This is a genomic window from Cohnella luojiensis, assembly GCF_004564235.1.
GTDB lineage: Bacteria > Bacillota > Bacilli > Paenibacillales > Paenibacillaceae > Cohnella > Cohnella luojiensis.
Window position 1 is genome coordinate 1 of record NZ_SOMN01000016.1, and the last position, 52,728, is coordinate 52,728.

Annotated in this window: 49 protein-coding genes, 1 tRNA gene and 1 riboswitch; of the genes, 22 read left to right on the forward strand and 28 right to left on the reverse strand. The window is 49.5% G+C overall.

All coding sequences use genetic code 11. The features are described from left to right. Positions 1 to 349: 349 nt before the first annotated feature. The gene (locus tag E2980_RS12370; RefSeq protein ID WP_135152489.1) at positions 350 to 1,168 is read right to left on the reverse strand and encodes a helix-turn-helix domain-containing protein; all 819 of its coding nucleotides are present in this window, start codon (positions 1,166 to 1,168) and stop codon (positions 350 to 352) included. Between the two features lie 109 nt (positions 1,169 to 1,277). Between E2980_RS12370 and E2980_RS12375 the strand changes: the two genes are divergently transcribed. From E2980_RS12375 to E2980_RS12385, 3 genes are all read left to right on the forward strand, one after another. Then, positions 1,278 to 1,733: an SRPBCC domain-containing protein gene (locus E2980_RS12375; RefSeq protein ID WP_135152490.1), complete on the forward strand. Its 456-nt coding sequence runs from the start codon at positions 1,278 to 1,280 to the stop codon at positions 1,731 to 1,733. A 157-nt stretch (positions 1,734 to 1,890) separates the two neighbouring features. Further along, a complete protein-coding gene (locus E2980_RS12380; protein WP_135152491.1) occupies positions 1,891 to 2,685 on the forward strand; it encodes a hypothetical protein in 795 nt (264 codons plus the stop codon). 21 nt (positions 2,686 to 2,706) lie between these two features. After that, positions 2,707 to 3,360, forward strand: a complete 654-nt coding sequence (locus E2980_RS12385; protein ID WP_135152492.1) for a hypothetical protein — start codon at positions 2,707 to 2,709, stop codon at positions 3,358 to 3,360. A 114-nt stretch (positions 3,361 to 3,474) separates the two neighbouring features. Here the strand turns inward: E2980_RS12385 and E2980_RS12390 are convergent, their stop codons facing one another. The 4 genes from E2980_RS12390 to E2980_RS12405 form a co-directional block, all read right to left on the reverse strand. Beyond that, positions 3,475 to 4,047 (reverse strand): 5' nucleotidase, NT5C type, encoded by a 573-nt coding sequence (locus E2980_RS12390; RefSeq protein WP_135152493.1) that lies wholly within the window; start codon positions 4,045 to 4,047, stop codon positions 3,475 to 3,477. A gap of 98 nt (positions 4,048 to 4,145) precedes the next feature. Next, positions 4,146 to 4,571 carry a hypothetical protein gene (locus E2980_RS12395; protein WP_135152494.1) on the reverse strand — a complete coding sequence of 142 codons (426 nt, stop codon included), beginning with the start codon at positions 4,569 to 4,571 and terminating at the stop codon, positions 4,146 to 4,148. 20 nt (positions 4,572 to 4,591) lie between these two features. Beyond that, on the reverse strand, positions 4,592 to 5,347 hold the full coding sequence (locus E2980_RS12400) for a class I SAM-dependent methyltransferase (protein ID WP_135152495.1): 756 nt from the start codon (positions 5,345 to 5,347) through the stop codon (positions 4,592 to 4,594). Continuing rightward, on the reverse strand, positions 5,340 to 5,729 hold the full coding sequence (locus E2980_RS12405) for a VOC family protein (protein ID WP_135152496.1): 390 nt from the start codon (positions 5,727 to 5,729) through the stop codon (positions 5,340 to 5,342). Before E2980_RS12405 ends, E2980_RS12400 begins: the two co-directional genes overlap by 8 nt. A 165-nt stretch (positions 5,730 to 5,894) precedes the next feature. On the opposite strand from E2980_RS12405, the gene E2980_RS12410 reads away from it, so the two are divergent. Continuing rightward, a complete protein-coding gene (locus E2980_RS12410) occupies positions 5,895 to 6,668 on the forward strand; it encodes a 3'-5' exonuclease (protein ID WP_135152497.1) in 774 nt (257 codons plus the stop codon). Between the two features lie 319 nt (positions 6,669 to 6,987). Here the strand turns inward: E2980_RS12410 and E2980_RS12415 are convergent, their stop codons facing one another. Continuing rightward, positions 6,988 to 7,860 (reverse strand): phosphotransferase, encoded by an 873-nt coding sequence (locus E2980_RS12415; RefSeq protein WP_135152498.1) that lies wholly within the window; start codon positions 7,858 to 7,860, stop codon positions 6,988 to 6,990. Between the two features lie 22 nt (positions 7,861 to 7,882). Beyond that, on the reverse strand, positions 7,883 to 8,530 hold the full coding sequence (locus E2980_RS12420; protein WP_205699967.1) for a M15 family metallopeptidase: 648 nt from the start codon (positions 8,528 to 8,530) through the stop codon (positions 7,883 to 7,885). A 573-nt stretch (positions 8,531 to 9,103) separates the two neighbouring features. Between E2980_RS12420 and fabV the strand changes: the two genes are divergently transcribed. From fabV to E2980_RS12440, 4 genes are all read left to right on the forward strand, one after another. Then, complete coding sequence (fabV, locus tag E2980_RS12425; protein WP_135152499.1) at positions 9,104 to 10,294, forward strand: enoyl-ACP reductase FabV; 1,191 nt, start codon at positions 9,104 to 9,106, stop codon at positions 10,292 to 10,294. A 92-nt stretch (positions 10,295 to 10,386) separates the two neighbouring features. Next, positions 10,387 to 11,124, forward strand: a complete 738-nt coding sequence (locus tag E2980_RS12430) for an MBL fold metallo-hydrolase (RefSeq protein ID WP_135152500.1) — start codon at positions 10,387 to 10,389, stop codon at positions 11,122 to 11,124. Between the two features lie 35 nt (positions 11,125 to 11,159). Continuing rightward, positions 11,160 to 12,230 carry an AbrB family transcriptional regulator gene (locus tag E2980_RS12435; protein ID WP_240703010.1) on the forward strand — a complete coding sequence of 357 codons (1,071 nt, stop codon included), beginning with the start codon at positions 11,160 to 11,162 and terminating at the stop codon, positions 12,228 to 12,230. A gap of 623 nt (positions 12,231 to 12,853) precedes the next feature. Beyond that, the gene (locus E2980_RS12440) at positions 12,854 to 13,255 is read left to right on the forward strand and encodes a hypothetical protein (protein WP_135152502.1); all 402 of its coding nucleotides are present in this window, start codon (positions 12,854 to 12,856) and stop codon (positions 13,253 to 13,255) included. A 190-nt stretch (positions 13,256 to 13,445) separates the two neighbouring features. Here the strand turns inward: E2980_RS12440 and murI are convergent, their stop codons facing one another. Beyond that, positions 13,446 to 14,219: a glutamate racemase gene (gene murI / locus E2980_RS12445; protein ID WP_135152503.1), complete on the reverse strand. Its 774-nt coding sequence runs from the start codon at positions 14,217 to 14,219 to the stop codon at positions 13,446 to 13,448. A 168-nt stretch (positions 14,220 to 14,387) separates the two neighbouring features. On the opposite strand from murI, the gene E2980_RS12450 reads away from it, so the two are divergent. Continuing rightward, positions 14,388 to 15,146: an exodeoxyribonuclease III gene (locus tag E2980_RS12450; RefSeq protein WP_135152504.1), complete on the forward strand. Its 759-nt coding sequence runs from the start codon at positions 14,388 to 14,390 to the stop codon at positions 15,144 to 15,146. Here the strand turns inward: E2980_RS12450 and E2980_RS12455 are convergent. Both E2980_RS12455 and E2980_RS12460 read right to left on the reverse strand, forming a co-directional pair. Continuing rightward, entirely contained in the window at positions 15,139 to 16,914 is a 1,776-nt protein-coding gene (locus E2980_RS12455) for an ABC transporter ATP-binding protein (protein ID WP_135152505.1), read from the reverse strand. The genes E2980_RS12450 and E2980_RS12455 overlap by 8 nt on opposite strands. Then, positions 16,911 to 18,623: an ABC transporter ATP-binding protein gene (locus tag E2980_RS12460; protein ID WP_135152533.1), complete on the reverse strand. Its 1,713-nt coding sequence runs from the start codon at positions 18,621 to 18,623 to the stop codon at positions 16,911 to 16,913. The genes E2980_RS12455 and E2980_RS12460 overlap by 4 nt, the downstream gene beginning before the upstream one ends. 545 nt (positions 18,624 to 19,168) lie before the next feature. On the opposite strand from E2980_RS12460, the gene E2980_RS12465 reads away from it, so the two are divergent. After that, positions 19,169 to 19,245 (forward strand) — tRNA-Met (locus E2980_RS12465). A gap of 40 nt (positions 19,246 to 19,285) precedes the next feature. Here E2980_RS12465 and E2980_RS12470 read toward each other — a convergent pair. Together E2980_RS12470 and lepB are read right to left on the reverse strand one after the other, a co-directional pair. Beyond that, positions 19,286 to 20,221, reverse strand: coding sequence for an NADP-dependent oxidoreductase (locus E2980_RS12470; RefSeq protein ID WP_135152506.1), 936 nt, complete (start codon positions 20,219 to 20,221; stop codon positions 19,286 to 19,288). Between the two features lie 378 nt (positions 20,222 to 20,599). After that, positions 20,600 to 21,145 carry a signal peptidase I gene (gene lepB, locus E2980_RS12475; protein ID WP_135152507.1) on the reverse strand — a complete coding sequence of 182 codons (546 nt, stop codon included), beginning with the start codon at positions 21,143 to 21,145 and terminating at the stop codon, positions 20,600 to 20,602. A 692-nt stretch (positions 21,146 to 21,837) separates the two neighbouring features. Between lepB and E2980_RS12480 the strand changes: the two genes are divergently transcribed. The 4 genes from E2980_RS12480 to E2980_RS12495 all read left to right on the forward strand — a co-directional run bounded on the left by E2980_RS12480 (position 21,838) and on the right by E2980_RS12495 (position 28,970). Continuing rightward, positions 21,838 to 22,818 (forward strand): ABC transporter permease, encoded by a 981-nt coding sequence (locus tag E2980_RS12480; RefSeq protein WP_240703011.1) that lies wholly within the window; start codon positions 21,838 to 21,840, stop codon positions 22,816 to 22,818. Positions 22,819 to 22,852: 34 nt separating this feature from the next. Beyond that, entirely contained in the window at positions 22,853 to 23,749 is an 897-nt protein-coding gene (locus E2980_RS12485) for a carbohydrate ABC transporter permease (protein ID WP_338080671.1), read from the forward strand. Between the two features lie 96 nt (positions 23,750 to 23,845). Continuing rightward, positions 23,846 to 25,495: an extracellular solute-binding protein gene (locus tag E2980_RS12490; protein WP_135152508.1), complete on the forward strand. Its 1,650-nt coding sequence runs from the start codon at positions 23,846 to 23,848 to the stop codon at positions 25,493 to 25,495. A gap of 97 nt (positions 25,496 to 25,592) precedes the next feature. Beyond that, a complete protein-coding gene (locus E2980_RS12495) occupies positions 25,593 to 28,970 on the forward strand; it encodes a CBM35 domain-containing protein (protein WP_167747101.1) in 3,378 nt (1,125 codons plus the stop codon). A gap of 105 nt (positions 28,971 to 29,075) precedes the next feature. Here E2980_RS12495 and E2980_RS12500 read toward each other — a convergent pair whose 3' ends face one another. After that, a complete protein-coding gene (locus E2980_RS12500) occupies positions 29,076 to 29,291 on the reverse strand; it encodes a hypothetical protein (protein WP_135152510.1) in 216 nt (71 codons plus the stop codon). A gap of 135 nt (positions 29,292 to 29,426) precedes the next feature. On the opposite strand from E2980_RS12500, the gene E2980_RS12505 reads away from it, so the two are divergent. Continuing rightward, positions 29,427 to 30,668 (forward strand): EAL domain-containing protein, encoded by a 1,242-nt coding sequence (locus E2980_RS12505; protein ID WP_135152511.1) that lies wholly within the window; start codon positions 29,427 to 29,429, stop codon positions 30,666 to 30,668. Positions 30,669 to 30,678: 10 nt separating this feature from the next. On the opposite strand, the gene E2980_RS25010 is transcribed toward E2980_RS12505, so the two are convergent. Continuing rightward, positions 30,679 to 30,852, reverse strand: a complete 174-nt coding sequence (locus E2980_RS25010) for a hypothetical protein (protein ID WP_205699968.1) — start codon at positions 30,850 to 30,852, stop codon at positions 30,679 to 30,681. Positions 30,853 to 30,968: 116 nt separating this feature from the next. Here E2980_RS25010 and E2980_RS12515 point away from each other — a divergent pair, with 116 nt between their 5' ends. Next, positions 30,969 to 32,105 carry a THUMP domain-containing class I SAM-dependent RNA methyltransferase gene (locus E2980_RS12515; RefSeq protein ID WP_135152512.1) on the forward strand — a complete coding sequence of 379 codons (1,137 nt, stop codon included), beginning with the start codon at positions 30,969 to 30,971 and terminating at the stop codon, positions 32,103 to 32,105. 368 nt (positions 32,106 to 32,473) lie between these two features. On the opposite strand, the gene E2980_RS12520 is transcribed toward E2980_RS12515, so the two are convergent. Continuing rightward, complete coding sequence (locus E2980_RS12520; RefSeq protein ID WP_135152513.1) at positions 32,474 to 33,961, reverse strand: DHA2 family efflux MFS transporter permease subunit; 1,488 nt, start codon at positions 33,959 to 33,961, stop codon at positions 32,474 to 32,476. A gap of 200 nt (positions 33,962 to 34,161) precedes the next feature. Between E2980_RS12520 and E2980_RS12525 the strand changes: the two genes are divergently transcribed. Continuing rightward, positions 34,162 to 35,055, forward strand: a complete 894-nt coding sequence (locus E2980_RS12525; RefSeq protein WP_135152514.1) for a TetR/AcrR family transcriptional regulator — start codon at positions 34,162 to 34,164, stop codon at positions 35,053 to 35,055. Positions 35,056 to 35,103: 48 nt separating this feature from the next. Here E2980_RS12525 and E2980_RS12530 read toward each other — a convergent pair whose 3' ends face one another. The 12 genes from E2980_RS12530 to E2980_RS12585 all read right to left on the reverse strand — a co-directional run bounded on the left by E2980_RS12530 (position 35,104) and on the right by E2980_RS12585 (position 45,032). After that, positions 35,104 to 35,622, reverse strand: a complete 519-nt coding sequence (locus tag E2980_RS12530) for an FAD-dependent monooxygenase (protein WP_135152515.1) — start codon at positions 35,620 to 35,622, stop codon at positions 35,104 to 35,106. A gap of 81 nt (positions 35,623 to 35,703) precedes the next feature. Then, complete coding sequence (locus E2980_RS12535) at positions 35,704 to 36,447, reverse strand: SDR family oxidoreductase (RefSeq protein ID WP_135152516.1); 744 nt, start codon at positions 36,445 to 36,447, stop codon at positions 35,704 to 35,706. Positions 36,448 to 36,624: 177 nt separating this feature from the next. Beyond that, positions 36,625 to 37,224, reverse strand: a complete 600-nt coding sequence (locus E2980_RS12540; RefSeq protein ID WP_135152517.1) for a TetR/AcrR family transcriptional regulator — start codon at positions 37,222 to 37,224, stop codon at positions 36,625 to 36,627. Between the two features lie 98 nt (positions 37,225 to 37,322). Next, complete coding sequence (locus tag E2980_RS12545) at positions 37,323 to 38,087, reverse strand: SDR family oxidoreductase (protein ID WP_135152518.1); 765 nt, start codon at positions 38,085 to 38,087, stop codon at positions 37,323 to 37,325. Positions 38,088 to 38,163: 76 nt separating this feature from the next. Further along, positions 38,164 to 38,601 (reverse strand): DinB family protein, encoded by a 438-nt coding sequence (locus E2980_RS12550; RefSeq protein WP_135152519.1) that lies wholly within the window; start codon positions 38,599 to 38,601, stop codon positions 38,164 to 38,166. A gap of 31 nt (positions 38,602 to 38,632) precedes the next feature. Further along, positions 38,633 to 39,070 carry a rhodanese-like domain-containing protein gene (locus tag E2980_RS12555; RefSeq protein ID WP_135152520.1) on the reverse strand — a complete coding sequence of 146 codons (438 nt, stop codon included), beginning with the start codon at positions 39,068 to 39,070 and terminating at the stop codon, positions 38,633 to 38,635. Between the two features lie 90 nt (positions 39,071 to 39,160). Continuing rightward, positions 39,161 to 40,054, reverse strand: coding sequence for a LysR family transcriptional regulator (locus E2980_RS12560; RefSeq protein WP_135152521.1), 894 nt, complete (start codon positions 40,052 to 40,054; stop codon positions 39,161 to 39,163). Beyond that, positions 40,054 to 40,764: a CTP synthase C-terminal region-related (seleno)protein gene (locus tag E2980_RS12565; protein ID WP_135152522.1), complete on the reverse strand. Its 711-nt coding sequence runs from the start codon at positions 40,762 to 40,764 to the stop codon at positions 40,054 to 40,056. The genes E2980_RS12560 and E2980_RS12565 overlap by 1 nt, the downstream gene beginning before the upstream one ends. A gap of 176 nt (positions 40,765 to 40,940) precedes the next feature. After that, entirely contained in the window at positions 40,941 to 42,056 is a 1,116-nt protein-coding gene (locus E2980_RS12570; RefSeq protein WP_135152523.1) for a copper amine oxidase N-terminal domain-containing protein, read from the reverse strand. Positions 42,057 to 42,171: 115 nt separating this feature from the next. After that, on the reverse strand, positions 42,172 to 43,029 hold the full coding sequence (locus tag E2980_RS12575; RefSeq protein ID WP_135152524.1) for a bifunctional 5,10-methylenetetrahydrofolate dehydrogenase/5,10-methenyltetrahydrofolate cyclohydrolase: 858 nt from the start codon (positions 43,027 to 43,029) through the stop codon (positions 42,172 to 42,174). 55 nt (positions 43,030 to 43,084) lie between these two features. After that, positions 43,085 to 43,165: riboswitch (ZMP/ZTP riboswitch) on the reverse strand. A gap of 505 nt (positions 43,166 to 43,670) precedes the next feature. Then, positions 43,671 to 44,297 (reverse strand): GDSL-type esterase/lipase family protein, encoded by a 627-nt coding sequence (locus E2980_RS12580; RefSeq protein ID WP_135152525.1) that lies wholly within the window; start codon positions 44,295 to 44,297, stop codon positions 43,671 to 43,673. A gap of 168 nt (positions 44,298 to 44,465) precedes the next feature. After that, entirely contained in the window at positions 44,466 to 45,032 is a 567-nt protein-coding gene (locus E2980_RS12585; RefSeq protein ID WP_240703012.1) for a pyridoxamine 5'-phosphate oxidase family protein, read from the reverse strand. A gap of 266 nt (positions 45,033 to 45,298) precedes the next feature. On the opposite strand from E2980_RS12585, the gene E2980_RS12590 reads away from it, so the two are divergent. Genes E2980_RS12590 through E2980_RS12605 form a run of 4 tightly spaced genes read left to right on the forward strand, consistent with a single transcriptional unit; the run spans position 45,299 to position 49,303 of the window. Further along, positions 45,299 to 46,801, forward strand: coding sequence for a spore germination protein (locus E2980_RS12590; RefSeq protein WP_240703013.1), 1,503 nt, complete (start codon positions 45,299 to 45,301; stop codon positions 46,799 to 46,801). 7 nt (positions 46,802 to 46,808) lie between these two features. Further along, complete coding sequence (locus tag E2980_RS12595; protein ID WP_276322273.1) at positions 46,809 to 48,020, forward strand: Ger(x)C family spore germination protein; 1,212 nt, start codon at positions 46,809 to 46,811, stop codon at positions 48,018 to 48,020. A 6-nt stretch (positions 48,021 to 48,026) separates the two neighbouring features. Beyond that, positions 48,027 to 48,239, forward strand: a complete 213-nt coding sequence (locus E2980_RS12600; RefSeq protein ID WP_135152528.1) for a hypothetical protein — start codon at positions 48,027 to 48,029, stop codon at positions 48,237 to 48,239. Continuing rightward, positions 48,236 to 49,303: a GerAB/ArcD/ProY family transporter gene (locus E2980_RS12605; RefSeq protein ID WP_135152529.1), complete on the forward strand. Its 1,068-nt coding sequence runs from the start codon at positions 48,236 to 48,238 to the stop codon at positions 49,301 to 49,303. The genes E2980_RS12600 and E2980_RS12605 overlap by 4 nt, the downstream gene beginning before the upstream one ends. Positions 49,304 to 49,411: 108 nt before the next feature. On the opposite strand, the gene E2980_RS12610 is transcribed toward E2980_RS12605, so the two are convergent. After that, on the reverse strand, positions 49,412 to 49,888 hold the full coding sequence (locus E2980_RS12610) for a DinB family protein (protein WP_135152530.1): 477 nt from the start codon (positions 49,886 to 49,888) through the stop codon (positions 49,412 to 49,414). A 187-nt stretch (positions 49,889 to 50,075) separates the two neighbouring features. Here E2980_RS12610 and E2980_RS12615 point away from each other — a divergent pair, with 187 nt between their 5' ends. Further along, on the forward strand, positions 50,076 to 52,211 hold the full coding sequence (locus E2980_RS12615; RefSeq protein ID WP_135152531.1) for a M6 family metallopeptidase: 2,136 nt from the start codon (positions 50,076 to 50,078) through the stop codon (positions 52,209 to 52,211). The last annotated feature ends 517 nt before the right edge of the window (positions 52,212 to 52,728 follow it).

Below are 52,728 nucleotides of genomic sequence, written 5' to 3' on the forward strand. Positions count from 1 at the left end.
TTAAAGCGGTAATGCCGCTCTATTTCCACCCAAAGTACCGCTCACTTCGATTTAAAGCGGCAAGGCCGCTCTATTTCCACCCAAAATGCCGCTCACGTCGATTTAAAGCGGCAAGGCCGCTCTATTTCCACCCAAAGTGCCGTTCACGTCGATTTAAAGCGGCAAGACCGCTCTATTTCCACCCAAAGTGCCGTTCACTTCGATTTAAAGCGGTAATGCCGCTCTATTTCCACCCAAAGTACCGCTCACTTCGATTTAAAGCGGCAAGGCCGCTCTATTTCCACCCAAAATGCCGCTCACGTCGATTTAAAGCGGCAAGGCCGCTCTATTTTTTGCCCCGTTGGACGAATCAACCCAATCCGGCGTTCTGGACCGCTCTCATGTACTCTTCCGGAGATTTCCCGAGGATCGATTTGAAGGCTTTAATGAAATGAGCCTGATCATAATAGCCCATATCCAAAGAAAGCTTCAACCAATCGACGACCTCCCCTTTCTCTATCTTCTCGGCCACCTCGTGAAGCCGATAACGTTGGATCACGCCCTTAGGGCTGACGCCGATGTAACGGTCGAATAGCCGTTGCAATGTTCTCGCGCTCTTGCCGTAACGAGCTGCCAACTGTTCGACCCTGAGGATTTCAGGCTCCGCTACGAGAACAGCCACCATCTCATTCAGGAGTCCGACGTTATCATCCCGCTCCGGAAGCCGTTCCAAGAAGAACCGATCGATCCGTCCAACCTGGCCGGCCACATCCTGCGTGCCAAGTACTTCGTCTTCCAGAGACAAAGCATCTTCCCCGAATGCCTCTCGCAAAACAATCGACCGATTAGTAAGCGTAGATAGAGGACTCTTCCAGATGGGATAGAATCCCGCGGGGTTAAATTTAATGGCAATTACTCTGCCTTGGTCCTGGAGTACTTGCGTGGACGTTTTCTCCCAGATTCCGTACACCCGCGTATTACCAGGCTCGAAGACGAGATTCACGTTAGGATGGGACAGAACGGCTTGTCGATAAGGCTCCTGTCCCCTTAAATCCCATTCCGACACCCAATAATGCTGAATGTAGAGTTTAAGCTCTGCGGCGGGTTCGTACCGGGATAGCTTAAACTTCGATTTTCCGGCATCCGCCTGCAAAATCCCCTTGGTTGAATGGTCGGCTATCGGATCCATGAATTCGGTCACCCTCCCGCTTACGGCTTGTCGCATTTTTACAATACTTTCCTGTATCGTTATTCTATCATAAGAGTGATCACCAACCGAGTTGAAAGGGGACCTATTCATGGAACTGAAATTCGTATTGTATGTTGGGGCATCGCCGGAAAAAATATGGGAAACTCTGACCCAACCCGAAGGGACTAAAGCCACCTTCTTCGGCAGCGTCATCCGTTCGTCTTTCGAGGAAGGAAGCTCATACGAATACGTCGGACCGGGCGTAGATGGGGATGAAACGATACACACCTACGGCAAGATCCTTACCTTCGAACCTAATAAAGTATTTAGCTGCTTGGAGCATCCCGGACCGTCCTATAGACCGAACCATGCAGAGCTTACGACCCGAATCACGATCACTCTGGAGCCGGTAGGAGAAACAAACACCACGAAGATGACGCTGGTCAATGACCAGTGGACGGAAAACCACCCTTCGTTTGAGACTACGGCGGAGAACTGGCCGATGATCTTGAGCAACATTAAGACTTTCGCGGAGACGGGCAAGACGCTCGACTTCGGCTGGTAAGAACGGAATAGCTAGTAACCGAAAGCCCCGTCAGACGACGAGGGCTTTTTTAGTGGGGTTTGCTCATTAACTTCCAAATCGAAAAAAGAAGGAATACTGCGGTTTTCCTCGAATTCTGGATAAGCAAGCAATATCCCCCAAGAATGGACTTGATCCTTTGAGCGAACTGGCGACCCCACGAAAACGAATTCGACCCGAGATTATCATTGTCAGCTTGCTGCTGCTTCTCCCCATTAGCGTTGCGGTCGTTTTCTTTCTCCCGCGATACTATGTTTTTACCGCACCCGGCGAGATCGTTTCCGTTCAAGAGCTAGGCGTCGATGGCAGCGTGAATTTCACCTACGTTCGCGAAGGGTTTACCAAGAACCTATATGAACGATGGAGCACCAAACAAGCGTTTCCAGATGCGGAGTTCGTATCCGCGGACGCATCGGTCGAAAAAGACTTTTCCGACATGCAGGACATGGGCGAGGATTATCGCGACGAAACGATTCGCAATGCGATAACTTCCGCTGATGACGAAGTAGGATCAGATACCGATACGGAAGAGCCCGCCGGCGAATTCGAACAAAGGCTTGAAGCTCTTATCGAGGAATCCACGGATTATTACGGCGATTCTCTGGGGCTAATGCTAGCTATCGGCCTGGTCGAAGAGGCTAATCAAGAGGACTTTTCCGCAAATGGACATTACGTCATCGCGGGAACGGGAACGATTGAAGCGGATCACACCGTGGGCTCCGTCGGCTCGATCCGAGACAAGCTAAGGACTGCGGAGCAGTTCGGAGCGGACTATTTTCTCGTGCCTAAGGATAAGGAGCGCTTCTATTATGAAGGTCTGAGCAACGAGGAAGAGGCCTCTTTAGTGGCAGAAGAGCTTGGATTGACGCTTCAAGTGGTACCCGTGGACACTTTGGACGATGCGCTGGATTTTCTAAGAACAATGAACCCCTAAAATAGAGGAGAGTCACCTTTAATGAAGCTTAAATCGGAAATGTTATCCAACGTTCTCACCATCATGCTGTGGGTGCTGGTCGCCAGCTCCGCCATCACCTTTCTATGCACGATTGTCTATGTTATTGATGTAGATTTATACATTGACTATGCTTACTCCCTGGACGGAATTGTGGACATCATGTCCCGCGTACTCTATATCAGCATTATTGTTCTTTATCTAATCTGGATCTACCGCGTGCATATGGATCTAAACACCATCATGCCTAATTATCCTCGTTCGCCAGGCATGGCGCTCGTATGCAATATGGTGCCTTTATTCAACTTCTACGGCTTGCCTTCCACCTATAGCAAAATGGGTAAATCCTTAATCACCATCTCCGCGGCCCGGAAGCAAGGCTACAATTTACAGGGGCTAGCGATTTATCTGATCATCTTTCTGCTGGTCTCGAACGGACTTAACAGGGCTGTCCTGAATGCGGGTACCGAGGCGAGCTCGACTCTTCTGATTCTGTCCGGCGCGGCGAATATCGTTATCTATTCCATCTACCTGACTTTGTGCATTCAGGTTACCCGCGGGTTGCGGAACGCCCAGATCAAAGAGACGCCAGCGACTCCAATCCCGGACAAGCCCGATTGGGTTTCTTCCGGCTTCACTAACGAAATAAAAGGATGAACTCGCATGCCTGCCGCATTGCTTACATTGACGCTCTTTTTATCCGTGATGTGCATGATGAGCATTGTGCCTATTATAGCCGCTATGTTTAACGGCACAATCTACTCCCTACGCCTAAGCATCCGTTCCACCTGGTAGGTGTCCCAGCAATTCGCGCCAGTTAACGATACGAGGAATTCCTAGATGTTTATTGTACGGATTATCCTTGGCATACAACTGCAACTCCAATTCGGTTAGCGTATCCAGCACCGCCGGCTTGTCGTCGAAATAATAATCCAAGCCAAGTGTCCGAATGATATGTACCTTCTCCAAATCCCCCATCCCGCAGTAAAATCGTCCATCCTGTACAGGGAACCCGGCTAACTCCAGCGCCTCCTTCGTTTTCTCGCAATGCTCAGCCGATCGCGCAGTGACGTAATAGATCTCATGTCCCTGTCTAACAAGCTCCTGAAGCACCTCTACCGCATCCGGAAAAGGGGGCGCCGAGAAGTAAATCTCGTCCCTGTGGCTTTTCCACATCTCTCGCCCTTCCTCCACCGTTAACCCGAAAGCCTCATGGACGGAGATCGTCGTCAAGGCATGGAAAACCTCTATGCCGATTTGTTTGTTCAGCTTCGTGTTATAAATTCGGAAGGCATGCTCCCGCAAGTTAAGCAAAGTATCGTCGATATCGAATCCGAATTTCATCCGCTTGCTCCTTTTTCACCGCGCTATTTCAATGGATATCCCTTAAGTAGTCGTTTTGTCATATATTCAGAGCCTCCGCCCTATTATGCGCAGGAGCCTCAGTCGCTACCTAACAATTCGGGAAATTCCTCTAATCCGTATTGGATGACAAATTCGTTCAGCTCGGCTACGATGTCGGCGTTCGATGCTTTGTACAGCGTTTCGTCGATTCTTATATAGCCGGTACTTGCATATTCTAATTCCTTTTCTTTCGATAACTGCAAAATAAAGCTCTGCCCCACGGTATCAGGACGCTCAACTTCTTTATAGTTCATGGATTTGAGAGATCGGATGACATGGCTAATGGACTTTCCATCGTCCATAATGATCTGGCTGCCATCGCCGTATTTGACCAGAATATCTTCCGTAACTTCTTCAATTGAGTCATTCACGATAATGCCCGTAGTATCGTCTTTGTTCTTGTTACATGCCATAAGCAGCGAAGCAAGGACAATGATCAGGATGAAAATCGTCGATTTTCTCATTGAATCCTCTCCTTCAACCGTTATACCTCTCCCCAGAACACTTCCGTTACATAATCGAAATTCACTTTACCTTCTAGCTCGTTCTGATCAAAGAGCTCCCTTAATGCCGTCATCATGGGCTCGTAGTGGGGATGTCCCGGTTGCGGGCTGTACGAAGAGGATATAAGCCGGCCGCTAAGGCTCTCGAAATCAAACACTTGGCGAATGGAAAATCGAGCCTCCCGGAGCCCATCCTTCTTGAAGAAGGAGATTAGCATCTCGCGCGAAATATTCCGATGATTCACTTTGCCATAATCCGTTCCTAATTCGTGCAGCAACCGCTCGTATCCTTCTAGAAACGGAGTTCCGCTCGTTAATCGCGTATTCCAGATCAGTACGGCTTTCCCGCCCGGTCTAAGTACGCGTTGGAATTCAGCCTTCGCCGCTGCCTGATCGAACCAATGGAATGCTTGCGCGCAGACTATAAAATCATAAGAGCTAGCCGGAAGCCCCGTCTCCTCCGCAGATCCGGGTACTGCGCGGAAATCGGGATTATCCTTGGAAGCCGCCAAGGCAGCTTCCCTCATCTCTTCGTTAGGTTCCACGGCCGTCACCCGAGCCCCTCGCTCCAACAGCAAGCGCGAGAAAATTCCGGTTCCCGCTCCGATATCCAGCACCTCGGATTGCGGTTTCAAACCGACAACGTCGACTAAATAATCGATCGCTTCCCGCGGGTAACTAGGCCGATATTTCTTATACGTCTCCACTCGGCTAGAAAATCTTTCTTTGCTATTCATCGCGAGCCACTCTCCATTCTATGAACTCCAGGCGATTGCCGAACGGATCTTTTAGAAAAAATCGTTCGCATTCTTCGATTTCTCTCGCATCGTCTTCAATAATGGAAACGCGATTCCGGACTAAATGTTGCCGTAGTAATCGGATATTCCGAACCTCGAATGCAGGATGAGCTTTCGTAGCCGGCGCGAAGTCCTTCTGAACGCCGATATGCACTTGATGCGCGCCGCATTGAAACCAGACTCCTCCGCGCGGTCTTAAGCTCTCCGGCTTAGGAATTTCCTCCCAACCCAATAGCTTGCCAAAGAACGAGCGGGCATCCGGTTCGCAGCCTTCGGGAGCAGCTAATTGGACGTGATCGATCCCGATAAACGCATAAGTCATGGCGCATTGCCTCCTTTAATGCTGTTTCACTCTGTGAGACGTTGTTTCATTATTTAAGAATATAATAATACAACGTCTTCATTAAATCCATATGGCCTAAGATAAGCAAGACGCTTCGCTTTTTGATAGAATGGAAGCACGAGTCACAGAGCGGAGGGCGCGATTTTGGATTACATTATTCTCGATATCGAATTTAACGGACGTAAATTTGCCAGCGACCTGCCGATGGAAGTCATTGAAATCGGAGCCGTGAGACTGAATTCATCTCTGGAGCAGACCGATGAGTTCTCGTCGCTGATCAAGCCGGTCTATTTCTCCAAGCTTAACGCGTTCATCAAGAAGAAAACGGGAATCCCCCAGGAAGAGATCGATATTGCCGAGGGCTTTCGCAAAGTTATTGCCGATTTCACCGAATGGCTTAATCTCAGCGAAGAGTTCTTACTGGTCACTTGGGGCGGCGAGGATTTGAAGCGGATCGTGTTCGATACCAGGATGCACAAGCTTGACGATGCATACTGGATGGCGGCTCCTTATTTCGACCTGCTGAAGGGATTCCTGCGCTACAAGAACGTCACGAACGACGTCAGCGTAGAAGCCGCTCTTCTTGACCTGAATATCTCCGCTGAGGGATCTGCCCACCGGGCACTTGACGATGCGCGTATGACGTCCGAGGTTTTCCGAAAGATATATCGCGAATTGGATCTGGAGCTTATGCAATATTACAAAGACCAATTCTCCAACTCCAAGGAACGCAGATTGATCAAAAACGCGGTTCGCGGGATGCTCGCCCAGAAGAAAATGCAGGAATGGGAAACGTTCGTGGAAAGCTATTTGGCGGAAAAAGTCGATCTAACAGATGAAAGAAAGCGCGCGGAGCTTCAGGAGTATTATGCATTAGAGCTGGAGAAGAAAGCGCCGCCGATTAGGACAGAGAAATAGATTCGGCAAAGTAAATCGCCCCTGTGCGGTTTACTTGTAAGTGATTTAACTTAAGCTGAAACGGTCATTTTGACCACCTCACAAGCTCATGAACTAACTTCACATTTTGAGACGGTCACTTTGACCGTCTTGACTCCCAAACTCGGTATGGATGTTTTGATTCGTACACTGAAACGGTCATTTTGACCACCTCACACGTACACTCAGCCAATATTGCATTTGAAACTGTCATTTTGACCGTCTGGACTATGAAACGTTCATCCCGCGTTGATTCAATGCGGCCTGCTTCGTCATTGTCTTGTTCTCTGCAAATTGACATCTATTTTTTAGATATAAGAGCCTTCCAATAGTTCCATGCCTTCAAGTAACCCTCTAGATCATGCGGATGGTGCTGAATACAGATACTGATTCGACAATATAGCTGAAAAACGACCTCTTCGATCAATCTCGATCTATCGACCTGCTCGTGTCGGAACAAGGCGTATGCCTCGAACAAGGTTTCGACAGTCAGATCGTCCGGGGAAGAGCAGAAAGCGTACGTAAAATCATAGAGGACAGGACCCGCCATAGGCGACGGGTCGATGACGCCCTTCAGTTTATTCCCATGGAATACGAAGTTATGGACGCCCATATCCCCATGCAGCAGATACCGTCCATCGCTCTCATCAACTTGCGATATTTTCTCGATTAGCGACTTCATGGTCTCGTAATTATCGGCTGGTAAACGGCTGCCGATATTTTCCCGTGCGCCTTCGAGGCTTCGCTCATTAAACTCGCGCCAAGAATGGACCGGCCATTCCAGCCTGCCCCAACCGTCCGTTTCTTGATAGATGACATAACGATTGAGGAGCTCCGTAACCAATAGCGATAGCCAGTCTATTTTCGAGCCCCGATTATGGTGGGTTTCTCCTGTAATGTAGCTGTAGACGATAAAGGTTTTATCAGGCGCGAAGTATAGAAGCTTAGGAAATAAAGCGGAATCCCGGTATGTCGCAAGCAAATTTTCAACCACTACAAGATTATCCGTCCTCTCGCGCTTTAGCACGTATCTTGGCTCGCCGTCTGACCAGATGGTATAAACAAGCCCTTCCGTAGTTCCATTCCGGTTATTCACGATCTGATCCGCGTTACCTATGATGCGTCTTGCACTCAGCTCATTAACGATGACATTAACATCCGTTTGATTTAACAACTTCTTCCCCCCATGCCGGCCCCTATCGGAAATCCGGGCTCTGTGTCTTTACTGCGGCTATCTGATCAGGAGGGCGCCATCCCCGCTGCAGCTCGCCTATAGAATAACCGAAATCCATCTGCAGATGCGGATAATCTCGGAAGTTTACCCAATCTCCTCCCCAGGAGAAGCCTAATTGCTTCGCTATGGTCACGACTTCCAGCCAGTCCGACTTGCCGTTGCGGTTTCCGTCGTACTCCAAATCCCAAAGTACCTTGCCTCCGGGAGCGCCAAGCGCAAAATCGATGGCCAGGCCGTAGTTGTGGTAGGATTGCCCGCCTTCGACTTGGGTCACGATTGCCCCTTCGTCGCTGCGGCCTTTGCGATAAAGGGCGTTCTGCTCTTCCGTACTGCGAAAGTCATCGGTGATGACGACATGGATTCCGACGTTCTCGCTCAGCGCAACAAGTTCATCCTTCTTCGCAGCGACGACCGGATGCAGTCGCGTCACCTCGGGAACTTCGCGGAACCATTCAATAGGTACTAGTCTCTCTAGCACTGGAACATTTGCCAATAAGAACACCATGACCGCCGTTGCGGCTAGCCCTAGCCATAATCCTCTACTTCTTCTCTGTCTTAACGATCTGTTCTGGGAACGAACGACGATGGCTTCTTGGTTCGAAACGTTCATATCTGCTTCTTAGCCCTTGCCTTTCCTCTCCATGACGGAGATTCAGTCTATGACTCTCTTAATAGAGTGTCCAATTCCGATATATTTATAATCCTCCTGAGCAGTTGGTTGTGTCAACGGAAACTGTTGCCTGACGTCGTTGTTTACCTTTTCAGTCAGTGTTAGGGCTCTTTTGTTGCTCCCAGGACGCTATTCGCGCTTGGTGGACGGAGTTAGCAAAGTTTCTTTATCTCCGCTCGATTCGCGCGTGGTGGACGGAGTTAGCAAACTTTCTTTACTATCTCCGCTCGATTCGACTGCGACGGGTGGAGTTAGCAAAGTTTCTTTACTATCTCGGCTCGATTCGACTGCGACGGGTGGAGTAGCAAAGTTTCTTTACTTTCTCGGCTCGACTCGCGTTTGATGAACGGAGTTGGTTACAATTTCGTTACTTCCTCTTAGCTTTGTAAACTTTCACTCTGCTCGACCGGTCACTTAAAGTTTCCGTTTTAGGTTAAAAATCGTTATTATAGAAATAATGTCCGCATTAGGACGCAGAAAACAGCATCGAGCTAAGAAAGGAAATTTCATATCATGATTATCAAACCAAGAACACGCGGGTTTATCTGCACAACCGCGCATCCTCAAGGCTGCGCCCGACAGGTGCAAGAGCAAATCGACTACGTGAAGGAACAACTGGCTATCAATGGTCCTCGCAACGTGCTTGTCATAGGAGCATCCGCCGGATACGGCTTGGCTTCGCGAATTGTGGCGGCGTTCGGCGCAGGCGCCAATACCGTCGGTATCTATCGGCAAGGCGAGCGAGGCGGCGGACGTCCGGCATCCGCAGGCTGGTATAATTCCGCAGCCTTTGAAATCGCGGCGCAGCAGGCCGGTCTAAAGTCGTATAGCGTAACCGGGGACGCGTTCACGGACGAGACGAAGCAGAAAGCGATCGAACTGATCCGCAAGGAACTGGGGCAAGTCGATCTGGTCGTATATAGCGTCGCATCCGCGCGCCGGACGAATCCGCGCACGGGCGAGACATCGAATTCCGTGCTTAAGCCGATCGGCAAGCCTTACACGAATAAAACCGTCAACTTCCACGACGGCGTCGTCAGCGAGATTACGATCGAGCCTGCGACGGAAGACGAAATCCGTGAGACGGTCGACGTCATGGGCGGCGAAGATTGGCAAATGTGGATCGACGCCTTGCGGGAGGGCGGCGTGCTCTCCGACGTTGCGACGACGATTGCCTATTCCTATATCGGATCGCAAATTACCCAGGATATCTACCGCGAAGGAACGATCGGCCAAGCCAAGGATCATCTGGAAGCTACGGCCAAGCGGTTGAACGAACAACTCGGCGCTACCGGGGGACGTGCTTTCGTAACGGTCAGTAAGGCGCTAGTCACGCAATCCAGCTCCGCCATTCCGGTCGTGCCTCTCTATATTTCCGCCTTGTACAAGGTCATGAAGGAAAAAGGAATCCACGAAGGCTGCATCGAGCAAACTTATCGCTTGTTTGCCGGTCGCCTGTACTCCCCGGAAGGCGTTCCGGTCGACGAGGAAGGCCGTATCCGTATCGACGATTGGGAAATGCGGGAAGACGTACAGGAGGAAGTCGCGAAGATTTGGGCGGCCCTTACGACGGAAAATATCGGGCAGTTGACTGATCTCGAAGGTTATCGCCGCGAATTCTTCCAGCTGTTCGGTTTCGAAACGGACGGCGTCGACTACGAGGCCGACGTGGATCCGAACGTAAGCATTCCGAATTTGATTTAACGAATTTCTACTCTGCATCGAAGTTAAACCGTCAGATTATCCTGGCGGTTTTGCTATTATTAATCTAATTGGACTTAAGGAGGCTTTATATCATGAAAATCGCGCAAGGCATCGAGATGCTGGAGTTGGCCCCAAAATCCGGAGGAGCTTATTATCACCCGACGGTCCTCTACGATGACGAATCCGTCGTATTAATAGATACGGGGTTGCCGGGCTATTACGATTTCGTGATGGAGCTCATTCGAAATGCCGGCCTGCCGACGGACAAATTAAACGCAATCGTGCTTACCCACCAAGATATCGATCATATCGGGAGCTTGCCGCCGTTTCTTGCCGATAATGGTAAAAGGCTAGACATCTATGCCCATGTAGAGGATAAGCCCTATATCGAAGGGGAGATCCCGTTGATCAAGGTGCCCGAGGAACGGTTGAATATGATCCTCGGACAGCTCTCGCCGGAAGAGGCCGAGCAATACCGGTCGGTCTTCTCGGCCGTGACGCCTCCGAACGTCAACTGCACGTTGAATGGCGGAGAAAAGCTTCCCTTCGGAGGAGGCACGAACGTCATCTACACGCCAGGCCATACTCCGGGTCACATTTGCTTGTACCATCAGCCAAGCAAAACCTTAATCGCGGGCGACGCGATGATCGTGCATGAAGGTAAGCTCATGGGGCCGAATCCCGGTTTCACTCTGGATATGAATCTTGAGCATCGTTCTCTTGGCAAATTAGCCAGTTACGATATCGATAATATCATTTGTTATCATGGCGGCCTATTCAACGACCGCGCTAACGAACGAATCGCGGAATTGGCCGCGCAAGCGACCTGATGCAGCTATCCGCCCCTACAAACAGAACTTATCAAATGTGTATCACTTTGCTAATAGCGCTGGTATCCGGCTATCTGTTCACGCTTGTCCATATGCCCATTCCATGGCTTCTCGGACCTATGCTCGGGGTTTGCCTCGTCTCCAGGGGGATGAAGACCGTCAAGCTTTACTGGCCCGGCTATTTCCGGAACATCGGGCTTATCATCGTCGGTTACGCTATCGGATTGTCGTTCACGCTCGACACGCTAAAGGAAATCGTTCATCAGCTGCCCTCCATGGTCTTGCTGACTCTGCTGCTGTTGCTTCTCTGTTCGCTCACCGCTTACGGGTTGTCCAGGCTGGCGGGAATTTCTTTCCCGACCGCGCTAACGGGCAGTATTCCCGGCGGGCTTACCCAGATGGTCGCGCTCGCCGAAGAAACGAAGGGAATCGATATGACGGTCGTCACCTTCTTGCAGGTTTCCAGGCTTATGATGATCGTCGTATTCGTGCCTCTTATTATTTTCAGCCCGCTTATGGGTTCAGATCGCTCCGATGTCATATTATCGCCAATCGCAGCGGCTTCCGCTAGCTGGAGCGAACTCTTTCCCGATATCATTCCCTATGCCATCCTATGCACGGGTATGGCTCTTCTCGGCAAAAAGCTGCATTTCCCGACGACCTTCTTACTAGCGCCGTTGATCGTTGCTGCCATTCTTCATTTATCCGGCTTGCATGGACCTGCGCTGCCGAATTCCATCATCGGTGCGGCTCAGCTAATGATCGGATGTTATGTCGGCCTTCTGCTCAAACCCGAGACTTTGCCGAACAAGTTCCGGATCGTTACGCTTGCCCTCATTAGCGGCGTTATTCTCATCGTCGGCGCATGCGGGCTAAGTTACCTCATGACCAAGCTGCATCCAGTCACCGCCGCTACTTCCTTGCTGAGTCTTGCCCCTGGCGGGATGGATCAGATGGGCATCATCGCGCACGAAATCAACGCCAATGTATCGATCGTCACCAGTTACCAGATATTTCGCACTTTTTTCATCTTTTTCGCCGTTCCTCCGTTGCTCCGAATACTCTTCGGAAGGCTTGCGAGAATGAGACGAACAGTCGATGAATAAGAAACTATTGGAAACGGGGGGGATAAAGCAATGCCGTCAAATGTACAAAATAGCCTTGAACGAATCGTACGAGAGTTGGGCGTTAATGACATTGTTGCATTGCTCGGCGAACGAATACCCAGCACCGATTTAAATACTCTGCTGCTTGAGGTATTTAGGGAAAAAGCAAATAAATCGTCAGCTAGCGACTTGCTTAAAAGATACGCAGGAAACCGATTCGTACATCCCGCGACGGTTGATCCTATTCAGCTAAAGCAGCTAGAATTAGACGTTCTTAGGATCGCGAAAAGCCATTCAGCTATTCCGGTTCAGCTATCCCCCGTAGCTCCTCTTGGTTCTTGTTCGGTCGTAGCCACAGTGGACCAGAATAAAATCGTATCCGCAATCAGGGGAACGGAAGTGGTGTCGGACGCAACCAACCTCTTAGCTTTGCATATATGCGATTTGATAAAGTCACGGAAAAGCGGCAACCGAGATGATTTTATCCGGCTGTCTGCGACTCATAGACATGTTAGGGCTCAACATTTCGGAAACGCACCCGGAATGCTCCCGCATTTTAGTTTATTCTGTATGGTTACTTCTGGCGTAGATCAAGGTTCTTATCTTTTTGAAAAGCAAGCTTTTTGGGAGCATATCAAGGTTATCAGGACATAATCCGTTCTTTGTTCGGGTCGGAAATCGCGGTTGTCCTTAGCGGTCGTGACGGCTATAAGGACTCAGACGGGTTGTTGCAAAGAATCGTACAGTATGGGGAAGAGCTTTCAATTAATGTGGACCTATCCATAAAGGAGCCCAATAAAGAAAATCATTACTATAAGGGTTTTCAATATACTGTCGTTACGACGATTAACGGACAGGAACTTCCTATCGGCGATGGCGGATTCGTCGATTGGACTCAACAACTCCTAGGAAATAAGAGGGAACGGCTTATGATTAGCGCTATCGGTTTAGATAGACTAATCGCTCAGATGCCTGCTGTCGATGTAAGTGCACAAGATACACCTAGTTCCAAGCAAAACGGCTAAATAACGAATCTTAGTGTAAAAAGGGCATTAAGATTCGACGCGACATGCGATTTGGTTTGAAAGCAGCGAATCTAAGTGTAGTTTGTGCATGAACATCTCAATAACAGATGGATCTTGTTCATCTAGGTGTACTTTTTGCATTTAGTGCGGCCGGGGGACGAGTTGTCGTGAGGGTGGCTTCCGAGAACGATTAAATTTCATTCCCCCGAAGAAGCTCCAGCGCTATCCGCATTTTGTCGATATACTCGGGTTCGCCGCCCGTGCACATGAACCGAACCTTCCCGCTTCCTCTGCCCGCCACCCCATAACGGCTTAGCAATGCGGCTAAACGTCTCACGGTTCCGGCGTTGCCGTTCACGATCCGGATATGTGGAGGTAAAATTTCCTGCAGAATGTTCGTATAGAACGGGTAATGCGTGCAGCCGAGCACGATGATCCCATAATCATTCAGATCATAACCCGACAGCTTATCCCTAAAATAATCTTCCAAGACGCGCTTGTCGAATTGCAAGTTTTCGCAATATTGGACCAGCTCGGGCAAAGGCAGCGAATCGACGATGCCCCCTTCGTCCACGCGGGATACGAGAGCATAGTATTTAGACTGTTGCAGGGTTAAAGGCGTGGCGAAAACCAGCACTCTTTTCCCCGTTGCATGGTTCATCTCCACCGCGGGTTTAACGGCAGGCTCCATGCCGATGATCGGCAGAGAGTATAGCTCCCTCAGCTCGTTAACCGCTATGCTGGTTGCCGTATTGCAAGCCACGACCAAAGCTTCGATGCCCTCGCCCATCATTTGCTCCACGGCCTTGAGGATATAAGCTCTCACATCGTCTTGAGGCTTAGTCCCATAGGGAACATGAAGGGTGTCTGCCATATAGAGGTAGTCCTGCGCGGGGAGCCTACGGAGCGATTCCTCCAGAACCGTTAGCCCGCCAATTCCCGAATCAAAGAAACCGATTGTCATCTCTTATCTAGTCCTATTAACTGTAGTAGAAGATACCCCTAGCATATCGCGACAGGAGCTCTCAAGCAAGGTCAGACTCTTCCAAATGAAGAGCGAACGACGATCTATAAGTATGATACACTTGAAAAAAAGATAAATGCCGCTGCAGGCTGTGAGGAGATTCTACCGATGAGACTGGTATCCTGGAATGTTAACGGGTTAAGATCATGCGTCAGCAAAGGGTTTAACGATTATTTCCAACAAATCGATGCCGATATATTCTGCGTCCAAGAGACGAAGCTGCAGGAGGGACAAATCAACCTGGAGCTTGGCGAGGCGCACACGTTTTATTGGAATTACGCGGTGAAGAAGGGGTATTCGGGCACGGCCGTGATGACGAGAATCAAGCCGTTATCGGTAAGATACGGAATGGAGGAGGATCAAGAGCCCGAGGGTCGGATCCTGACGCTCGAGTTCGAAGCCTTCTATCTCGTGACCGTATACACTCCGAACGCCAAACGCGACTTATCCAGGTTAGAATACCGAATGGAATGGGAAGATCGGTTCCGCGCCTATCTTCAGGATTTGGACAAACTGAAGCCCGTTATCGTATGCGGGGATCTCAACGTAGCCCACCAAGAGATCGACATCAAGAACGCCAAGGGAAACCGCGGGGCGTCGGGTTTCACCAACGAGGAGCGCGAGAAAATGACGCTGTTGCTGGATGCGGGTTTCATCGATACGTTCCGGCACCTCTACCCTGATCGGGGAGACGTCTACTCGTGGTGGTCCAACATGCCCGGCGTCAGGGAGCGGAACGTCGGCTGGAGAATCGATTATTTTCTCGCCTCCGCGCGATTGGCTCCCTTCATTACCGATGCGAAAATCGATTGCGAGATTCGCGGAAGCGACCATTGTCCAGTCATTCTGGAACTGGAGCTTAGCTAAAGTCAGAGCTTTCATCCCCATACCATAGCTTACGGAATGCTTCGTTGGAGGCAAGCAGGCTTTCCGCCGTTCCTTCTGCTTCTATTCTACCGTCCCTCATCACGATAATATGGTCGGCTCGCGCCAGCGCGGCCTTCCGATGCGAGACCACTAGACATGTCGCTTCTCCCCTGTCGCCGAAGAGCCGGGTCCATAGCTTCTGCTCCGTCTCTACGTCAAGCGCGCTGGACAGATCGTCGAACACGTACAGCTCCGCATCTCGGACAAGCATGCGTGCCGCGGCCGTTCTCTGCGCTTGACCGCCCGACAGCTTGACGCCGCGAGGACCGATGACCGTGTCGAGTCCGTTCTGCAAATGCCCGACATCCTCATCCAGTACCGCGGTATGGAGCGCCCTGGAGAGTTGATCTGCTTGGTCCGGCTGGCCGAGCAGAATATTCTCGCGAAGCGTATCGCTGTAGAGCCTCGGGACTTGGGCGGTGTAAGCGCTCCGGGGAGGAACGAAGAAAGAACCCGCGTCCCGGACGACTTGGCCGTTCCAACGAATCGCTCCTTCGTCTTGGGGCAACAAGCCGAGCAGAGTCCGAACGAGCGTTGTTTTACCTGATCCGATCGGTCCCGTAACGACGGTGAAAGACCCTCTAGCCAGGCTTAGGTCAACGCCCTCGATGCCTCTTCCCGTTTCCGGATATCTATAAGTTAGTCCCTCCGCTTCGAGCCAATCCAGGCGATCGCTAACGCGTAAGTCATTTGTCTTTCCCCCGCCTGTTCTTTTATCTCCTAAATGCAACGAATTCGAAGCCGTTAACACGTGAGCCGGAGCGCCCTGAAGAATATTCGTCAAGCGAAGAAGCGCAACCGCCATCTGCTTGAAGAAGGTCAGGAACCTCCCGAAATTGGAGATGAACGTCGTAACGAAAGTTAGGTAGTAGACGAACAAGGAGAAATCGCCGACAGTGAACTCCCCTCCTCGCATTTTCTGCCCGGCTAGCAACAGGATAAGCCCCGTGCCCAAGTTAACCGTATTGGAGAACACCGAGTCGAGCACTTCGGTCATTAGTTTGTCCTTCACCATCATCTTGCGGCGGTTGTCGTTTAACTCCCTGAATCGCGCCGCCACTCGTTCCTCCGCGCCCGCGACTTGAATCGCCTGCACGCTGCCGAACATCTCGCTAATAGCTCCGGTAACCTTAGACGTCGATTCGCGGCTTGCCGCACGGTATTTCTGCAGCCGAGTCGTCGCAAGCTGCGCGGCAATGACGACAACGACGAGCGGCAAGAAAACAAGCACCGTCATCTGAGCATCGATTCGAACAAGGATGAAGCAGGATACGGCGGCAAAGCACGTCATGCCGAACACGTCGACGGACCAGCTAATTGCTTCTTCAGACTGGTCGACGTCATCGCGGAAGTGGCTAATCGCTTCTCCCGGAGAACAGGGGATTGCCCGAGCTCCGGGTTCTTTCAAGATGTGTTCTAGCAAATTCCGGCGAAGGAGCATGCCCATTCGGAATCGGAAGTTCACGTCCGTAATGAAACCAATATATATGCTCGCGCTTCTTGCCAATGCGAAGCCGAGAAGCAAGGCGATCAGCCCCCAGACTCCATACCCCATGGTAGATTGCCCTGCCAAGGAGTCGAAGAACTCTTTCGTTAGGAGCCCCGGTACGATCGGCATCAAATAGATTCCCGTCCATACGATGGCGTTAAGGATGTACCAAATCGGCCGATAACTTATCAACCGCCACATATAAGCGAAAGTACTCATGCCAACACCTCCTCAAGACCGGCAGATAACATCCGGCTGAAGCGAGATTCCGGATCGGCCGCCAGCTTCGTCCGTTGCCCGGCTTCCACGATCCTGCCTTGCTCCAGAATCACGATCTGATCCGCGCGCTCCACCGTAGCCAATCGATGCGCGATAATAATGCAGGAACGATTGGCAAGCAATCGATTTATCGCCTGCTCCATCCGGTACTCCGTGAGCGGGTCCAGGCGCGAGGAAGCCTCGTCGAGAATAACAAGGCCCGGGTCCGTAAGGAAAACCCTTGCGAAGGCAAGGAGCTGAGCTTCGCCCGCCGAAAGGCTTCCGCCCCCCGAAGCAAGCTGCGTGTCCAGCCCTGCCGGAAGCGATTCATACCAGCCTTTCAAGCCAAGCTCGTTCAACACTCGTACGATAGTTTCATTCGGTATGTTTTCATCGTAGAAGGTTAAGTTATCCCTTACGCTGCCTTGCAGAATTTCAATGTTCTGAGTAACGAGCCCTACCTTCGACCTTAGCTCGCTAAGCTTGCATTGCCGAATGTCCGTACCTCCGAGTTCTATGCCTCCCTGCTGCGGATCGTAGAAGCGAAGCAGCAGGCGAGCCAGCGTCGTCTTCCCGCTGCCTGTTCGTCCGAGCAATCCGAGCACCTCCCCCGGCTTTAACCGAAGATGGATGTCCGCGAGCGTCGGCTGATCGTCATAACCGAACGTCACGCCTCGGAATTCCACTGACAATGGCCCTGAAGGCAATTTTTCGCCCGGACCGTCCTCAATGTTAGAGCGAGTGCCTAGAAGCTCTCGAATTCTAACCAGGCTGGCATCCGCCTTCTGCAGATCCTCGATCTGAGTTCGGATCTTCTCGATGGGTTTGGCCAGCAGCTCCGTGTAATAGAAGATCAAATAGACCGTTCCTATGGTGATGCTGCCTTTGTTCCATAGATAGGCGCTGATCGCGAAGGCCATGGCATTCCCCAAGGCGAAAATAATGATCGTGGTAATCCACATCGACGCGAATCCAAGGAAAGCTTTCTTGCGGATCGGAAGCATCTTGCGCAGCAGGGAATAGAACCGGTTCATTACAAAGCCGGTAGCCCCGTTCGCCCGCGTATCCTCGGTCCCTTCCAGATGCTCGCCGATAAAGCCGTAGTACTCGGCGTTAATCTGTCTCCACCGGGTCCACACCGGCAACGCGAATTTACGAATCCATTGGATGATATACACCGCGACAATGACGAATACGAGCATGGCCGATCCGATAAGGACGTTCTCGCGAAAGAGTAGGATAATAATGCCCAGCATGAGCAGCAAATTGCCCGCCATATGTATGATAAAGCTAGAGAAGAAATTAGCCAGCGCGTTCACGTCGCCGTCCACCCGTTCGATGATCGAACCGGTCGTATTCGATTTGTGGAAGGACATATCAAGCCTGAGCCCATGCTCCGCTAAGTCCCCGCGCAACTGGTTCGTCGTGCGCCAGGCTAGATTCTCGCTCACATAGGCAGCAATGACGGATACGAGCTGCTGGAAAAGCGAGAAGCCGATGAACAACAACGCGGCGTAATAGAGCGGCGTCAGGGATTTGTTGGATTGCGCGGTATCGATAAAATAGCGAATGATTTGCGGATTGATTAGCTGCAGGCCGATGGATGCGAAAAGAAGCAACGCTAGCCCGATAAGCGTCTGCCTTTGCGGAAGCAAATACCGGCTCAGCATCGCGTAATAATGGCCGACGGAGTTCTTATTAGGCGTATTTTTCAACGTTCGCTCCCCCTATCCATAAGAAAAGCGATAACCGGCCCAATGCAGGGGTTATCGCCGTTTACACGTACTTTATCCGAATCGCCGGGAACCGTCAATCCACAAATTAATAGCTAGAATCGTACGAAACTCGGGGTCGCGGGACCGTTTAGCGCTGAGTTAGTAAACTTACTTTACTAATTCGGGGTCGCAGGACCGTTGAGCTCTGAGTTAGCAAACTTGCTTTACTAATTCGAGGTCGCAGGACCGTTGAGCTCTGAGTTAGCAAACATACTTCGCTAATTCGGGGTCGCAGGACCGTTGAGCTCTGAGTTAGTAAACTTGCTTTGCTAATTCGGGCTCGTTCGTCCGTTGAGGACGGAGTTAGCAAACTTACTTTGCTAATTCGGGTCATCCGAGTTTGAAAAGAATTTCGACAATTCTCTTGCTTATCTAAGGTATCTCCTATAGTATAAGAGATCTGTTCCTCAGAGAACGGATATCGTGCTCGTTAATATTGTCGCGGGGTGGAGCAGCCCGGTAGCTCGTCGGGCTCATAACCCGAAGGCCGCAGGTTCAAATCCTGCCCCCGCAACCAAAATGCATACGCAATCCCCGGCGCACTCGCCGGGGATTTTCTATTCATCGGCTACGCGGATAACGAGACGTCCGCGACCATGTCCGCGCTGACTGAGTTCATGAGCTTGCCTTGCTTCGCTCAAAGAGAAAATCTGCCCGACTTCCGCTTTCACATGGCCTTCGACAATCAGGTCGGCGATGTCCTCCAAATCTTTCCTCGAGGCAAGGCGTGCCGGCTTCAACGCTCTGACTCCCCATTCATCGGCTTTGTCCTGAGAAGGCTGCGCGACTAGGCTAACGAGAGTACCGCCCCGCTTCAAGACGGACCAGGATTTGTCCAGCGTTTCTCCCCCCATCATATCCAAGACGAAATCCATGTTGCCGACGACTTTTTCGAATGGAGTAGTCGCATAATCAATAACCTCGTCCGCGCCCAAGGAACATACGAAATTCTGGTTAGCTGTCCCGGACGTTCCGACGACATACGCCCCCTTCCATTTCGCGAACTGAACCGCGTACAATCCAACCCCACCTGCAGCGCCATGAATCAGAGCACGGTCGCCGGCTTTTAATTGCCCGTCATGGATGAGCGCCTGCCACGCGGTCGTCGCCCCTCCGGACAGCGTTGCCGCTTCGTCGAATCCTAGCAACTCGGGTTTGAGTGCGAGCGAATCAACGGATGCGGTCGTATACTCGGCATAAGTTCCGTTCGGGCTTCTGCCGAAGACGGCTTGCCCTTTGCGAAATGCTGATACTCCTGAGCCCACCGCTTCGACAATACCAGCCAGTGCGCTGCCCGGCGTGTACGGAAACTTGAGGGGCAAGGGAATCAAACCTTTACGTAGCTTCCAATCGATCGGCAGCACTCCCGCGGAAATCACGCGCACTAGCACTTCGCCAGTCTGAGGTTCCGGAATTGGAGTTCGTTCCAACTGCAATACATCGGGATCGCCGAATCGATGGTATCGGATTGCTCTCATCATTGTTTGAGCCATAGTGGAAACCTACCTTTCAACTAACTTACGAAAGATGAGCAATCAAGTACAATAATAACAAAAATTTTCATTTTCTAAAAAATCTTGGAGGGAGTTTGCTCTTAATTGATTGGATTTTGAATGGCATTAGCTTTTTTTAGCTTGATTCGAGCCTGGCCATCCCTTTGTTGAGGAGAGTTGAAATGAAGAAAAAAACCGAATAGGACTTGCAATTGTCTGATCTCAACGATCTAAAAGCTGGCAGCGGCTTATTTCCGAAAAAACGAAGGCTCTGCTGCTTCTAAACCGCTGGGAGCGGACTATCGGCCCAAAAAAAACCGGAAACCATCCGCTGCGACTGCGGAAGTTCCCTGTTTTGCCTTGTTTTGAATCAGTCCATCATAGTTTCTTGCCCAGCACGTGATCAAGCGGGATAAAGCCGATCACCCGGCTATCCTGGCTGTTGTTCCGATTGTCCCCCATGACGAAGATATGATCGTCCGGCACGACCCACTGCTCATCGGCAGATTCCGACATGACCTCGTTGAGATAAGGCTCGTCAAGCGGTACGCCGTTACGGTATACGCGATGATCCTTAAGCTCCAGCACGTCTCCCGGTTTCCCGATTACTCTCTTGATATAGAAGTTGCGGTTGCTCCGGTTTAGCAGCAGTTGAAATATCGGATTATCCAATACGTCGTCCCTGAAGCTGCGATCGCGGTCTACTCTGCTGTCTATGATAACGATGTCCCCGTAGTCCGGAAAATAGGAGAAGGTATGGGATAATTTCGACACGAATACCCTTTGGTTGTCGTGCAAGGTCGGGTCCATGGAATGTCCGTCTACCCGATAAGGTTGGATGAGGAATATCCCTATAACGAGCGAAATAACAAAAGCGATCGCTATCGAGCTTATCCAACCTCGGACTCTCTTTAATAGATTCATGCGACACGTCCTTCTGCGCTTTTTTCACATTTTATCATACGGGATCCGTTATAGACTTATTATAATTCAAGGCGAATTCCCGGGAAAGCCCGATGAACTCTTTCACCGCCGGCATGCAGTCTTTCATTAGATTCGGATAGGTTGCCTTTTCCTTCAAACTAACTGACTATTTTACACTTAGTTTTTTCCGATGATTGCGGAGGTGCTGGGTTGCGGGGGTGCTGCTAGCCTATGATTACGGGGTTGTGAGGGGTGCTATACTAGCCGACGTTGGTGGTCGGTGGTCGGTGGTCGGTGGTTGGTGGTCGGTGGTTGGTGGTCGGTGGTCGGTGGTCGGTTAATTTTATACTTTCTGATATGTCAAAAACCAACAAAACTGACCATTTATAGATGGTCAGTTTTGTTGGTTTTTGACAATCGCTCGGTTAATCTCGGAGTGTAACTTAATCCCGACAGCTTATAGGCTGCTCCACACTTTTTTATCCTATGGGTTTGCCGACGAGTGCGGAACGGATCAAAGCCGGATCCAAGGCCGAATTTGGTGCGATTATTCCCATAGATAGAAGCGATTCGTTCATTCTAATCGATTCCGTCGACGTTTTATAATAAGCTCATGGTTTTGTAAGCGCTACAAAAATTTGAACAAAGGCAAGAAGCATCATATTAAGTGCAAGAGAGATAGGAGGGGTCTTGTGGAGGCATCTTTGGGGCAAGAAAAGCGGATGAATGCTCAATTGAATCGAAAAAAAGGCACTTCCGCATGGAAAAAGATCAAGCAGCAGAAATGGTTGTTCCTCATGATCTTGCCAGGTTTTTTGTGTACGCTATTGATTTCTTACGGTCCTATGTTCGGAATGTATATGGCCTTCATCAATTATTCGCCGGGCGGAGGGTCTTTTTTCTATCAGTTTTTTCATAGCCCTTTTATCGGGTTCACTTGGTTTGAATATTTTTTCAACAGCGGGGATTTTTATCCGATCATGCGGAATACGCTTGCCCAAAGTTTGCTCTCTTTGTTGATCGGATTTCCGGCCCCGATCATTTTGGCCCTTGCGCTTAATGAAGTGAGACAAGGTTTGTTCAAACGAGTGGCTCAAACCGTTTCTTATTTACCTCATTTTGTTTCATGGGTCATAGCCGCGAATATCATCATTACGATGCTTTCCTCTCAGGGGCCTCTAAATCAGCTTTTGATGGCGCTTCATTTCATTGATAAACCGATTTTGTTTTTCCAGAATGGCCATATGTTCTGGTGGATCATTGGATTCTCCAATACGTGGAAAGACATGGGCTTTAACGCCATTATCTATTTGGCCGCGATCACTAGCATTAACTCGGAGCTCTATGAAGCAGCAAGAGTCGATGGAGCGAATCGGTGGAAGCAAATGTTGAATGTCACGCTGCCTGCGCTCGTACCGACCATTACGATTCTATTGATTCTATCTCTAGGAAATATACTTAATGCGGGATTCGACCAACAGTATTTGCTTCAAAATACGACGATTCTACAATATTCGGACGTTATCGATACGTACACCTATCGTTATGGTTTGCAAAATGGCATGTTGTCCTACGGAGCCGCGGTTGGGTTGTTTAAGTCGGCTGTTGCCTTTGTGCTGGTCGTGTCGGTCAACGCATGGTCCAGAAGGGTAAACCAACAATCTTTGTATTAGTTTCGAATGACGCGAGGAGTAGGAGGTAACAAAATTGTTGAAAATCAGCGGCACAGGCGAACGAATCTTTATGGCGGGTATTTACCTGATTTTACTGTTTGTGCTCGTCATCACGTTCTATCCGTTTTGGAACATTTTTGTACTTTCACTGAATTCGGCAAGCGATACCGTTCGCGGCGGGATCACGTTTTGGCCGCGTGAGTTCAGTCTAGAAAGCTATAAACAGATCTTGCAGGACAGAGAAATTATTAACGGACTCAAAGTGACATTCCTTCGCACGATCGTCGGAGCGCCGCTTACGGTGCTGGTGATCAGCCTTCTCGCCTATTCGTTAAGCAAGAAGGAACTGCTGGGACGCCGCTGGATCGGGTTGTTCTTTGTATTCACAATGTATTTCGGAGGAGGACTTATTCCGTATTACATGATTCTGAAAAGCGTCCATCTGATCGATACCTTCAGCGTCTACATCATCCCGAATCTGATGAACGTCTTTTTCATGATCATCGTTCGAACCTTCATGCAGGATCTGCCGGCGGAAGTGGAAGAATCGGCCAAGTTAGACGGGGCTAACGACTTGCAAATTTATTGGAGAATCGTAATGCCGGTCTCTTTGCCCGTACTTGTGACCATTGGCCTTTTCGCCGCGATTAATCAGTGGAATTCATGGTTTGATTCCTATGTTTTCACCTATGATCCGGATTTGAAAACGCTGCAAGCGGTATTGGTTAAAATCTTGAATCAGTTCCAAACGAAGGAGTTCACCAACGACAGTACTGCCCAGCTCGCTAATTCCGTGAAGAGAATAGCCGTATCTTCGGATACCATTCGCATGGCGGCGACGATGGTAGCCACTCTACCGATTATCATGGTCTATCCATTTCTTCAGCGGTATTTCGTAAAAGGCATGACATTAGGCGCCGTCAAAAGTTGAACTTTCCTCAATTGAAGGGAGTGATGCCATCGGAGCGAGAAGGCTTCGGGTTGTATTGGTTTTCGGTTACTAATTGAGCCAAGGGGGAAATTGTCCATGTTTTCGGTAAAAAAACTGGGATTGGTGATTGTGTGCACATTGTTATTCTCCTCGTTGCTTGCTGCCTGCAGCAGCGGAAACAAAAATGAAAAAGCCTCAAACAGCGTAAGCAGCCCTAGCACGGAAGCTTCGGCGAGCGAATCGGTCGAGCCATCCGAACCTGCTAAAGAACCGATCACAATCAAATTCTTCGACAAGAATAAAGGCGATCCGTTCGACGATCCGATCGCGCAGGAAATTATGAAGCGGACCGGCGTGAAAGTCGAAACTCAACAGCCGACAGGGGATCCGAAGGAAAAGTTGAATCTGATGCTGGCCTCGGGAGATTTACCGGATATCATTATGTTCGATCGAAGCAGCGATATCCTAAATAAGTATATTGCGGGAGGAGCGCTCATTCCTCTAGACGATCTGATCAGCCAATTCGGACCCGATGTCACCGAAATGTACGGCGATATCCTTAAGAAGACGCGTTATACGGACGGTAAAAATTACTACCTCTCCAATTGGTACGGCGAAGCCAAGAACGAGGCGGTATTCGGGTTCAATATGAAGATGGATATCGTCAAAGAGTTGGCTCCGGATAAGGCTAACGGGGACGTGCCGTTTACGAAGGACGAATTCGAGAAGTTGCTGTTGGACTTTAAAGCCAAATATCCCAAACTCAACGGTCAAACAGCGTACGCTTTGACGATGGACGGAACGAACATGGGCGCGAACATAGGAACGTTCAAAGGGATGTTCGGTTTGAAAACGTATTATGAAGTGGACGGGAAACTTCAGTTTGACGTTCAAGATCCGAAGTATCGCGAAATGATCATGTTCATGAACAAATTAAGTCGCCAAGGGTTGATCGACCCGGAATGGGCGCTCTCGAAGAGGGAAAAGTGGCTTCAAAACATTGGCAACGCCAACTTCCTCGGAACGCCTGGCGCGTACTGGGATCTCGGAACGCCGAACACCAACTTGAAGAAGGCTGGCGGCGAGGATAAGCAATATTTCCAATACAAGGTCGTCGCTCCAGGCGTAGATCCCGCCAAAACCACATACGGCCCGACGAGCACGCTGGGCTGGGATGCCATTGGTATTTCGAATAAGAACAAACACCCGGAAGAAACGATGAAATTTATCAACTTTTTAGCGAGCGAAGAAGGCCAAACCCTGTTGATGTGGGGAATGGAAGGCGTCTCGTATGAAATCAAAGACGGTAAAAAGACGCCGCTTCCGGGAGTGCTTGATGCATTCAAAACGGACTGGGACAAAACCGTCAAGGAGACAGGCGTTCGTAAATGGACTTGGTTTGTCAAAGGCGGGACCGGACCAGACGATACGACCCGCGATATGGCAGCCCGTTATGATCGCGGCGAAGTGGACAGATTCGCGATCAAAACGTTGGGTGATTCCGGTTGGGTAACGGACGCCTACGATAACCTTGGTCCGCTGGGAGGCACCCCTGAAATCCTGATCGCCCAGAAAGCTAAGGATATCATGGATCAGACGTTGACGAAGGTAATCAATGCCAAAACGGAAGAGGAAGCGAACAAAAACTTCGATAAAATGCTGGCCGACATGAAGGCTGCAGGCAGCGAGAAAGTCGAAAAAATCATTAACGAACACTATCAAGAAAGACTTACGCTTTGGAAATAAGGAATCTGCTTGAGAAACAAGCTTAGGGAAATACATGAATATTTTTCAAAGGAGAGGATTGCAGGAAATGGCTCTTAATGATCAAAGGAGGCCCGGTATGCCACGTAAAACAGGCAACAAATTATTCATCGCCCTTATGGTATTTGCCCTCATCATGGCTATAGGATGGCCGTCTGGAAGCAGCGTATTCGCGGACGTATCGCAAGTTTATGAAGCAGAAGCTGCCGGGAATACGTTGACCGGAAACGCCACGGTGGCGAATTGCACGAATTGTTCAGGCGGACAAAAAGTCGGCGGGCTGTACAAGGTTGACGACAGCCACGGCTCCTCCTTGCAAATGAACGATATTGCCGTAAGCGAAGCCGGCACGTACAAGATCACGGTTTATTATACGTCCGGCGATCCGCGTTCGATCAACATCAGCGTGAACGGCGGAGCGAAAGAGCTGTTCGATTTTCCGCAGATGCCGGACTGGGAAACGGTCGGCAGCTACGAAGTCGAGCTGCTGCTGAACGCCGGCAATAACGTGATTTTGTTCGACGATAATATCTGGTACGCGCCGGACATCGACCGGATCGTCGTGGGTGCGAAGGTCGGCGGCGGTTCAGGCAGCAACGTCTATGAAGCAGAAGCGGCCGGAAACACGCTAGGCGGCAGAGCTTCCGTCAATAATTGCGCGCCATGCTCAGGCGGCCAGAAGGTAGGCAATCTATTTAAGACGGATGATAATCAAGCTTCATTCTTGCAAATCAACAATGTTTCCGTAAACGAAGCCGGCACGTACAAAGTCACGGTGTACTATATTTCCGGTGACCCGCGTTCGGCTAATATCAGCGTGAACGGCGGGGCCAAAGAACTGTTCGACTTCCCGGCGATGCCCGATTGGGAGACGGTCGGAAGCTACGACGTCGAGCTTCACCTCATTGCCGGAACGAATACGATCCTGTTCGACGATAACGTTTGGTACGCGCCGGACATCGATCGAATCGTCGTCGGCGAGAAGCTGGGCGGCTCGACGGACGGAACCGTCTACGAAGCAGAAGCGGCCGTCAACACGCTGACCGGGAACGCTGCGGTTAGCAATTGCGGACCGTGTTCCGGCGGGAAGAAGGTCGGCAATCTATTCAAAGTCGACGATAATCATGCTTCCGCTTTGCAATTCAACAATGTTACGGTAAGCGCAAGCGGTGGGTATATTGTCAAGGTGTACTATATATCCGGTGACCCGCGTTCGGCCAATATCAGCGTGAACGGCGGAGCCAAAGAACTGTTCGACTTCCCGGCGACAGCCGACTGGAATACGGTCGGAAGCTACGAAGTCGAGCTTCACCTCAATGCCGGAAGCAATACGATCCTGTTCGACGATAACGTCTGGTATGCGCCGGATATCGATCGGATTGCTGTAAGGTCCGCGGATTCAGGCCAAAATCCTGGCGGCGATTCCGGCTCGCTCGGAACTCCGCTCGCTCCGGTGAATTACGGAAAAATCACCGTTACACCTTACTCGATGGGCATGCAGGTGACCAATGGGCAGTATACTGCAAGCTTCTTCTCGGAGAGCGGATACGCCGATTATGCATGGAACGACGGTCAACAGTTGAAAGGCGTATTCGGTAAAATCAAGCTGAACGGCGAAGATCTGGAAACGAAGGGGTACACCACCCATACCGTTTCCGCAGCGCAGATCACAAAGATCCACGATGATTTCGGCAAAGGGATCCAAGTGGTCTTCCAACATACGCAGGCTGGAAAGCCTACGCTGAATCAGGTGTATTCGTTCTATGACAAAGAATCGTATTTCCTGAGCAGGCTCGACGCGGTGAGCGAATCATCCATCAGCACCAACTACTTGGCTCCTCTCGTCATCACCCGTACAGGCGGTGCGGCAACCGGCAAGACGGCGGATAACCGCGTGCTGTTCGTTCCGTTCGATAACGACGCCTGGATCCGCTTCAAGGCGCAGCCGATGAACCGTGCCGATACGAGCTACGAAGTTACGGCCATCTACGACAACACGTCCCGTCAAGGCCTTGTTGTCGGTTCCGTCACTCACGACAGGTGGAAAACGGGCATCGACTGGAAGGGCTCCAACAATCAAATGCTTAACTTAACCGTATATGGAGGCGCCTCCTCCTCCGTCACGCACGATTCGCAGCCGCACGGCAGCCTCTCGGGTACGACCGTGACCTCCCCGACCCTGATGGTTGGCGGATACGCCGATTACCGTGAAGGTATGGAAGAATACGGCCGCGCAAACACGATCGTCGCGCCCGCGCTGAAGCAGTCCGGGCCCGTGCCGGAAGGCGTGCCGGTCGGCTGGAACAGCTGGGGGGCTTACCAGTTTGATATGACGGTTCAGGACATCATCGACACCTCCAACTATTTCAAGGAAAATCTGAAGAATTTCGATAACAAAGGAACCGTCTACATCAACACGGACGCTTCGGCAATCCCGCAAGAACAATTGAAGCAGGCAGTCGACGTCATTCATGCCAACGGGCAAAAAGCAGGCGTATACACGGCGCCGTTCACCCACTGGGACAACGATTTGAGCCTAAAGGTTCCTGGAACGAACGATTTGTACACCTATGGAGATATCATACTTAGGGATAGCTCCGGAAATCCGTTGCCTAAGTTGGATGGCGCCTACCCGCTTGATCCTTCGCATCCGGGCACGAAAATGAATCTCAAATACTACTTCGATATCATCAAGGCAGCCGATTATGACTTTGTCAAAATGGATTTCTTGACGCATGGCTCGCTGGAAGGCGTTCATTATGATCCTAACATCACGACGGGTATTCAGGCTTACAATGATGGCATGCGCTACATCAATGAATTGGTGGACGGCACAATGTTCCTCAGCGAGTCGATCGCCCCGCTCTTCCCATCGCAGTATGCGCACAGCAGGCGCATTGCAACCGACACGTTCGGTTCGATCCGCGATACGGAATACCAGCTCAATGCGTTGACTTACGGCTGGTGGCAAGATGGAACGATCTATAACCACACGGATCCCGACCATATTGCGCTTGGCCGCTCGGGTTCGTTAACCGAAGCGAGAAGCCGGGTCAACTCGGCAGTTATTTCCGGAACGGTGTTCCTCGATTCGAGCAACGTTAATGATCCGGTCGTGCAAGGCTACATGTCGGAGCTGTATACGAACAACAAGATCATCAAACTCGCGACCAACGGCGAGGCATTCCGTCCTGTGGAAGGAAACACCGGATCAAGCGCGGCCGATACATTCGTGCTGAAGGACGGAGGCCACTACTATCTCGCCGTCTTTAACTACAACGTTGGCTCTTCCGTATTGAAAACGGTCGATCTGGCCCGTGCCGGTCTTCCGGCAGGCATGACTTTCGAACGCGAGGATTTGTGGACCGGGGATACGGATACGGTAAGCGAAACGATGGCGTTAACCCTTCAACCGGCCGAATCCAAATTGTTTAAGTTAACGAAACTTGACGACTGATAAGCATGAAAGCAGAAAAAGAGCCTGAATGTCGCGATTTCGCGATGTTCAGGCTCTTTTCTCAGGCAGGTAATCGGATCGTGACTTTCGTTCTGTTGCGTGGGTTTAATCCCGTTTTCTCGGCGGCGTCACGCGCCCGACCCAATTATCCCTGTTCATTCGCTGAACCGTATTTATCCGGGGCGGAAGCGATATTCCCGTCGAACTCGGTCCCTCCGGCTGATTGCTTGTCACGTCGCTTGCGGCTGGAGAGGTCTCCTTTTTCGGCGGCAGTCCGCGCCCGTTATGCTTGCCTCTGTTCCACACTTTGTTTTTACTCATGTCACATCTCCATATGCTCATTCTCTTAGCTACTATTCTATCATTCCTCTTGTATGTTCGCAGGGACTTCCTATACAATCATATTAGATTAACGATGTCACGATACCTTACATCATGTGACGCAAAGGGGCTAATATGAGCCATTCACCAGTCAGCGGGACGAACTCCAACTCTGCACGATACCCCCAAGGAAGGCTTCTTGCCTATTATCAACCCATCATCGCGCTTGAGACACGCAGTATTGTCGGTTACGAAACGCTTGGCAGAGAGTTTGCAGATGGAACGATTCGCAGCCTAGGTCCCTTTTTCACGGATTCAAGCATACCCTTCGAGGAACATGTGCGCATAGATCGCTTGCTTCGTGAACAGGCCATCGCCAAGCTTAGCACGTTGCCGGAGCCTCCAGTACTGTTCGTTAACTTAAAACCATCATGGATCTATCAACTGTATAAGACTTCGGGCGACTTGCATACGCTTCAGCTTCTCGATAAGTATGGAGTAGATCCCCGCAAGGTATGCATCGAGATTACCGAGGAAGAATTCAACGGCTCCATGTCGGAGCTTAACGAAATCATAAACTTATATCGGGCCCACGGCTGCCAGATCGCGATCGACGACATCGGATCGGGCTTCAGCAACTTCGACCGAATCGCTCGAATCCAGCCGAACTTACTTAAGGTCGATATCCATCTGATGAAAAAAAGCGCAACCCACAGCGGTTATCTGGGCGTTCTTCGTTCGTTCTCCACCTTGGCGGAACAAATCGGTGCTTCGCTTCTCGTGGAAGGCGTCGAGACGACTCAGGACCTGAAGCGCGCGATTCAAATCGGAGCCAGGTACGTGCAGGGCTATTTATTTTCTCCGGCCGAGCCCGAATTTCAATTGAAGAATTCTTACACCACGTTGATCGAAACCGAGCTTGACGAGCACCGGCGACACTTGCAAGAGACCAAGCAACTGTGGCAAGAACTCGGAAGCCGGCTTGTAGACAAGATTCTAGCCTCCGGAATTCGGGATCATCTCGGACTCTCCACTGATTCCGAGCTTGGCGACCAAGCGATATCGCACCTGTTGCCACACTTGGACGCAACCTGCCTGCGCGTGTTTCTATGCAGAAATAACGGCATCCAGCTGACGGCTAACCATTATCGGGATTCGGAAAATATCTGGAGAATGGAACTGGAATACCGCAACGCCGATTGGAGCTGGAGGCCTTATTTTATCCCCCACCTCTCCCACGAGGATACGCCGGTCATTGAAGCCAAGGTATCGTCCAAATATGCCGATCTGGATACGCACGCCTGGATTCGAACCATATCGATCCCCATCGGCAAGGAATTGGTTCTTCTCATAGACGTGGCGGACACTGAAGAATGAATCGCTAGATTTAGACGTTGTTCACGGCATTCCGATATTCCTCATACCGCTTCTTCCACTTCGTGATCGCGCTGATTTTCTCGATCATGACCAGCGGACAACTCTCCGGCTTTGGATACAGCTCGAACCGAACGACATCCTCTGCCCATGTATATTCCAATACGGATTCCATAACTGCTAGCATGGGCGATTTCTTCTTCCGACTTCTCGTATAATAGGTTATATTCTTTCCTTTTCAGACAAGAATGATTACGATAGAGTAACGAAATGAACTTCCAGAAGCGAGTGATACGACTACCCATGTCTAAATTCGAATTAATTGCCACGACTCCGATGGGCCTTGAAGCCGTGCTTTCCAGAGAGTTGAAAAGCTTAGGTTACGAGGATCAGCTCGTGGAGAACGGGCGAGTCACCTTCTACGGTACCGAGAAAGACATCTGCATCGCCAATATGTGGCTGAGAACCGCGGGTCGAATTCTCATCAAGATGGGCGAATTCGAAGCGCGCACTTTCGATGAGCTGTTCGAAGGGACCAAAGCGCTGGCTTGGCCCGATTGGATTCCGCAGGACGGGGAATTCCCGGTGGACGGCCGCTCTCACAAATCGCAATTAAGCAGCGTCCCTGCCTGCCAGGGAATCGTCAAGAAAGCCATCGTGGAGAAAATGAAAGAGCGCTACGACATAGAATGGTTTCAGGAGACGGGCCCGAGATACGTGGCGGAAGTATCGTTGCTTAATGACGTAGCCACCCTCACGCTCGACACGACCGGAGCAGGACTTCATAAACGCGGTTATCGTATCGAAACGACCGAAGCTCCCCTGCGCGAATCGCTGGCGGCAGCAATGATCTTGCTTAGCCGTTGGCGCCCGGAACGACCGCTCTACGATCCGTTCTGCGGATCCGGAACGATCCTGATCGAAGCTGCTCTGATCGGTCTCAACATCGCGCCGGGTCTCCACCGCAAGTATAACTCGGAAGCATGGCCGCGCGTAAGCCCGGAGATATGGGAGGAAGCGCGGGAGGAAGCTTTCGATCTGATGAAGGAAGATACTCCAATGAACATCGTCGGTACCGATATCGACCGCGAAGCGATTAAGACTGCGCTTGCGAACGTCAGGAACGCGGGACTTACCAAGGAAATTAAGCTGAACGTGATGCCCGTATCGGAAATTCGCCCGGAAGGCGATTATGGATGCATCATCACCAATCCGCCGTACGGAGAAAGAATCGGGACCACGACGGAGGTTGAACAGTTGACGAAGCAACTGGGACTTGTCGCCAAACAACTAAACAATTGGTCGCACTTTATTATCACCCCGGATAAGACCTTCGAAACTCTGTTCGGACGGAAGGCGGACAAGAAGAGGAAGCTCTTCAATGGTCAAATCGAATGCACGTATTATCAATATTTCGGCCCTTTGCCTCCGAGGCAATAGCAAAACGAGCGCCTGCATGGTTATCTAACCAGTCGGCGCTCGTTTAATTCGTTTTTTAGGACAGTTTGACTATCCCTGTCGCTCAGAATGCCGATTGCGACTGAGTTAGCAAACTTTCTTCGCTATCTCGGCGTCTTTGGTCCGCGCGTGGCGGAGTTAGCAAAGTTTCTTCGCTATCTCTTCATCTTTGGTCCGTGCGTGGTGGAATTAGCAAAGTTTCTTCACTATCTCCTCGTCCTTGGTCCGCGCGTGGCGGAGTTAGCAAAGTTTCTTCACTATCTCCGCGTCTTGGGCCATCGGAGGGCGGAGTTAGCAATGTTTCTTCGCTATCTCCGCTTCTGTCGATGTCGAATCGCCGACGGCACCATTTAGTGACCCATCATCGCGGACGGATCGGGTTTGTTCGCTAAGGCTTCTACGCCGCTCGCAGACTCCACTTTCGGTTTGCGCAGCGCGAAGGCCAGTATGAATCCTACTACTGCTATTCCCATGGACAGAAGGAACGTATCATCGAAAGCCGAAACCGCGGCTTCGAGCGGATTCCCGTTACCCTCTGCGTGGAATTCGGTTCTTGTCGTGAGATATCCCGTCAAACCCGCTACCGCGAACGAAGTCACGACCTGCTGCGCAGCCGTAGTCAACGGAGTAACGCGGCTCACAAGATGACGCGGCGCGGCATTGAGTACGTGCGTATTCAGCGACATCATGGATAAGCCCATTCCGGAGCCAACCATGAACAGCGGTATAATAATCTGAACTAACGGCGTATCCAGCTGCACGCCGGATAGAAGAAACAATGCACAGGATACCGATAGCAAACCGACAATCGCCAGCGGTCGAGCTCCGATCTTGTCGAACAATTTACCGCCTATCGGCATAAATAACATGGAACCCAGCGCTTGAGGCAGTATGATTAAACCCGTCTCGAAAGCCGAGTACTGCATGACGTTCTGAAGGTAGACGGGCACTAGGATCATAGCGCCGAACAAGGCGATCTGAACGACCCACGTAAGCAGGATACCCCTCGTGAAGTCGGAGGAACGGAACACACGCAGTTCTAGAAGCGGCTGGCGGTGACGAAGCTCCACGATAATGAAGAGAATCAGCGCCAATCCTCCGACAGCAAGCGCGATAACTGTCTGATCTGCCGACCAGCTGTTTCTGCCGCCTTCGCTAACGCCGTATGCAAGGCTTGCGAAAGCGATCGGTGCCAAGATCATCCCGATAGTATCCAGAGCGGGAGGTTTCGCTTGAGCGATTTTCGGTAAATATTTCACGCCGATGAGAAGAGCTGCGATCCCGATCGGTACGTTGATCAGGAAGATCCAGTGCCATGTCGCTTCTTCGATCAACCACCCCGACAGAACAGGGCCAAGCGCAGGTGCCGCTAACATCGGTATCCCTAGCATTCCCATTACGGAACCCCGACGCTCCGGAGGAGCGAGACGGAAGATCATGGCCATTCCGATCGGCATGACCATACCGCCGCCGAGACCTTGGATGACGCGGTAGATAATTAGCTGATCGATCGTTTGGGCTGTGGCGCATAAAGCGGAACCAAGCGTAAATAAAGCGATCGTGATCAAGAATATCCTCTTGGCGCCGAATTTATCGGTCATCCAACCCGCGAGCGGAATAACGGCGGACAAGGCGAGCGTATAGCCGGTGAACGTCCATTGGATGGTATTCAGGCTGCTGCCGAATTCTTCTTCGAACTTGGATAACGCAACGTTAACGACTGTACTGTCCAGAATAACCATGATCATGCCGACAATAACGGCCATTAGCGGCGCAATAATTGCTCTCATCGAGAACGGTTGTTCTTCGGATGGCTTTGAAACGGTTTGTGCTGACATACGGTAAACCTTCTTTCCATGATTTAATTAAGCAAGCGGTTTACAACAAGAGACAAAAAGAGTAGGATAAAACCGACGAGTGACTGATGGTTTCTCGGTAAAACTGATTAGTCACGGAACAACTTTCATTTTCGTCTCCTAACGCCCGAAAGTCAATTCTTTTTTTAACGATCCCGTTTTTTATTTGGAGGAGAGTAATTATGAGCTTGCTTCGACAACGGATTATCACCTCGGCCATGCGCTTTTTCGCCGAAAAAGGGTATGGAGCGACTTCCATTCAGGATATCGCCAACGATTGCGCCATTGCCAAAGGTTCTTTATATAAGATTTTCTCATCCAAAGAGGATTTGCTCATCGATGTGTTCGAGGTTAGATTTGAGCGAATGCGCAAACAGGTTGAACTCATCCGCAACGATTTGCAAGCAACACCGATGCAGCGGCTTGCTCGCGAAACCTTGCTCCAATTGGAGTTTTTTGCGGAATTCAAATCCAACATGCAAGATTTTCAGGAGCTGCAGTTACAGGAAGACAGCAAATTAGGCGTGTACGTAGCCAGTCTAAGAGCCAAACTAATGAACTATTACGCGGAATGCCTGGTCCTTGGATTCGGGAAGGATGTTGAGCCTTACAAATGGGACTTGATTTCCGTCTTCGTGGGCATGATGAAGCAATATACGATGTTCGGATACTTTTTGAATAGCCCCATTGATCCGAACCGCATTTCTTCTTATATCGTGGACCGGATGGAAGACATCACCGCCGGCATTCTCCTCAAGAAGCCGAAACCGCTGCTCGATGCGTCGATGGTGGAACGATTTCTTAAACATTCCCAAGAAGGAATAAAGACCTCGACGGAGAAGTTGAAGGCGGATCTACTGCAGCAATTCGACATGGCCATCCAAGAGCTCACCATTCCACTCTCCATTAAATCGGAATTACTTGACGCGATAAGCATTCTACGAGAGCAGTTACAGGAAAAACACCCGCGAACGGTGCTCGTGCGCGCCATGCTCGACTTTCTGTCGAAGCAGCAAGAGCTTGCGTCGTATGTTGGGCAAATGGAGAGGCTGTTGGATACTGAGAAACGGAGTTGAATGTAGAGGAATATAACATTCATTTGTGAACTGGATATGAACGGACTTCTAACGATATGGATGATATTCGTATCCCAGCAACCAATGCAACCGGCTAACTTGCAGATCGGCTGGGATCGCACGAAGCGCGAGATTACGAATTCCTAATCCCCAGGCTTGCTCAAGTTGGACAAGACTTCCCATCCGTCTGGATTGACGAACGACCCGGGTCGTTCGAGGAATCCGAATTCGCTCATAAGCGAGCAGGGCAGAATTTAGATTCCGATGAGCATCAGCGCTCAGACAGTCAGCCAGCACCAAAGCGTCCTCCATAGCCTGAGCTCCGCCCTGACCTAGATTAGGAAGCATCGGATGCGCCGCATCGCCAAGCAAAGTAATTCTGCCCTCATTCCAAGTCCTAAGCGGCCTGCGGTCGTATATGTCATGAGTCAGAATAGACGATTCCTCGGAAGCTTCGATAACCGCTTCGATCGGCTTATACCCATGGACAGCTTCCAGACGCGAGGGAGGACTTAAGGATAATTGGATGATCACGACCGAGGCGAAAGAAGCCCAATCCTGATTCAAAGTAAATCTCTAAAGGCAAACAAAAAGCGGCAGCCAAGACATGGTCCACAGGTTCTTGGCTGCCGTTTGGCCTCTATTCTCTTAAACGTAACCCCCGTTAACGCGAAGGGTTTGGCCGGTAACCCATTGCGATTCCTCACCGGCAAGGAACAGAATAACGGAAGTAATATCTTCAGGCTCGCCTAAACGCCCGAAAGCATTCATGCTCACGATGCTAGCGATTTGCTCCGCCGATTTCCCTTCGTTGAAGAGCTCCGTGTTAACAGGACCGGGCGCAACCGAATTGATCGTAATTCCTTTCGGTCCTAGCTCCTTGGCCAGCTGCCTCGCGAACTGTTCCACGGCGCCTTTCGTACCCGCGTATACGCTGTAGGTCGGGAACATTGAACCGAGGACGGAGGTCGAGATGTTGATGATGCGACCGTTCTTATTCATATGTTGGGCGGCTTGTTGGATCGCGAAGAAAGTACCCTTCACGTTGATCGCGAACTGCCTGTCGAAATCTTCTTCCGTCATGCTTGCGATCGGCTTCGTGATCATGATGCCTGCGTTATTAACGAGAATGTCCACTTGGCCGTAAGCTTCGAGCGTCTTCTGGAACAACTGCTCTACATCGGCAACCCTGCTGATGTCTGCTTGAATCGCCAACGCTTCTCCGCCTTGTTGCTTAATTGCGCTCACGACTTCCTCGGCCTTGTCCGGATTACTCGAATAATTAACGATAACCTTCGCGCCATTAAGCGCGAATTGCTCCGCGATAGCCCGTCCAATTCCTCTCGATGCACCCGTTACCAAAGCGACTTTGCCTGCCAGTTTGTTTCCCATTGCATATTCCTCCTATACGAGTGTGGTTTCTTATGAGTTGATTATATCTTGGTTATTTACAATTATCAAGTGACAATTAATATTATTTGTCACTTGATATTAAAAATTTGTTTACGATTGGATTAAAATAAAAAAGCCCATCCGACATTTTGCATCAGAAGGGCTTTAACTATTACGTTACGATTTAGACGTTGCAAGTCCGGAAAGAATCAGGTTCCATACGGAGTCAAACTCTTCATCCGTCTTCTTCGCTATCCATTCGTAAGCATGGGCGGGATGATGGAAACGCGAGGTAGCGAAGAAAATGGCTTTGGCCAATATCTCCGGCTGTCCGCTTTTGAATTCTTTGGACTTGATCCCATTCTCTATGATCTGCGCGATCTGATGGATTAGGCGACCGATATGCGTCGTAATCATCTCAACCGCATCTAAAGTAACTGACGCGTACATTGCGAACATCTCGGAGTCATCAGCCGCATAGGTCCGCTTACTCGTTATTAAGGTTTCTAGCCATAAATGCAACCGCTCGGCGGAACTGCCTTCCGTCTGGCTGGCAATGGTCTCTAATGGATCCGCGATGCTTCTCTGCAGCCATCGTTCGGTTACCGCTTCTCGCAAAGAAGCTTTACTGGCAAAATGCCGATAAAGCGTTCCATGGCTGACCTGAAGCACTTTGGCTACGTCGACGACGGAAGTCTTGTCCGGTCCGTAGCGCCGAAGCACTTGTTCCGCGGCGTCTAATATCGTCTCCTTGTTCAAGGGAAGATCATTTGCCATAGGGGGAGTTGGCTCCTCTCAGTAACTTCTCCCCACTATAGCAAAACATAGTGAAAGTAACAATATCGTTATTTTGTAATATGTCAAAACCTGAATCCTTACAAATGAGATCCGCCGCTTGCATCTATCAACTGCCCGGTTACCCATCGGCTATCGGATGAAGCGAGGAAAGCGGCGATATCCGCAACATCTTCCGGCTGCCCCCATCTGCCTAAAGCCGAAAGACCTGCGGCAAACTTCTGCCCCTCTGGACTCTGCAACGTTTCGGCATTCATATCGGTATCAATGATACCCGGCGCGATGGCATTGACCGTAATATTCCGTGACCCGAGTTGCTTGGCTAAGATGTAAGTCAACGAGTTTAGGGCTCCCTTGGATATGCTGTAACCTAGAAGATTAGGAAAAGCAATCCGGGTAACGGCTGAAGAAATATTGATGATGCGCCCCTCTTCTCTGAGGCGCGATAAAGCTTGCTGGATAAGAAACAGCGGCGCCTTCACATGGATGTTCATGACCTCATCGAAAGATTCCTCCGTCGTCTCCTCGATCGTTGCAGCCTGCCCGATTCCGGCATTGTTAACAAGAATATCGAAGTGATTGCCGCCTGTTCGATCTTCAAGAGATACATCCAAAGCTGCATATAGCTGATTTACTCCAGCTAATGACTTAAGATCCGCACCGATCGTAAATGATGACCCTCCATTATCCCGAATCTCACGAGCCGCCTCTTCTGCAGCTTCACGACTTTTGGCGTAGTGAATAGCTACGACTGCACCCTCTTTGGCCAATCGAAGCGCAATGCTGCGTCCAATCCCTCGGCTTGCGCCTGTGACTAATGCCACCTTACCTTTCAACTTGCCCATCTTCATCCATCTCCTTTTGTTATGCCTCGCTTTCCCTTTATTTTTAACATAAGGCGGCATTCGGAATGTTGCTCTCTTATTCGGATAAAAAAATTTGCTCCAGATGATCGACATAGTCTTTGATCAGCCACTCTACCGTGACAAGATTCTCTCCGCCATTATCGCACGAATACTGCAGCATCTCTTCGGGGATTCGTGCGATAACTTGCGCCACTTGCTTATTTAAGCTTACCCATAAGCTCAAGACGTGCTCAATCGGCAGGCTCTGATAACCCATAAGCTCCACCCATTGGTTCTGAGCATACTTTAGAACCGCGTAAGGTTGAGGTTCATACTGTACACGCACAAATCGCTGCATATTCGTGAGAGCGGAATCGCACAAGTGGCCTAGTATTTCTTTTTTCGACCATTTGCCAGGCTGTGCCCGATCCGAAAGCTCCCTCTCGGAAAAAGCATGAACTCTAATAGGTACTTCCGTGATCCAATGATTCAGTCGCTGTATCGTTGCTTGCATAGTCTCGCCTCCCATATAGATTTTTATCGTTTTATCCGATCAGAGGAGCTGCCCGCCCTAACGTACCTTCTACCTCGTTTCCTTCCTTCCGCCAGTATTCGATTCCTCCGAGCATCTCTTTTACTCTGAAACCAAGACCGGAGAGACGGGCAGCGCCTTTCGTGCCTCCATTGCAAGCGGGGCTCCAGCAGTATACGACAATGACTTGTTCCTTCGAAAAAGAAGCAGTCGTTGCTTCGTTGATTTGGTTAGAAGGCAAGTTGATTGCTCCCGGAATATGGCACTCTCCATAAGCCTTAGCGCTGCGAACATCGATCAGCTGAAAATCGTTTACGCCACGCTGCATGTCGTAGCGCACGTCCGCAACATCCGTTTCCACGGAAAGCTTGTTCCTATAATGGCGATGAGTATCCTCCGGCGAAGCTGCGGGCGTTTCAAGAACGAGAGAGAAGCGGGTTGGGATTGTCATAGGGGTGGCCTCCAATAAGGTTATGGTCTTACTGCTTGAATTGAATGTTAGCACAGACCCTAACCATGGAGTTATCGATAGAATTCAATACTAAACTTCATTTATTTTGATAGTTGGTTCCGCAAATAATTCCAAGAACCCAAGAAACGCCTTAGACTGCCACTTTTTCTTGGAATAGATCAGCTGCGTGTAGAACTTGCAATCGGGATGGATGAACGGAACGGCGACCACTTGGCCCTTCCGAATTTCTTCGGCGACGACTATGCGAGGCAATAAGGCAATCCCCAGCCCATAAATGACGCACTGCTTGATCGCTTCAATATTCCCAAACTCGTAGGATAGTTGATAATTCACTTGGTTACTCTTCAGTACTTTGAGCAGCATAGCCCGGTAAGTGCAGCCGTCCTCCGTTAAGATCAACGATTCGCTCTCCAGATCTTGAACCTGAACTTCGCTTTGACCGCCGAATCGATGATCGGGGTTAGCGATAATGACAAGCTCTTCTTCTCTTAGGATGCTGCTGTGAAGCTCGGGATCGGTGAATGGAGGATCTAGAATAATGCCGACATCCAAAGCCCCTTCTTTAACCGATTCGATAATGAACGGCTCGTTGGCCGGCTGAAGCATAATGTTGATATCGGGAAAATGCCTGCGATAGGTTTGAAGGTACGGCGGGAGAAAAAATGCCGCTAACGTTTCGATCGTTCCGATCGAAAGCGTTCCTTTGGACTGCTTAGAAACGACTTCCTTGGATTCCTCATGAAGCTTGAATATATCGTTGGCATACTGCAACAGCGCCTCGCCGGCGATGGTCAACTTCATCTTTCTTCCGAATCGCTCCAGAAGGACTGCTCCGTAAGATTCCTCAAGCTTCTGGATCTGCGTCGTAATGCTCGACTGGGCATATCCCAACACCTCCGCGGCACGCGTATAACTCCCCCATTTGGCCACTTCGCGGAAGGTTTTCAAATACGTTAGTTCCATTAGCATCCACCTCTTCTTTGCGGGATAGCTTGAAGAAACGACTTGATCAAAGGGTGTACCCGATTAGCAAAAGCAGAGCGTTCCGGTTGAAATAGCGCTCCGACGAAGAATGGATGTTGATCAAGCTCCATTATTCGAGTCTCCCCGTCCGCATCCACGCCAACCACTCTCAACCCCGCTTGTTCTAGCAACGGAGCAAACTCAGGGTTCGGCCCATAATTGCAGGTCCCGTATTGTTCGATGGCTTCGTTGCTTCCATAGGCCATTGCGACATTCGAGCCATGAGTAAGTCTGAAAACGTTCGTTTTTTCACTCACGGAGCAAGTAAGAGGAGTAACCAATAATAGAGAGGCAGTCGGGTTCTCTTCCGCATGATCCGCTTCCGAGAGTCCCAGCACATTCCTGGCAAATTCAATAATCATGTGCTGAAAACCACCGCAAGTACCTAAGAAGGGAATCCTACGCTCACGGGCGAATTGGATGCCATTAAGCGCACCTTTCATGCTCGCATAAGGGCTTGCGGGAACGGCCCAAAGCGCTTGATAGCTTGTCAGCTTCCGTACGTGATCTTGTTCCAACGCAGGCGTTGCAATCCATTCGAATTCCGCTTGGCATCCTAGATCGTTCGCAGCCAACTGGATAGCTCTAGGAATCGCAACATGCGCTTTAACCTCTTGATTATAATCCCCGATAAGTCCGATACGCAGCATCCGTGCATACATCCCTTCTATGATTGGTTTCCGAGCAGTAAAATAAGGTTTTATATTAATTCACAAATACTTCCATTGTCAATCGATAATTCCCCACGTCGAACAACTAACCTTGTACGAAAATAGAGGATGATATCACGAGTTCGTGGTATCATCCTCTTTGCACTAGCCGTACCTTATTTTTGCGTAGCGGTCAGCTTAATATCGTCGAAATACAACGTCGTCAATCCCTCATACCCGGAATCCGTGCCGATTAACAGGAACAGATCGCCTTTCGCGTTTGTCGTAACCGCGGCGCTATAGCTGAAATTCACCCGCTGATACCCTTCTTTGCCGGAGTCGGGTTTCGTGATATCGCCTAAGACTTTCGCGTCCGCTCCACTCTCGGATTGGATGCCTTTGTCGATGTTCATCCGATAGTACAAGCTGCCGCCGTCATCTTTTTGAATCGCTGCAGGCTCCTTGTTAATTACGCCCGCCTTTACTTTAACCGCTTCGCTCGGAGAACCGCCGACGCCCATCATCCCGCCGGATTCGCTCGTATACATGCCGAAATCCAGCTTGACTTGATAAGCGGTATTCGGCTTAAGGTCATCGACTTTCCGGGTTAGGAACATGAACAGATCATCGCTGCGATTGACGCCCTTGAGCTTCAGACCGTAATTGGTCTTGTTGGCATCTCCCAGCGGTAGAAGCTCCCTGGCATATTGCAGTTCGTAGATGTCCTTATTGTAATCGACCGGAAGATCGGCGAAATCTCCCTTCCAGCCATCGTTGCCCTCGCTAAAATTATAGCTGACAGTAATGCTGTCACGGACTTCGGTATTTTGCGTGATCGTGATCGTGCGGGTCGAGGACGACCAATTCACTTTCGCCCCCATTAGACCAGCGATGCTCTTGGCCGGTACGACGAGACTTCCTTTTACTTGCTTTATACTTTCCGGCAGCTTGATCTGCTCGCCTTTCTGGTTCACAGCTATTTTCGCGTTAACTTTCAATTTAATCTGTCCGAAAGCTTGTCCCGCTATTGTCGCGGTTTGGCTGGCTTGATTCCAGCTAATCCCGGCGCCGAGCGATTCTGCCAATGCCCGAAGAGGAACCATAACATTACCGTGAAGAGCATAAGGCGCAACCGTCAAAGAATGATTGCCGGTGTTATTCATGTAAGAATATTGGTTCATTTGAAACTTTACGGAGCTAGACGTCGTTGCCGCGTGGGATTGCGGAGCATATGCCGTCGAAGCAAACGCGGCTATCATCACGCCGGCTAAAGCGATTTTCTTGTTGAACATTGATCTGCACCACCCTAAGTTGTTATGCCATATACGACGACAACTTGGGCAAAAAGGTTGCGGCTATTTTAATCCATAAAGGACGCGAAGAATATTTCCCGCTATTATTATTGTGTCACATTAGATTAAGGTTGTTCCCGGCCTTTGCTGAATCAACTGTATGTTTAAGCAACATTGCGATCGTCACCGGTCCTACACCGGCTGGGACAGGAGTAATCGCGCCAGCCTTTTCTAAGCAGGCTTCATAATCGACGTCTCCGACATTGCCCGCATTGTATCCCGCATCAAGCACTACTGCTCCCTCTCTAATCCAATTCCCTTGGATAAACTTAGGCTTACCTACCGCAGCGACGACAATATCACCCGAATTTACGATTTTATCGAGATTCACCGTTTTGGAATGACAGATCGTTACCGTAGCATTTCTATTGAGCAGCATTAGCGATACCGGTTTACCCAATATCGGACTTCGGCCGACGACGATAGCGTGCTTACCTTCGATAGGAATCTGATAGTAATCAAGAATGGCGATAATAGCTGCCGGAGTGCATGAAGGATATGAAGCTAATCCGAAGGCATTCTGCGCAAAACCCAGCATCGTAACTCCGTCAACGTCCTTGTCTTTGCGTATGGATTCGAAAGCCGCTCGCTCGTCAATCTGAGAGGGAACCGGATGCTGCAGCAGAATTCCATGAACGCCAGGATCTTCGTTGAGCTGTTGAGTAACGCTGATGAGCTCCTCCGTAGAAGTATCCTTATCCAAGCTGATCCTGCGAGAATCGATTCCTAAACGATTGCATGCGTTACCTTTCATTCTGACATAGGTGGCTGAAGCCGGATCATCGCCGACCAGAATCGTCGCTAAGCAAGGGGTAACCCCTTTTTCCGTGAGCCTTTTCACCCTCTCAAGCAAATTGTTCTTTATTTCTTGAGCGACGCGAGAACCATCCAAAATGAGCTTTTGATTTGGCATTTCATACAACTCCCCATATCAAGTTTAAACGCAAAGAGGCAAGGGGGGATCCCCTTACCTCTGCCCAGGCGTACGGCTAATGTATCTATGTGCTCCCTCATGGTAAGCCCATGTTCCGCCAGTCACACATAGTCTTAAAATATACTTAGATCATACGTCATGAAAGTCGAGGAAGCAATGACTCATCCCAAATCTAAATTGTATTCTGTTGTAATACATTAAACTATACGCGGCAAAAAAAGGGGCTGTTTTAAAAGTGAAAATTTTTGAGCGGCTTCTTTACTTTCGTCCGTATTTGCGTAAATCGAATAATTGCGCGTGCGGGGAGCGAGATTTAGCCGCAGCAGTTTGCGCAGGTAACTATAGTGGCTCAGAGCTCGAATGGTGCGCCGTAGTTAGGTTTAGTCTAACTAAAGTGGCTTCGAAGCTCGATTGGTGGGCTGTAGTTGGGTTTAGTCGAACTAAATCAGCTTCGGAGCTCGATTTGTGCGCCGTAGTTAGATTTGGTCGAACTAATCGCATATTGGGAGTTGGTTGAGGCTCTGTAGTTTGAGTAGATCGAACTAATAGCCGCGGGGAGTGGTTTTATGCATTGAGGAGGCTGCCTACAAAGTAATATTTCTATTTTTGAGATAGCCTGCTCATGCTAACGGCCCATATCCTTGTTTGTGCAACTCTTCCGCAATAACGCCGTATCCTCGCCCATTGGGATGGAACCGATCTAACGATAAGAGCTCTCTCTCCCTCCCTTGGAAAGAGTTAAAGATATTCGCGATCTTGAGATTGGCGTCCTCGAAGCTTACGAGGTGGCGATTGAAGCGCTTGACCCACAAGTTCGCTTCCGGCATGGAAGGTGAAGGATTATATAGATCGACTGCTCTGATCAGATAAGGCTTGCGACCAAATTTCAATTGCTTGATGACCGAGAGGATACCTCCGAAATTCTGCCGGCATTTCACTATGGCCTGTCTGAAAACATCCTCGTCCTGATGGGCTGTATACGCTTTAGCCGCATCCACCAGATCATTGCCTCCTGCCGTTATAGTGATGATATCGGCGTTCTGAAGGGCGGCCCTCACCTTATTATCGTAGTTTATTACCGATAGAATATCCGCCGATCTGGCTCCCGACATCCCCATTTTGTCGTAGACGACCTGCTGCCCCATTCTCTCCTGAATGAACCTTCCGTATCTCGGAACGAACCCTCCACCGAACAGCTCCCCCACTCCGGCGGTAAGAGAATCTCCGATTGCGGCATATTGAATCATGTGCGCGTCCCCACCTTCCCCATGACATTCGCCTTCACCTTAATCTACAGCCAGCATATGATTTTCCCTCTTTATCAGTGCTTTAGAGAAAAAAACAAATAGCCCGATTGCTCAGGCTTGTCAGTGATCAAATTCAAGGTTTGATTGAAACCAAATACCAAATTGTTTTTACGCCCGGTCGTTCTGAACGCTCCTGCCTTCATAGAACATACGATCCGGGATTTCTTCTTTCTCTTTGGCTGACAGAGAGACTGCAGCTAATTTATAGATACCGGTTTTACTACCTAAGGGGGAAACATATCGTTCCAAATGAGTCTTCCCCAGCTGTCGTTCATAATAGCCTGGTACATATTTGTCCAACATGACCTGCATGGCTTCCGTTGCCTCATTTATATCTGTTACTTGAACCAAGGAACCTTCGATAATGACACTCATATAGGCGGTATCCGTGTTGGCGGGTATCTGACTCGTGATGGTCCCATAATTCTCGCTGATGGTGAAGCAGGCTCGAGGGTTATGCTCGATGTAGGTGACTTTTCTTCCTTCTTCTGCTCCATGAAAATAGATGGCGTCTTTCAGCCAAACGAAATTGAGCGGAATGACATAGGGGACGTCTTCTGAAGATAAGCCGAGAAATCCAATCCGGGCTTGTTCGAGAAAATTCTGAATTTTTACGGTATCTGTACAAATGCGTTTCACATTGCGAAGGGGAAACAACTTTTCATCACCTTTCAACTAGGGTACTATGAGCCCCAGATCATAAATAATAGGGTACCCGGAATTAAACGTTTATACGAATTCGGTTTATCCGATTGTTAGACGGTTTCGGGAGCCGGCCAGGATCCTTGCAGCAAGCGCAGCATGATGATTTGACCGGCATGGTAGCCGTCGTGCCGGATTAAGCTGCGCGCCCACTTAGAGAAAAAACAAATAGCCCGAATTGCATGAAATAACTGCCTCTGGGGGAATTATATTCTAAACAAGCAAGGAGGTGTTTTGTTTTGGCAAACGATCTCCGGGACAATATTCAGAAGATCAAGCAATCTCTAGGCAACAGCCCGGATATTGTCGTAAGAGAATGGCTTTTCGGCGGCCCAAACGGAGTCGGAACGGCAATTATATATATCTCCGGCCTGGTCGATACCAAATTCATCAATCAATTTATTATGGAACCCTTGATGTCACATGATCTGGACGAGCACTTCAAGGCGATACGATCGCAAAACGAAAATGGGGTTGATCTGCTTAAACAATTGTTGCTGCCCGTCGGAGAGATTCAAGAAGCAGTAAATTTGAATACGATTCTGACTGGCATTTTATCCGGGGATACCGCTCTCTTATGCCAAGGGAGCGAACATGGGTTGCTGATCGGTTCACGTGGCGGGGAGGATCGCGCCATTCAGGAGCCGAGTACCCAACCCGTTATTAGAGGACCGAAAGAGGGATTCACGGAAAATATCGATACTAACATCGCATTGATTCGTCGGAAAATCAAAGATCATAACCTTTGGTTGGAAAACTTCAATGTAGGCCAAGTAACCAAAACCGTCGTATCCATGATGTATGTGAACGGGATCGCCTTGGATAAAGTGGTGAAAGAGGTCCGTGACCGAATCAAACGCATTCAAATAGACGGAATTTTGGAAAGCGGGTATATTGAGGAATTGATCCAGGATAAGACGTTTACCTTATTCCCTACGATTTTTAATACCGAAAGACCCGACGTTATTGCTGCAGGGCTTCTAGAGGGACGGGTCGCCATTATAGTGGACGGAACGCCGTTCGTCCTCTTGGTTCCGGCGCTGTTTCCGCAATTTTTTCAGTCGGCCGAAGATTATTATCAGCGTTCCGACATCTCTACCCTCGTTCGCTTGCTCCGTTATTTGGCGTTGGTAATCGCTTTACTAGCTCCGCCTTTGTACATAGCCATCACGACTTTTCATCATGAAATGCTGCCCCCCCAGCTGTTGATCAGTTTATCCGCGCAACGGGAAGGAATACCGTTTCCCGCTTTCATAGAAGCTTTATTGATGGAAGTAACCTTCGAGCTTTTGCGCGAGGCGGGAGTTCGCATGCCGAAAGCAGTCGGACAAGCCATCTCCATCGTAGGGGCTCTTGTTATCGGTCAGGCTGCGGTGCAAGCGGGAATCGTATCGGCAGCTATGGTCATTGTCGTTTCCATCACAGCAATTGCGAGTTTTATCATACCCTCGTATAACATGGGTATTCCCATTCGAATATTGCGTTTCGGATTCATGATACTAGCGGCTACTTTCGGATTGTTCGGAATTCTTGCGGGACTGATCGGGATTGTTCAGCATCTTTGTCACTTGCGTTCATTCGGTATCCCCTATATGTCTCCTTACGCGCCAGTCCTTGCGGCAGATAAAAAAGACGCGATGGTACGTACCCCTTGGTGGGCAATGACATCGCGTCCCCGTACCGCAAGCAGGAAAAATACAATTCGCGAGAAGAGTCAACCTTCGCCGAAGCCGGAAACCTAAAGGAGGTATTTGTACGAAAAGAGGGTATAGAGCGCTTGTTTCGGTCTTGTGCTTGACGATGGCGGCCGGATGCTGGAATCGTCGCGAATTGAATGACTTGGCCATTTCCGTTGCTATTGGCGTGGATAAGAGAGGAAATCAAATTTTGCTAACCGATCAGATTGTGGATCCGGGAGCTGTTGCGGGCAAAGAGGGCGGCGGCGCTACTTTCCGTGCTCCCGTCTCTTTGTTTCAGGAAAAGGGCAGAGGAATTCAAGAGGCAGCCAGAAGAATGACGATAGAAAGCACAAGAAAAATATACGTCGGACAGCTTCAGATGCTTGTTATCGGAGAAAAACTCGCAAAGGAGGGCATTGGTAAATTATTGGATCATATCTCAAGAGATCACGAATACCGGAGTGATTTTTATGTCATAATCGCCCGCAGAGCCGAAGCTCAAGATATTCTGAAAGTGTTCACGGCCCTGGAAAAAACGCCGGCGACCAAAATGAGAGCTTCTCTTGAAGTCTCGTCAAAAGCATGGGGGACAAGCGCTGCGGTTAAATTCGACGAGTTCATTTCCAACGTCGTCAGCAAAGGGAAAGAAGCGGCGGTAACTGGAATTAGATTAATAGGCGATCCTAAGATCGGCAACGATAAAGCAAACGTAGAGAAAATTTTATCTCCTGCCAATCTCCATTACTCCGGGGTGGCGGTCTTCAAAAAAGATAAAATGCTCGGGTGGTTAAACGAGGATGACAGCAAGGGATACAATTACACGCAAGGAAAAATAAAAAGCACGGTCGAGTTGGTCTCTTGTCCTAAAAATAAAAACAAAATAACGGTGGAAATCCTCCGCAACAAAAAAACAATGAAAGCGGTCATGGAGGACGGCAAGCCGGTCATTCATATCCGAATCAAAACGGAAGGAGTAATTACCGATGCTCAATGCCGCATGGACTTTACGAAGCCGTCATCCATAACTCTAGTGGAGCGGCTGACCTCAAGCCATATCCAAAACTCCGTTTTATCGGCAGTGAATACCATGCAAAACAAATACAAGTCGGATATTTTCGGGTTCGGAGAAGCCGTCGAGCGGAAGTACCCTCAATATTGGGAAAAGGTAAAAATCGACTGGGACAAGGTTTTTCCGACGATTCGGGTAAACATTCGGGTGGAGTCTAATATCCAGAAGATGTTTAAGACGACAAAGTCTCTTTACGAAAGAATGGAGGGGTAGCGAAACATGTGGAGTGTCCTCTTGATCTTAGCGGTCGGCATGGCGATAATCATGATCGATGTGCCGACCCTTCGCAGAAATAAAAGCCGGAAGGAGCTATGGGCTTTTTCCGTATTGCTTATCGGCGGAGTTGCGCTTAACATTGTCGTGGGTTTAGGAGTCGAAGTGCCAAGCCCGCTCGAGTTGATTAAAATCATATACGGGCCAATCGTAAGATGATCGAAGCGAGTCAATTCAAGAAGATGGTGTCTCTTTTCGTCATCGGCACCTCCCTGATCTTGCTGCCGTCGATGCTCGCTTCGAAAGCCAAACAAGATGCATGGATCTCCTCAATCGTCGGAATGATCGTCGGACTTGTACTGGTAGGGATCTATTATGCGCTAGGCCGCCTCTTTCCAGGCAAGACCTTGGTAGAGTATAGCAAGGAAATACTCGGGAAGTGGCTGGGGACTATCGTTTCCTTCTTGTGGTTTACTTACGCTTTTATCCTGACGGTTCTCGTCTTGCGAAATCTCGGCGATTTTCTGACCTCGTCCATGTTCCCGGAAACGCCGATTCAAGCGATCCATATCGTATACCTGTGTATCGTGGTTATAGGGGTCCGTTATGGCATTTCGAACATTGCCCGCACCGTGGATATTTTTTTCCCATTGGTTATAATTCTTTTGATCGTGTTCGTGTCTTTGCTTCTCCATGATATTGAATTTGATCGCCTTCAGCCTATGCTTGCGAAAGGGATACAGCCCGTCCTGCAAGCCGCATATCCGTATATCGGATTTCCTTTCGCGGAGCTTGTCTTGCTGCTTATGATTTATCCGAAAGTGAAGCGGACAAAAGAAGCAGGGAAATCGTTATTGACGGGTACGCTGTTCGGAGGGCTTGTTTTGTTCGTGATTACGCTGCTTAGCCTGTTGGTATTAGGGGCGGAAAACACGGCAAGCGAACTTTATCCTAGCTTTCGATTGGCCAAAAAGATACAAATAGGCGAATTTATCCAACGGGTGGAGGTCATCATGGCCGTTATCTGGTTCATTACCATCTTTGTTAAACTGGTTATTTGTTTTTACATATCCGTCCAAAGTCTCTCTCAGACGTTGAATCTTCCCGATTATCGCTCTCTTGTTTTGCCTTTGGGAATGATCCTTTATGCCGTTGCCTACTTTATCGTTCCGAATATAAGCTATTTAATATCGTTTGATGCGAAGGTTTGGCCGTTATATGCGCTAACAATCGGACTCGTCCTCCCCTTGCTGCTTCTGGGGGTTGCGATAATTAAGAAGTAACCAAAAAACAAGATATAAATTTCATGCACCAAGTCAGCGTCTTACGAATGGCCTCGCCGCTCTCGGCATCAACACCGAGAGCGGCGATTTCTTGTTTGCACGCAATAATTAATCCCATACTTTAGGTCGAGCTATTCCCATTGTTCTCATGTAGCCTAATAATTGTCCGGTATGGACGGATTCGTGATACGCAATACGCAACAACATATCTCCAAGCGTCCTAATATAGCCTACATCGGAACGGTCTATGTTAATGTTTTCTAAGTCGTCTTTATTAAAAGCTCCGACATAGCTCAAGAAATGGTCTCGAAAAGGTTGAATAAACTTCAGTTCATTTTCTACTGTCGTAAATTCTTTTTCATCAAAAGGATTTGTTTCAGGGGCTGAAGTTAAACTGCCTCTATTTACGAGAATTTGATGATAGAGTAACTCCGCTTCTGCTACATGCCTAATCATTTCGGCGCAGGATAATGCTTCATGATCGGGTCTCCAGTTCAACTTTTCTTCCGGAATCGATTTCCATACTATGATGCTTCTCCGTCTAATCTCCTCGAAATTTAAAATGATCAGATCGGTTTCTGTCATTTGTAGTCACTCCTTAGTCAATGTGTGAAGTTAATCATATCACATATCTACAGTAATGGAATGTATGTTCGCATCAACGACAAGAATCCCCATAGAGCATGACTTTGTATCCGGTCTTATAGGCACTCTTCAAAGGTTGCTTGGGTTGATATGATAGCGGTGAATTGAAATCCAAAGGAGGAATATTATGACAGGTCGCAAAGTCGTCAGTCTTTTTACTTCTATCATTTTGGCAGGCAGCATCGCAGTCCCTTCTTCCGCAATAGCAGCACCGGCCAGTTACAATCCGAATCCGACCGTGCTTGATATCGGACCTAAGCTCCGATCCGAAACGGTAGAGCAAATCAAAGCGGAGAATCGGTTGGATCTCTCCGGCGCGGAAGCGATCGGCAGTTCCGCAGAGGCGGGCTCCACCGCGACCGTTACTCCTGATGATGTCGGCAACAAGGTCGTCCGGTGGGTGACGCATGATGATTACACGGGCAGATACTTATTGACCTCATTTACATTGCGTGCCGTCGGTAAATACGGCGAAGTCTGGGTGGCCAATAACCTCAATTACCCGAGCGGCGATCCACGCAATTCCCTCACGGCGATCACCGACGCTCAAGTTCAATATTTGATGAGTGAATTCGATACCAAGATATATGAGAAAGAAGTGTCTTTCTTCGCTCCTCCCGCAGAACGGAAAGGCGAACATGGAGTTCTGCCGGATTATATGGACGAAAGCGGACGCGTGGTCATTCTGATAGACAATATCAAAGACCAGAGCTATTATAATCCCGACTACCCGAGCTACATTGCCGGATACTTCTCCCCTACGATCAGCGAGTTGTCCGACCGCAACGTCATGACGGTAGATAACTTCGATTGGCTGAATCGCACGGGTCCAACTGCTCCAAGACCGTTCTTGTATGAAGGCGTATTCGCTCATGAATTCCAGCATTTGCTGCATAGCGATACGGATTCCGGCGAAGAAAACTTCATTAACGAAGGATTGTCCGACTTCGCCCAATACCTCGTCGGTTACGGTCACTCGCAGGGGCATGTGGATTTCTTTATGAATCATCTCCGTAACTCCTTGACCTTATGGGGCGATCAAACGGATCTGCAAATTCTCGCGGATTACGGAAACGCCTATCTGTTCCAGCTATATCTTTATGACCGCTTCGGTGAAGCCTTCATTCGGGATGAATTCCATGATCAGCTGCATGGAATAAGCAGCATAAACGACCTTCTCGGCAAAGTGAATATCAAGGACAATAGAAACGACGATGATGATGAAGGCGATGACGAAGGCGACGATGACGGTGACGGCCGTTTGACCTTTAACGAAGTGTATGCGGACTTCATGACCTCCATTATGTTGGATACACAGAAGACCGGAGGCAGCTATAAGTTCGATTCGATCGATCTGGCGCCGAACGTTGATGGATCTGTTCTTCCCGACATCGTATCTCCCGCTTGGGGAACCGACTTCAAGGTCATCGTTCCGGACAAGAAAATCGATCACCTTTACTTTAAGGGCCTTGATTTCTTGAGAACGAACTGGACTAGCGCCACAGACCCGGTCAAAGGCGAAGTATTGTGGGGAAATACCGGCGATCTGGCTGACAATTTCCTTATTAAGGAACTCAATCTGACGGGTCAAACCGCACCGATCCTGTCTTTCGATACCAGCTACAATATCGAAGAGCAATGGGACTTCGGCGTTGTCCAAGTGTCTACCGATAATGGGAAGACATGGACCTCGTTGTCTAACGCCAATACCCGCAGCGACGTCGTCGATTTGGGTTATCCGAAGGTCAAGGAGAATCTCCCCGGATTTACGGGCAGCTCCAACGGTTGGAAAACGGAAACGTTCGACTTAACTGCCTATGCCGGTCAGAAAGTTCTGCTGGGCTTTCGTTACCTGACGGACTGGGGCTTTACGGAATCAGGCTGGTACCTGTCGAACCTGAAGTTGAACGATGCTACGATTGATCCGATGACTACCACCTCCGGATTTATGAGCCTGGAGCAAGCCACCGGTCAATATGTCAATTACCAAGTCCAGTTCATCGGCTACAAGAAAAGCAAAGGCAATGACAATGTGAAAGTGATCCGGTTCCGCAACCTCCTTAACATGTCGGAAGACAAGCTTATCGACCTGGGAAAAATGCTTCGCGGCTCCGAGTATGAGCGCATCGTCATGATGACGACTTATGCGGCTCCCGAAGGTACGAACGCCAGCGTCTCTTATGAGTATGAAGTGGTCATGAAGAACAAAGACAGGGAAGATCGCCAGAACGAAAAGGAAAACTATAAACGCAGTCATCCGTAAATAACAAGACGGCCGGACTTTGAAGTGCACCCCTTAGAATAGACATTTGAAAAACCCCCTGGGTTAATCCGATGAAATTCTAGGGGGTGTTTTCTATGTAAAATGGCAATCTAATTAGCTTAGGGTACTCTTGAAACACTCGCTGAAACTTACTTCCAAGAAAGCGATCGGCTGTAGTTAGCTTTGGTCGAACTAAATTCATTTTTGAGCTCGTTTGGCGGGCTGTAGTTAGCTTTGGTCGAACTAAATTCATTTTTGAGCTCGTTTGGCGAGCTGTAGTTAGCTTTGGTCGAACTAAATTCATTTTTGAGCTCGTTTGGCGAGCTGTAGTTAGCTTTGGTCGAACTAAATTCATTTTTGAGCTCGTTTGGCAAGCTGTAGTTAGCTTTGGTCCACTAGACATGCGTAAAACCTAACATGAATAAAATTAAATCTATAAATTACTATTTATGTAAAATTATGATGAAATATCTCTGGTGAATCAACATAAAAACTCCTATTGTAAAGGTGTAGGCGT

Bases quoted from the DNA above. Each gene is read 5' to 3' on its own strand.
- E2980_RS12580 (WP_135152525.1), bottom strand. From the start codon at position 44,297: ATGATTCAATATGCCGCAATCGGAGATTCTCTTACCGCCGGAGTGGGG.
- E2980_RS12460 (WP_135152533.1), bottom strand. From the start codon at position 18,623: ATGCTGAGCCGGTATTTGCTTCCGCAAAGGCAGACGCTTATCGGGCTA.
- E2980_RS12555 (WP_135152520.1), bottom strand. From the start codon at position 39,070: ATGACAATCCCAACCCGCTTCTCTCTCGTTCTTGAAACGCCCGCAGCT.
- E2980_RS12405 (WP_135152496.1), bottom strand. From the start codon at position 5,729: ATGACTTATGCGTTTATCGGGATCGATCACGTCCAATTAGCTGCTCCC.
- lepB (WP_135152507.1), bottom strand. From the start codon at position 21,145: ATGAATCTATTAAAGAGAGTCCGAGGTTGGATAAGCTCGATAGCGATC.
- fabV (WP_135152499.1), top strand. From the start codon at position 9,104: ATGATTATCAAACCAAGAACACGCGGGTTTATCTGCACAACCGCGCAT.
- E2980_RS12575 (WP_135152524.1), bottom strand. From the start codon at position 43,029: ATGCCAAATCAAAAGCTCATTTTGGATGGTTCTCGCGTCGCTCAAGAA.
- E2980_RS12615 (WP_135152531.1), top strand. From the start codon at position 50,076: ATGACAGGTCGCAAAGTCGTCAGTCTTTTTACTTCTATCATTTTGGCA.
- E2980_RS12375 (WP_135152490.1), top strand. From the start codon at position 1,278: ATGGAACTGAAATTCGTATTGTATGTTGGGGCATCGCCGGAAAAAATA.
- murI (WP_135152503.1), bottom strand. From the start codon at position 14,219: ATGACAATCGGTTTCTTTGATTCGGGAATTGGCGGGCTAACGGTTCTG.
- E2980_RS12545 (WP_135152518.1), bottom strand. From the start codon at position 38,087: ATGGGCAAGTTGAAAGGTAAGGTGGCATTAGTCACAGGCGCAAGCCGA.
- E2980_RS12450 (WP_135152504.1), top strand. From the start codon at position 14,388: ATGAGACTGGTATCCTGGAATGTTAACGGGTTAAGATCATGCGTCAGC.
- E2980_RS12390 (WP_135152493.1), bottom strand. From the start codon at position 4,047: ATGAAATTCGGATTCGATATCGACGATACTTTGCTTAACTTGCGGGAG.
- E2980_RS12535 (WP_135152516.1), bottom strand. From the start codon at position 36,447: ATGGGAAACAAACTGGCAGGCAAAGTCGCTTTGGTAACGGGTGCATCG.
- E2980_RS12505 (WP_135152511.1), top strand. From the start codon at position 29,427: ATGAGCCATTCACCAGTCAGCGGGACGAACTCCAACTCTGCACGATAC.
- E2980_RS12540 (WP_135152517.1), bottom strand. From the start codon at position 37,224: ATGGCAAATGATCTTCCCTTGAACAAGGAGACGATATTAGACGCCGCG.
- E2980_RS12550 (WP_135152519.1), bottom strand. From the start codon at position 38,601: ATGCAAGCAACGATACAGCGACTGAATCATTGGATCACGGAAGTACCT.
- E2980_RS12610 (WP_135152530.1), bottom strand. From the start codon at position 49,888: ATGACAGAAACCGATCTGATCATTTTAAATTTCGAGGAGATTAGACGG.
- E2980_RS12435 (WP_240703010.1), top strand. From the start codon at position 11,160: ATGTGTATCACTTTGCTAATAGCGCTGGTATCCGGCTATCTGTTCACG.
- E2980_RS25010 (WP_205699968.1), bottom strand. From the start codon at position 30,852: ATGCTAGCAGTTATGGAATCCGTATTGGAATATACATGGGCAGAGGAT.
- E2980_RS12495 (WP_167747101.1), top strand. From the start codon at position 25,593: ATGCCACGTAAAACAGGCAACAAATTATTCATCGCCCTTATGGTATTT.
- E2980_RS12565 (WP_135152522.1), bottom strand. From the start codon at position 40,764: ATGCTGCGTATCGGACTTATCGGGGATTATAATCAAGAGGTTAAAGCG.
- E2980_RS12420 (WP_205699967.1), bottom strand. From the start codon at position 8,530: ATGAACGTTTCGAACCAAGAAGCCATCGTCGTTCGTTCCCAGAACAGA.
- E2980_RS12525 (WP_135152514.1), top strand. From the start codon at position 34,162: ATGAGCTTGCTTCGACAACGGATTATCACCTCGGCCATGCGCTTTTTC.
- E2980_RS12515 (WP_135152512.1), top strand. From the start codon at position 30,969: ATGTCTAAATTCGAATTAATTGCCACGACTCCGATGGGCCTTGAAGCC.
- E2980_RS12385 (WP_135152492.1), top strand. From the start codon at position 2,707: ATGAAGCTTAAATCGGAAATGTTATCCAACGTTCTCACCATCATGCTG.
- E2980_RS12370 (WP_135152489.1), bottom strand. From the start codon at position 1,168: ATGGATCCGATAGCCGACCATTCAACCAAGGGGATTTTGCAGGCGGAT.
- E2980_RS12570 (WP_135152523.1), bottom strand. From the start codon at position 42,056: ATGTTCAACAAGAAAATCGCTTTAGCCGGCGTGATGATAGCCGCGTTT.
- E2980_RS12455 (WP_135152505.1), bottom strand. From the start codon at position 16,914: ATGAGTACTTTCGCTTATATGTGGCGGTTGATAAGTTATCGGCCGATT.
- E2980_RS12470 (WP_135152506.1), bottom strand. From the start codon at position 20,221: ATGGCTCAAACAATGATGAGAGCAATCCGATACCATCGATTCGGCGAT.
- E2980_RS12520 (WP_135152513.1), bottom strand. From the start codon at position 33,961: ATGTCAGCACAAACCGTTTCAAAGCCATCCGAAGAACAACCGTTCTCG.
- E2980_RS12400 (WP_135152495.1), bottom strand. From the start codon at position 5,347: ATGAATAGCAAAGAAAGATTTTCTAGCCGAGTGGAGACGTATAAGAAA.
- E2980_RS12500 (WP_135152510.1), bottom strand. From the start codon at position 29,291: ATGAGTAAAAACAAAGTGTGGAACAGAGGCAAGCATAACGGGCGCGGA.
- E2980_RS12600 (WP_135152528.1), top strand. From the start codon at position 48,027: ATGTGGAGTGTCCTCTTGATCTTAGCGGTCGGCATGGCGATAATCATG.
- E2980_RS12395 (WP_135152494.1), bottom strand. From the start codon at position 4,571: ATGAGAAAATCGACGATTTTCATCCTGATCATTGTCCTTGCTTCGCTG.
- E2980_RS12605 (WP_135152529.1), top strand. From the start codon at position 48,236: ATGATCGAAGCGAGTCAATTCAAGAAGATGGTGTCTCTTTTCGTCATC.
- E2980_RS12430 (WP_135152500.1), top strand. From the start codon at position 10,387: ATGAAAATCGCGCAAGGCATCGAGATGCTGGAGTTGGCCCCAAAATCC.
- E2980_RS12490 (WP_135152508.1), top strand. From the start codon at position 23,846: ATGTTTTCGGTAAAAAAACTGGGATTGGTGATTGTGTGCACATTGTTA.
- E2980_RS12560 (WP_135152521.1), bottom strand. From the start codon at position 40,054: ATGGAACTAACGTATTTGAAAACCTTCCGCGAAGTGGCCAAATGGGGG.